Origin of the sequence: Martelella mangrovi, assembly GCF_040545495.1 — a bacterium.
Taxonomy (GTDB): Bacteria; Pseudomonadota; Alphaproteobacteria; order Rhizobiales; family Rhizobiaceae; genus Martelella; species Martelella mangrovi.
Genome location: NZ_JBEPLY010000005.1, coordinates 56,119 through 113,357, shown reverse-complemented (window position 1 = coordinate 113,357; position 57,239 = coordinate 56,119). Strand labels below are relative to the sequence as shown.

Annotated in this window: 53 protein-coding genes, 1 other RNA gene, 2 pseudogenes and 1 riboswitch (1 of these 57 running past the window's edge); of the genes and pseudogenes, 22 read left to right on the top strand and 34 right to left on the bottom strand. The window is 59.8% G+C overall.

Features of this window, described 5'->3' with window-relative positions; translation table 11 throughout:
• The first annotated feature begins 211 nt into the window (after positions 1-211).
• On the top strand, positions 212-1,498 hold the full coding sequence (gene gltA / locus ABID12_RS09465; protein ID WP_106312520.1) for a citrate synthase: 1,287 nt from the start codon (positions 212-214) through the stop codon (positions 1,496-1,498).
• 453 nt (positions 1,499-1,951) lie between these two features.
• Here gltA and ABID12_RS09460 read toward each other — a convergent pair whose 3' ends face one another.
• The 6 genes and pseudogenes from ABID12_RS09460 to clpP all read right to left on the bottom strand — a co-directional run bounded on the left by ABID12_RS09460 (position 1,952) and on the right by clpP (position 10,966).
• On the bottom strand, positions 1,952-4,150 hold the full coding sequence (locus tag ABID12_RS09460; RefSeq protein WP_354434014.1) for an esterase-like activity of phytase family protein: 2,199 nt from the start codon (positions 4,148-4,150) through the stop codon (positions 1,952-1,954).
• A gap of 96 nt (positions 4,151-4,246) precedes the next feature.
• On the bottom strand, positions 4,247-5,128 hold the full coding sequence (locus ABID12_RS09455; RefSeq protein ID WP_354434013.1) for a DMT family transporter: 882 nt from the start codon (positions 5,126-5,128) through the stop codon (positions 4,247-4,249).
• 100 nt (positions 5,129-5,228) lie between these two features.
• Positions 5,229-5,380, bottom strand: a riboswitch (FMN riboswitch).
• Positions 5,381-5,553: 173 nt separating this feature from the next.
• Entirely contained in the window at positions 5,554-5,829 is a 276-nt protein-coding gene (locus ABID12_RS09450; protein ID WP_018066007.1) for an HU family DNA-binding protein, read from the bottom strand.
• A 280-nt stretch (positions 5,830-6,109) separates the two neighbouring features.
• Positions 6,110-8,459 (bottom strand): annotated as a pseudogene (gene lon, locus ABID12_RS09445) (endopeptidase La); the annotation flags it as partial.
• A 239-nt stretch (positions 8,460-8,698) separates the two neighbouring features.
• Positions 8,699-9,976 (bottom strand): ATP-dependent Clp protease ATP-binding subunit ClpX, encoded by a 1,278-nt coding sequence (gene clpX, locus ABID12_RS09440; RefSeq protein WP_106312532.1) that lies wholly within the window; start codon positions 9,974-9,976, stop codon positions 8,699-8,701.
• A gap of 363 nt (positions 9,977-10,339) precedes the next feature.
• Complete coding sequence (gene clpP, locus ABID12_RS09435; RefSeq protein ID WP_106312535.1) at positions 10,340-10,966, bottom strand: ATP-dependent Clp endopeptidase proteolytic subunit ClpP; 627 nt, start codon at positions 10,964-10,966, stop codon at positions 10,340-10,342.
• Positions 10,967-11,273: 307 nt separating this feature from the next.
• Between clpP and ABID12_RS09430 the strand changes: the two genes are divergently transcribed.
• Positions 11,274-12,458: a GGDEF domain-containing protein gene (locus ABID12_RS09430; RefSeq protein ID WP_354434012.1), complete on the top strand. Its 1,185-nt coding sequence runs from the start codon at positions 11,274-11,276 to the stop codon at positions 12,456-12,458.
• 96 nt (positions 12,459-12,554) lie between these two features.
• Here ABID12_RS09430 and ABID12_RS09425 read toward each other — a convergent pair whose 3' ends face one another.
• Entirely contained in the window at positions 12,555-13,838 is a 1,284-nt protein-coding gene (locus tag ABID12_RS09425; protein ID WP_354434011.1) for an O-acetylhomoserine aminocarboxypropyltransferase, read from the bottom strand.
• Between the two features lie 121 nt (positions 13,839-13,959).
• Here ABID12_RS09425 and ABID12_RS09420 point away from each other — a divergent pair, with 121 nt between their 5' ends.
• Positions 13,960-14,346 (top strand): DUF6455 family protein, encoded by a 387-nt coding sequence (locus ABID12_RS09420; RefSeq protein ID WP_106312544.1) that lies wholly within the window; start codon positions 13,960-13,962, stop codon positions 14,344-14,346.
• Between the two features lie 6 nt (positions 14,347-14,352).
• On the opposite strand, the gene ABID12_RS09415 is transcribed toward ABID12_RS09420, so the two are convergent.
• Positions 14,353-14,787, bottom strand: a complete 435-nt coding sequence (locus ABID12_RS09415) for a CoA-binding protein (protein WP_354434010.1) — start codon at positions 14,785-14,787, stop codon at positions 14,353-14,355.
• A 74-nt stretch (positions 14,788-14,861) separates the two neighbouring features.
• Between ABID12_RS09415 and ABID12_RS09410 the strand changes: the two genes are divergently transcribed.
• Positions 14,862-15,215 (top strand): hypothetical protein, encoded by a 354-nt coding sequence (locus tag ABID12_RS09410; protein WP_354434009.1) that lies wholly within the window; start codon positions 14,862-14,864, stop codon positions 15,213-15,215.
• Positions 15,216-15,495: 280 nt separating this feature from the next.
• The gene (gene poxB / locus ABID12_RS09405) at positions 15,496-17,217 is read left to right on the top strand and encodes a ubiquinone-dependent pyruvate dehydrogenase (protein ID WP_354434008.1); all 1,722 of its coding nucleotides are present in this window, start codon (positions 15,496-15,498) and stop codon (positions 17,215-17,217) included.
• Between the two features lie 408 nt (positions 17,218-17,625).
• Here poxB and ABID12_RS09400 read toward each other — a convergent pair whose 3' ends face one another.
• Together ABID12_RS09400 and ABID12_RS09395 are read right to left on the bottom strand one after the other, a co-directional pair.
• A complete protein-coding gene (locus ABID12_RS09400; RefSeq protein ID WP_354434007.1) occupies positions 17,626-18,096 on the bottom strand; it encodes a hypothetical protein in 471 nt (156 codons plus the stop codon).
• A gap of 89 nt (positions 18,097-18,185) precedes the next feature.
• Entirely contained in the window at positions 18,186-19,523 is a 1,338-nt protein-coding gene (locus ABID12_RS09395) for a threonine/serine exporter family protein (protein WP_227023785.1), read from the bottom strand.
• Between the two features lie 384 nt (positions 19,524-19,907).
• Between ABID12_RS09395 and pstS the strand changes: the two genes are divergently transcribed.
• The 5 genes from pstS (at position 19,908) to ABID12_RS09370 (ending at position 24,597) form a co-directional block, all read left to right on the top strand.
• The gene (gene pstS / locus ABID12_RS09390) at positions 19,908-20,942 is read left to right on the top strand and encodes a phosphate ABC transporter substrate-binding protein PstS (RefSeq protein WP_354434006.1); all 1,035 of its coding nucleotides are present in this window, start codon (positions 19,908-19,910) and stop codon (positions 20,940-20,942) included.
• A 135-nt stretch (positions 20,943-21,077) separates the two neighbouring features.
• On the top strand, positions 21,078-22,049 hold the full coding sequence (gene pstC, locus ABID12_RS09385; protein WP_319519996.1) for a phosphate ABC transporter permease subunit PstC: 972 nt from the start codon (positions 21,078-21,080) through the stop codon (positions 22,047-22,049).
• 13 nt (positions 22,050-22,062) lie between these two features.
• A complete protein-coding gene (gene pstA / locus ABID12_RS09380) occupies positions 22,063-22,965 on the top strand; it encodes a phosphate ABC transporter permease PstA (RefSeq protein WP_106311196.1) in 903 nt (300 codons plus the stop codon).
• 37 nt (positions 22,966-23,002) lie between these two features.
• The gene (gene pstB / locus ABID12_RS09375; protein ID WP_354434005.1) at positions 23,003-23,812 is read left to right on the top strand and encodes a phosphate ABC transporter ATP-binding protein PstB; all 810 of its coding nucleotides are present in this window, start codon (positions 23,003-23,005) and stop codon (positions 23,810-23,812) included.
• Between the two features lie 107 nt (positions 23,813-23,919).
• Entirely contained in the window at positions 23,920-24,597 is a 678-nt protein-coding gene (locus ABID12_RS09370; RefSeq protein ID WP_319519993.1) for a hypothetical protein, read from the top strand.
• Positions 24,598-24,601: 4 nt separating this feature from the next.
• On the opposite strand, the gene ABID12_RS09365 is transcribed toward ABID12_RS09370, so the two are convergent.
• From ABID12_RS09365 to ABID12_RS09355, 3 genes are all read right to left on the bottom strand, one after another.
• Positions 24,602-25,594, bottom strand: a complete 993-nt coding sequence (locus tag ABID12_RS09365) for an MDR family oxidoreductase (protein ID WP_354434004.1) — start codon at positions 25,592-25,594, stop codon at positions 24,602-24,604.
• A gap of 63 nt (positions 25,595-25,657) precedes the next feature.
• On the bottom strand, positions 25,658-26,593 hold the full coding sequence (locus ABID12_RS09360) for a pseudouridine-5'-phosphate glycosidase (RefSeq protein ID WP_435528204.1): 936 nt from the start codon (positions 26,591-26,593) through the stop codon (positions 25,658-25,660).
• Complete coding sequence (locus ABID12_RS09355; RefSeq protein ID WP_354434003.1) at positions 26,568-27,710, bottom strand: carbohydrate kinase; 1,143 nt, start codon at positions 27,708-27,710, stop codon at positions 26,568-26,570. Before ABID12_RS09355 ends, ABID12_RS09360 begins: the two co-directional genes overlap by 26 nt.
• 324 nt (positions 27,711-28,034) lie before the next feature.
• Between ABID12_RS09355 and ABID12_RS09350 the strand changes: the two genes are divergently transcribed.
• Entirely contained in the window at positions 28,035-29,249 is a 1,215-nt protein-coding gene (locus tag ABID12_RS09350) for an NADP-dependent isocitrate dehydrogenase (RefSeq protein WP_354434002.1), read from the top strand.
• A gap of 126 nt (positions 29,250-29,375) precedes the next feature.
• Positions 29,376-29,987: a glutathione S-transferase family protein gene (locus tag ABID12_RS09345; RefSeq protein WP_354434001.1), complete on the top strand. Its 612-nt coding sequence runs from the start codon at positions 29,376-29,378 to the stop codon at positions 29,985-29,987.
• A gap of 110 nt (positions 29,988-30,097) precedes the next feature.
• Here ABID12_RS09345 and rarD read toward each other — a convergent pair whose 3' ends face one another.
• The 6 genes from rarD to ABID12_RS09315 form a co-directional block, all read right to left on the bottom strand.
• Entirely contained in the window at positions 30,098-31,033 is a 936-nt protein-coding gene (rarD, locus tag ABID12_RS09340; protein WP_354434000.1) for an EamA family transporter RarD, read from the bottom strand.
• Between the two features lie 122 nt (positions 31,034-31,155).
• Entirely contained in the window at positions 31,156-32,775 is a 1,620-nt protein-coding gene (gene cimA, locus ABID12_RS09335; RefSeq protein WP_354433999.1) for a citramalate synthase, read from the bottom strand.
• 42 nt (positions 32,776-32,817) lie between these two features.
• Positions 32,818-33,288: a GFA family protein gene (locus tag ABID12_RS09330; protein ID WP_354433998.1), complete on the bottom strand. Its 471-nt coding sequence runs from the start codon at positions 33,286-33,288 to the stop codon at positions 32,818-32,820.
• 393 nt (positions 33,289-33,681) lie between these two features.
• Positions 33,682-35,136, bottom strand: a complete 1,455-nt coding sequence (cysS, locus tag ABID12_RS09325) for a cysteine--tRNA ligase (RefSeq protein ID WP_354433997.1) — start codon at positions 35,134-35,136, stop codon at positions 33,682-33,684.
• A 342-nt stretch (positions 35,137-35,478) separates the two neighbouring features.
• On the bottom strand, positions 35,479-35,931 hold the full coding sequence (locus tag ABID12_RS09320) for a L,D-transpeptidase (RefSeq protein ID WP_354433996.1): 453 nt from the start codon (positions 35,929-35,931) through the stop codon (positions 35,479-35,481).
• A 111-nt stretch (positions 35,932-36,042) separates the two neighbouring features.
• Positions 36,043-36,993 carry a nucleoside hydrolase gene (locus ABID12_RS09315; protein WP_354433995.1) on the bottom strand — a complete coding sequence of 317 codons (951 nt, stop codon included), beginning with the start codon at positions 36,991-36,993 and terminating at the stop codon, positions 36,043-36,045.
• Positions 36,994-37,133: 140 nt separating this feature from the next.
• Here ABID12_RS09315 and ABID12_RS09310 point away from each other — a divergent pair, with 140 nt between their 5' ends.
• A complete protein-coding gene (locus ABID12_RS09310; protein ID WP_319519980.1) occupies positions 37,134-37,919 on the top strand; it encodes a TSUP family transporter in 786 nt (261 codons plus the stop codon).
• On the opposite strand, the gene cobU is transcribed toward ABID12_RS09310, so the two are convergent.
• The 3 genes from cobU to ABID12_RS09295 form a co-directional block, all read right to left on the bottom strand.
• Positions 37,909-38,448 (bottom strand): bifunctional adenosylcobinamide kinase/adenosylcobinamide-phosphate guanylyltransferase, encoded by a 540-nt coding sequence (gene cobU / locus ABID12_RS09305; RefSeq protein ID WP_354433994.1) that lies wholly within the window; start codon positions 38,446-38,448, stop codon positions 37,909-37,911. The genes ABID12_RS09310 and cobU overlap by 11 nt on opposite strands.
• Before the next feature lie 222 nt (positions 38,449-38,670).
• Positions 38,671-39,675, bottom strand: a complete 1,005-nt coding sequence (locus ABID12_RS09300) for a glycine betaine ABC transporter substrate-binding protein (RefSeq protein ID WP_354433993.1) — start codon at positions 39,673-39,675, stop codon at positions 38,671-38,673.
• 329 nt (positions 39,676-40,004) lie between these two features.
• Positions 40,005-41,132 carry an ATP-dependent DNA helicase gene (locus ABID12_RS09295; protein WP_106311149.1) on the bottom strand — a complete coding sequence of 376 codons (1,128 nt, stop codon included), beginning with the start codon at positions 41,130-41,132 and terminating at the stop codon, positions 40,005-40,007.
• Positions 41,133-41,271: 139 nt separating this feature from the next.
• Here ABID12_RS09295 and ABID12_RS09290 point away from each other — a divergent pair, with 139 nt between their 5' ends.
• Both ABID12_RS09290 and ABID12_RS09285 read left to right on the top strand, forming a co-directional pair.
• Positions 41,272-41,658, top strand: a complete 387-nt coding sequence (locus tag ABID12_RS09290) for a COG4315 family predicted lipoprotein (protein WP_354433992.1) — start codon at positions 41,272-41,274, stop codon at positions 41,656-41,658.
• A pseudogene (locus ABID12_RS09285) lies at positions 41,561-42,094 on the top strand (RNA polymerase sigma factor); the annotation flags it as partial. The gene ABID12_RS09290 and the pseudogene ABID12_RS09285, both read left to right, overlap by 98 nt.
• Positions 42,095-42,175: 81 nt before the next feature.
• On the opposite strand, the gene ABID12_RS09280 reads toward ABID12_RS09285, so the two are convergent.
• The 4 genes from ABID12_RS09280 to miaA all read right to left on the bottom strand — a co-directional run bounded on the left by ABID12_RS09280 (position 42,176) and on the right by miaA (position 46,405).
• Positions 42,176-42,772, bottom strand: coding sequence for a LysE family translocator (locus ABID12_RS09280; RefSeq protein ID WP_354433991.1), 597 nt, complete (start codon positions 42,770-42,772; stop codon positions 42,176-42,178).
• 80 nt (positions 42,773-42,852) lie between these two features.
• Positions 42,853-43,425: an acetolactate synthase small subunit gene (gene ilvN / locus ABID12_RS09275; protein WP_354433990.1), complete on the bottom strand. Its 573-nt coding sequence runs from the start codon at positions 43,423-43,425 to the stop codon at positions 42,853-42,855.
• A 21-nt stretch (positions 43,426-43,446) separates the two neighbouring features.
• On the bottom strand, positions 43,447-45,219 hold the full coding sequence (locus ABID12_RS09270; protein WP_354433989.1) for an acetolactate synthase 3 large subunit: 1,773 nt from the start codon (positions 45,217-45,219) through the stop codon (positions 43,447-43,449).
• Positions 45,220-45,499: 280 nt separating this feature from the next.
• A complete protein-coding gene (gene miaA / locus ABID12_RS09265; protein ID WP_354434118.1) occupies positions 45,500-46,405 on the bottom strand; it encodes a tRNA (adenosine(37)-N6)-dimethylallyltransferase MiaA in 906 nt (301 codons plus the stop codon).
• Between miaA and serB the strand changes: the two genes are divergently transcribed.
• The gene (serB, locus tag ABID12_RS09260; RefSeq protein ID WP_354433988.1) at positions 46,404-47,291 is read left to right on the top strand and encodes a phosphoserine phosphatase SerB; all 888 of its coding nucleotides are present in this window, start codon (positions 46,404-46,406) and stop codon (positions 47,289-47,291) included. The two genes, miaA and serB, sit on opposite strands and share 2 nt — an antisense overlap.
• Positions 47,288-47,848 (top strand): GNAT family N-acetyltransferase, encoded by a 561-nt coding sequence (locus ABID12_RS09255; protein WP_354433987.1) that lies wholly within the window; start codon positions 47,288-47,290, stop codon positions 47,846-47,848. The genes serB and ABID12_RS09255 overlap by 4 nt, the downstream gene beginning before the upstream one ends.
• Before the next feature lie 5 nt (positions 47,849-47,853).
• On the opposite strand, the gene ABID12_RS09250 is transcribed toward ABID12_RS09255, so the two are convergent.
• From ABID12_RS09250 to ABID12_RS09225, 6 genes are all read right to left on the bottom strand, one after another.
• Entirely contained in the window at positions 47,854-49,362 is a 1,509-nt protein-coding gene (locus tag ABID12_RS09250) for a Do family serine endopeptidase (RefSeq protein ID WP_354433986.1), read from the bottom strand.
• 50 nt (positions 49,363-49,412) lie between these two features.
• Complete coding sequence (locus ABID12_RS09245) at positions 49,413-49,598, bottom strand: DUF2065 domain-containing protein (RefSeq protein ID WP_106311221.1); 186 nt, start codon at positions 49,596-49,598, stop codon at positions 49,413-49,415.
• A gap of 5 nt (positions 49,599-49,603) precedes the next feature.
• The gene (gene hflC, locus ABID12_RS09240; RefSeq protein WP_354433985.1) at positions 49,604-50,554 is read right to left on the bottom strand and encodes a protease modulator HflC; all 951 of its coding nucleotides are present in this window, start codon (positions 50,552-50,554) and stop codon (positions 49,604-49,606) included.
• On the bottom strand, positions 50,554-51,723 hold the full coding sequence (gene hflK / locus ABID12_RS09235) for an FtsH protease activity modulator HflK (protein ID WP_354433984.1): 1,170 nt from the start codon (positions 51,721-51,723) through the stop codon (positions 50,554-50,556). The genes hflC and hflK overlap by 1 nt, the downstream gene beginning before the upstream one ends.
• A 154-nt stretch (positions 51,724-51,877) precedes the next feature.
• Positions 51,878-52,396: a dihydrofolate reductase gene (locus ABID12_RS09230; protein WP_354433983.1), complete on the bottom strand. Its 519-nt coding sequence runs from the start codon at positions 52,394-52,396 to the stop codon at positions 51,878-51,880.
• Between the two features lie 10 nt (positions 52,397-52,406).
• Complete coding sequence (locus ABID12_RS09225; protein ID WP_354433982.1) at positions 52,407-53,201, bottom strand: thymidylate synthase; 795 nt, start codon at positions 53,199-53,201, stop codon at positions 52,407-52,409.
• Positions 53,202-53,296: 95 nt separating this feature from the next.
• On the opposite strand from ABID12_RS09225, the gene ssrA reads away from it, so the two are divergent.
• The 4 genes from ssrA (at position 53,297) to ABID12_RS09205 (ending at position 54,679) form a co-directional block, all read left to right on the top strand.
• Positions 53,297-53,656, top strand: a transfer-messenger RNA (tmRNA) gene (ssrA, locus tag ABID12_RS09220).
• A 103-nt stretch (positions 53,657-53,759) separates the two neighbouring features.
• On the top strand, positions 53,760-54,242 hold the full coding sequence (locus tag ABID12_RS09215) for an SspB family protein (RefSeq protein WP_106311114.1): 483 nt from the start codon (positions 53,760-53,762) through the stop codon (positions 54,240-54,242).
• 6 nt (positions 54,243-54,248) lie between these two features.
• A complete protein-coding gene (locus ABID12_RS09210; RefSeq protein ID WP_354433981.1) occupies positions 54,249-54,464 on the top strand; it encodes a DUF4169 family protein in 216 nt (71 codons plus the stop codon).
• Positions 54,461-54,679 carry a ribbon-helix-helix domain-containing protein gene (locus ABID12_RS09205; RefSeq protein ID WP_106311107.1) on the top strand — a complete coding sequence of 73 codons (219 nt, stop codon included), beginning with the start codon at positions 54,461-54,463 and terminating at the stop codon, positions 54,677-54,679. Before ABID12_RS09210 ends, ABID12_RS09205 begins: the two co-directional genes overlap by 4 nt.
• An 18-nt stretch (positions 54,680-54,697) precedes the next feature.
• Here ABID12_RS09205 and ABID12_RS09200 read toward each other — a convergent pair whose 3' ends face one another.
• Positions 54,698-56,224, bottom strand: coding sequence for a helicase HerA domain-containing protein (locus tag ABID12_RS09200; RefSeq protein ID WP_354433980.1), 1,527 nt, complete (start codon positions 56,222-56,224; stop codon positions 54,698-54,700).
• A gap of 77 nt (positions 56,225-56,301) precedes the next feature.
• Entirely contained in the window at positions 56,302-57,033 is a 732-nt protein-coding gene (locus ABID12_RS09195; RefSeq protein ID WP_106311101.1) for an ArsR/SmtB family transcription factor, read from the bottom strand.
• A 117-nt stretch (positions 57,034-57,150) separates the two neighbouring features.
• Between ABID12_RS09195 and ABID12_RS09190 the strand changes: the two genes are divergently transcribed.
• Positions 57,151-57,239 carry the start of a DUF1127 domain-containing protein gene (locus ABID12_RS09190; RefSeq protein WP_354433979.1) on the top strand. 127 nt of this gene lie beyond the right edge of the window, so only the first 89 of its 216 coding nucleotides appear in the window; its start codon is at positions 57,151-57,153; its stop codon lies off the right edge, out of view.

Below are 57,239 nucleotides of genomic sequence, written 5' to 3'. Positions count from 1 at the left end.
TGGAGCAAAAAGCAACGTTGCAGAACGCAGCTTGCGGAAAAATTTCCTTTTCAGAAGCTCAAAAAACTTGCTAAACGCAAATTATAAATCATCACCCGCACCGCAACATGAACCATTCAGCGGCTTGGCAGCGGCGCATCGATCCTATACCTAATTGGTACCTTTGATCGTGTTTATCACGCGTCCCGCGCTGGAAGATTTGGAGGATAGCATGACGGAAACTGGCAAACTCACCTTGGACGGACAGGAACTGGAACTGAACGTCGAAGCAGGCACCTTCGGTCCAAAAGTGCTCGACATCAACAGCCTGTACAAACAGTCAGGCATGTTCACATACGATCCCGGCTTCACCTCGACGGCATCGTGCAAATCGGCAATTACCTATATCGATGGCGACAACGGTATTCTGCTGCACCGCGGTTATCCGATCGACCAGCTGGCCGAAAATGCCGACTTCCTCGAAATCTGCTACTTGCTGCTTTTCGGTGAACTGCCGACGGCAACGCAGAAGAAGGATTTCGACTTCCGCGTCACCCATCACACGATGATTCACGAGCAGATGACACGGCTTTTCACCGGTTTCCGCCGTGATGCTCACCCGATGGCCATCATCTGTGGCGCTGTCGGCGCCATGTCGGCGTTTTATCACGACTCGATCGACATCTCCGACCCCTACAAGCGCGAGATCGCCAGCGTCCGCATGATCGCCAAGATCCCGACGATCGCGGCAATGGCCTACAAGTACCATGTCGGCGAACCCTTCGTGTATCCGCGCAACGATCTCGGCTATGCGGCCAATTTCCTGCATATGTGCTTCGCCACGCCGTGCGAGGAATACAAGGTCAACCCGATCCTGTCGCGCGCGCTCGACCGCATCTTCATCCTGCATGCAGACCACGAGCAGAACGCCTCGACTTCGACGGTGCGTCTTGCCGGTTCTTCGGGCGCCAATCCGTTCGCCTGCATCGCCGCCGGCATTGCCTGCCTGTGGGGCCCGGCGCATGGCGGCGCCAACGAGGCCGCGCTCAACATGCTGCAGGAAATCGGTTCGGTTGACCGGATTCCGGAATACATCGCCCGTGCGAAGGACCGTGATGATCCCTTCCGTCTGATGGGCTTTGGCCACCGCGTCTACAAGAACTACGATCCGCGCGCCAAGATCATGCAGAAGACCTGCCACGAGGTTCTCGGCGAGCTCGGAATCAAGGACGATCCGCTTCTCGATGTCGCCATGGAACTGGAAAGAATTGCGCTGACGGACGAATACTTCATCGAGAAGAAGCTTTATCCGAACATCGACTTCTATTCCGGCATCACGCTGAAGGCTCTGGGCTTCCCCACCACCATGTTCACGGTGCTGTTCGCGCTCGCCCGTACGGTCGGCTGGATCGCCCAGTGGAACGAGATGATCGAAGATCCCGAACAGCGCATCGGTCGCCCGCGTCAGCTTTACACAGGCGCCGCCGAACGCGACTTCGTCGCCGTTGCCGACCGCTGATCGGTCAATACACAGTTCGAAACGTTGAAAAGACAGGCCGGTCGTCAGACCGGCCTGTCTCGGTTTGTTGACAAAGCGGCCCCTCACTCTGGGTCATCCTCGGGCTCGACCCGAGGAACCAGGGCCAAACGATATACGCTCACTTTAAACCCTTTCTTATCAAAGGGTTGAGTGGAATGGATGCTCGGATCAAGTCCGAGCATGACACCTCTGGGAAGGGCTGGTGGAGGCAACAACCCTACGTCTTCGGGTTTGTCAGCAGTCTGAGACAGGCCGGTCCTTAGACCGGCCCGTTTTTTATTTGCAGGCCATTATTGTCCCGACAGCGCGCCCCGAGCATGGCGCAGGTGAAGAAATGCCGGCGATATAAAAAAGCCGCAGTGCATTTTGCGCCGCGACCTCTTAAGGACATTTTGCCCGGGCAACATTCCTGCCGCCCGGGCGTGTTATGCGTTACTGCGTCATCGGAACCTTGAAGAACAGCGTTTCGCCGGAGCTGTCGTCCACGCCGTCATTGTCGGTCACGGCATAGGCCGTGCCATCGGCGGCGATGGTGAAGCCTTCGATCTTGTCGGCGACATAGCCATTGGTGGCCGATTTCATCAGCGGCAGCAGATCGGTGACTTCTTCCTTCTGCACGACCGGCAGCTCCGCGCCGATCGGCGCCGGCTTCATGTCCGAAAGCGCAACCTTGTAGAGCTTCTTGACCTTTGCAGCTTCGCCGATCTGGTTGTCGCGCTCGATGATGTAGGCATTGTCACCATTGACGGAAATTTCGGACAGGCCGATCCAGCCCTTTTCCGGGGTTTCCAGCGGATAGGAGACTGCGCCCCATTCACCGGTCGCCGGCGTGTAGGCCAGAAGCTTGACGAAGCCCTTCTCGTCGTCGCCCCATTCGCGCTGAACAGCCATCCACAGCGTCAGATCATCGCCCTCACCCACCGTGGTGATGCCTTCCATGCCGAACCGCGTCTGATGGGCAAGCAGTTCATCCGGCAGGTTGATGGTTTCGGTGATTTCACCGGTCCCGTCGATGTGCAGAACCCTGTGCGGCACTTCTTTGTCGGGATGACCTTCGGAAGCCAGCCAGAAGCCGCCATTGCCATCAACGGCAACGCCTTCGAGATCGAGCTTTTCCGCCGGCTGTCCATCGTGCGTCACGCGGATGGCGTCGGTGATCAGCGCCGGCTTTCTGGAGGCGTCGATGATGAAGACGGAGGGTTGCGCCGAATAGAAGCTGTCATTGACCGCGTAGAGCCTGCTGGCGTCTTCCGGGTCGGCGGCAAGGCTGGAAAGCGCACCGAACCCGATCAGCGGATCATGGTTCACATCAGAGGCGATCTGCGGATAGTCGGCCTCGCCCTCTTCATAGGCATAGAGCATCACATGCGCACGCACGCCGCCATCGGGCCCTAGGTCTTCCTCATTGGCCGTCACCAGCAGGTTGCGGGCGGGAATGGCAACGCCGCTTTCCGGCGCGATCCCCGAGGGCAGAAGCTGCATCAGCTCCGGAGCGTCCTGGACATTGTCATTATAGACGCCGACAACGGAACCGCGCTCGGACATGACGAAAAGATAGTTGTTGTCGCCGAACCGGCCGGTGATCAGCCCTTCCGGCTCAACGCCCTTCTTGCCGGCACGCTTGTCCGGGAAGTGACCGATGGAAGCAACAGCGCGTTCGAACGAGGCGCCGGCCTCATACAGCAGCTCGCCGGTATCGGAAAAGATCGAGAAGCCACGCGAACCGCCCTTGTAGTCGCCCTCATTGGCGATCACGAAGCGATCGTTGTCGAGCCATTTTACGGTGTCGGGCTCGCGCGGAATACCGGTCAGCGAACCGGTGAAATCGAGGCGACCGTCGCGTTCGGTATCAATGTCGGCAAGATCGACCGTGCCGGCGGCAAAGTGGTTCTTCACCTCGCCGGTATTGCCGTCGACGATGACGATGCCGTTGTTTTCCTGCAGCGTGACGACAATCTCGTTGTCATCGTTGATGTCGACAAATTCCGGTTCCGGATCGCTCGGCGCGGTCATCTCGTCAAAACCGGTCATGGCAACATGTTTCGTCGTTGCACAGTCGGCGCCGCCGTCGTTCAACGCGATGATCACCAGATCGCCGGCGGGCATCTGCGGAATTTCACCGTCATTCAGGTCTTCGTCGCGCTCGTTTTCAATCGCAATGGCCACGATCGCGCCATCGGGCGATACGGCAACCGAGTCGGGCTGGCCGCCGAGATCGCACTTTGCCTCAAGCGTCTGCGATGCAATGTCGATCACGCCGAGGAAGCCGGACGGCGCGGTGAAGCTTTCGGACGTGTTGACGCCGACATAGGCTTTCGCGCCGGAAACAGCCACCGAGGTCGGTTCACCGTCGAGCTTGACGGTACCGGCGGCCTTTGGTGCGCGCGGGTCGGTGATGTCGACGAAACCGACGGCTTCGAGCGGGCTGTCAGAATATACCAGCATATTGCCGTCTTCGGTTGCGGTGATGATTTCCGCGGACGTGGCGCTCATGGCGTCCATATCCGCAGGAAGGTTTTCGGCGACGTTGAAAACGGCGATGCGGTTGAAGACCGGCTCGGCGGACGCGGGGATCGCGACTGAAGCCAGAAGTGCGGCAGACAGCGCCGCGCCGGTAAGACGGAGTTTCATAGGTTTCCCTCCTGAGGTTGAATCACCGGAGGGTTGTGCGTCACGGCTGTGACAGGATGATTACGTCCCGATGACGCCGGTGTGACACCATCGCCGTCATCGCTCACGCCGCCGCTCGATCAGCAGGATCGACAACGAGGCCGCCACGATCATCAAGCCACCAACCCAGAACAGCATATCGGGCGCATAGCCGAACACCAGCCAGCCGCCGAGAACATTGAGCGGCAGTTTCAGGTCGTCGAACGGCTGGACATAGGCGGCATCGGCGCTGGAATAGGCCAGCGTGAGAAAATACTGCGCCAGCACGGTCATCAGCCCCAGCGCCAGCATGATCCACACCACGTCGCCCGTGGGCACGGCAAAACCGCCGCCAATCGCCACCACGGCATTGATCGGCGTCAGCAGCATCAGCAGCCAGACGGTGATCGATTCCGGTTTTTCATGCGCCGTCAGCTTCTTGGTGATCAGCGATGTACCGCCCCACAAAAGCGCAGACAGCACCGGCAGCAGCGCCGCCCAGGTGAAACCCGACGACCATGGCTGCAGGATCAGCACAGCGCCGGTAAAGCCGACAGCCGTAGCAATCCACCGCGACGGCCCGACACGCTCGCCCAGAAAGATCCTGGCGCCGACGATAATAAAGAAGGGTGACGTCATCACCAGCGCAATCGCCTGGCTGAGCGGAACAGAGGCAAGACCGATGGCCCAGGCCTGAACGCCAAGTGCGGAGAGCGCAACACGCGCGATATGCTGTCCCGGATAGGCGGTGCGCATCACCGCAAGCCCGGTGCGCCAGAGATAGGGAATGGCAAACAGAAAGGCGATGCCATATTGCCAGAAGGCAATGGACGAGGCTGCAAAGCCCATCTTCATGGTGAGCTGCTGGATCAGCACATTGCCGGCGGCATAAACCACACCGGCAAGCACCATCCAGAATGCACCGGTCAACGCGGGAGAACGATAGATTGCCTTGCTCATGCCTGTCTTGATCCTTCATGGCGCCCGGGGCGCATGCAATAAGGGGACGGACGACGCATGGCACCGGCGGCAATCGGCAAAAGCCGAGACATCCGGCAACCCGCATTCTCTTTCTTCCGGACTGTAACCGTCGGCTCCGGATTTCAACCGGATCTGCTGACCCTTTCCGGCATTGACCGGAAAGGCGCTCGCGGGCTTGCGTGAGAAACGCTTACCGCCGGTGGGGTATCTCACCCCGCCCCGAGAATGTGCCGTCGGCAGAGTTCTGTCTCCGGCATGGTTTGTTGTGCAACAAGTAGTGACATCGCCGGTCCGCGGCAAGTCAATTCTGACGGGGACGTCGGTAACTGAGCGTCAACGAAACAGGCAACAAAAAACCCGGGGCCAGGGCCCCGGGTTTCGTGCCATTCATGAGAAGGCGGAACTTAGGAGTTGCAAGCTTCCTTGAGGCCCTTGCCAGCCGTGAACTTCGGAACGTTGCGGGCCGGGATATCGACCTCTGCACCCGTCGACGGGTTGCGGCCCTTGCGCGCAGCACTGTGCGACACGGTGAAGGCACCGAAACCGGCGAGGCGAACTTCGCCGCCGTTCTTCAGTTCACCCTGTACGGCGTCGAACACGGCGTCGACTGCGGAAGCTGCATCGGTTTTGGACAGACCGGCCTTTTCGGCAACGGAAGCTACGAGTTCACTCTTGTTCATGTTTCCACCCTTTCTCAAATGGTTCGAAACGGATCAATTTTTTCCCAGGGGCCTCGGCAAGGCTTACACCGCTACCCGCTGTCATCCAAAAGCCTTGCGTTTCAAGGAATTGCAATAGGCTTACCGCAATTTGTGGGGAAAAGGACGACCAAAGGACGACCTCAGGGGCCCCTTTTCCACAGGAGCCCCTGAAAAATGGCGAGAATTCGGCGTTAATGCGCCACTGTTTTGTTCGAGTCACCGTCTGATTCATCAGCGGGAATCGAGACCGGATCAGTCTCCGGATCCCACTCGATGGGCTGCGGCGCCTCGACCAGCGCATGCTGCAGCACCTCGCCCATGCGCGACACGGGAATGATTTCCAGACCGTTCTTCACGTTGTCCGGGATCTCCGGAAGGTCCTTGGCGTTCTCTTCGGGGATCAGCACCTTGGTGATACCACCGCGAAGTGCTGCCAGAAGTTTTTCCTTCAGACCGCCGATCGGCAGAACCCGGCCGCGCAGCGTGATCTCGCCTGTCATGGCCACGTTCTTGTTCACCGGAATACCGGTCATCACGGAAACGATCGCCGTTGCCATGGCGACACCGGCAGACGGTCCGTCCTTGGGCGTTGCGCCTTCGGGAACATGGACGTGAATGTCAGTCTTGTCGAACATAGGCGGTTTGATGCCGAAATCGACCGCACGCGAGCGAACATAGGATGCCGCCGCAGAAATCGATTCCTTCATGACATCGCGCAGATTGCCGGTGACCGTCATGCGGCCCTTGCCGGGCATCATCACGCCTTCGATCGTCAGAAGCTCGCCACCGACTTCCGTCCACGCCAGACCGGTCACGACACCAACCTGGTCGTCACCTTCGGCCTCGCCATGGCGGAAGCGCTGGACGCCGAGATAATCCTCAAGGTTATCCGCCGTGACATGCACTGCGGTCTTGTCGCCCTTGACGATCTCGGTCACGGCCTTGCGGGCAAGCTTCATCAGCTCACGCTCCAGGCTGCGCACGCCCGCCTCGCGGGTGTACTGCTGGATCGTGCGTTCCAGCGCGCCGTCGTCGACCGAGAACTCCTCGGGCTTGAGCGCGTGTTCACGGATTGCCTTGGGCAGCAGGTGACGCTTCGCGATTTCCAGCTTTTCCTGTTCGGTGTAGCCGGCAATGCGAATGATCTCCATACGGTCCATCAGCGGGCCGGGAATGTCGAGCGTGTTGGCCGTGGTGATGAACATCACGTTGGACAGGTCGTATTCGACTTCCAGATAATGATCCATGAAGGTCGAGTTCTGTTCCGGGTCCAGCACTTCGAGCAGGGCCGAGGACGGATCGCCGCGGAAATCGGCGCCCATCTTATCGATCTCGTCGAGCAGGAACAGCGGATTGCTCTTGCCGACCTTCTTCATCGACTGAACGATCTTGCCGGGCATGGAGCCGATATAGGTGCGCCGATGGCCACGAATTTCCGATTCGTCACGGACACCGCCAAGCGCCATACGCACATATTCACGCCCCGTCGCCTTGGCGATCGACTGCGCAAGCGAGGTCTTGCCGACGCCGGGCGGGCCGACGAGGCAGAGGATAGGACCTTTGAGCTTCTTGGCGCGCGCCTGCACGGCAAGATACTCGACAACCCGCTCCTTGACCTTTTCGAGGCCGAAATGGTCTTCCTCGAGCACCTTTTCAGCATGCTTCAGGTCACGCTTGATCTTCGACTTCGCGTTCCACGGCAGGCCGGTGAGCCAGTCAAGATAGTTGCGCACCACGGTCGCTTCCGCCGACATCGGGCTCATGTTGCGGAGCTTCTTCATCTCCGCATCGGCCTTTTCGCGTGCTTCCTTGGTGAACTTGGTCTTCTTGATGCGGTCTTCCAGTTCGGCCATTTCGTCACGGCCGTCCTCTCCCTCGCCGAGTTCCTTCTGAATGGCCTTCATCTGCTCATTCAGATAATACTCGCGCTGGGTCTTCTCCATCTGCCGCTTGACGCGGGTGCGGATACGCTTTTCGACCTGCAGAACGGAAATCTCGCCTTCCATGAAGCCGAGCGCCTTTTCAAGGCGTTCCTTCACGCTGGTGGTCTCCAGCATTTCCTGCTTTTCCGTCAGCTTGATCGCAAGATGCGAGGCAACCGTGTCGGCAAGCTTCGAATAGTCCTCGATCTGGCCGGCAGCACCGACGACCTCGGGCGAAACCTTCTTGTTCAGCTTGACGTAGTTTTCGAATTCGGAAACCACCGAGCGGGCCAGAGCCTCGATCTCGACAGCGTCTTCTTCCGGCTCGCCCAGCACTTCGGCATCGGCTTCGTAGAAGTCGTTTTCCAGCCGAACATCGCCGATGGCGGCGCGCGACTTGCCCTCGACCAGGACCTTGACCGTACCGTCGGGCAGTTTCAGAAGCTGCAGCACATTGGCAATGGTGCCGATGCGGTAAAGCGCATCGGGCTCAGGATCGTCGTCGCCGGCGTTGACCTGGGTAACCAGCATGATCTGCCGATCGGCATTCATGACCTCTTCCAGCGCACGGATTGACTTTTCGCGGCCGACAAAGAGGGGAACGATCATGTGGGGGAAAACCACAATGTCACGCAATGGCAACACCGGGAACGCAGCATTTTCCGCTGCAGGCGCGTTCTGCGTCATGTCTGTTTCCTTTCAGGCAGCCCGGCCGCACACCGGGCATTGACGGACTGCTGGGAGGACAGTCCGAAAGTTCGTCTCGATTGTTGCGGAACAAGTGGCGCTTTAAAAGAGCGATTTCAACCTTTGCCCGTGTTTTCGGCGGAACAACGGGTCATTACACGCGTTTTGCCGTGTTTGTCCGTAAAACGACGAAGGCAGGGACCTGCCCTGCCTTCCGTTTCACTTTGAAAACGCCGCGATCAGGCCGATGCGTTTGCCTTGTCGTCCGCGTGATTTTCATAAATGTAGAGCGGCTGCGAGGTCCCCGAAACGACTTCGTCGGAGATCACAACTTCGCGAACGCCCTTCATGGCCGGCAGTTCGAACATGGTGTCGAGCAGGATCTTCTCCATGATCGAGCGCAGTCCGCGCGCGCCGGTCTTGCGTTCGATCGCCTTGCGGGCAATCGCCATCAACGCGTCCTCATGGAAGGTCAGTTCGACATCTTCCATTTCGAACAGGCGCTGATACTGCTTCACGAGCGCGTTCTTCGGCGCTGTCAGGATCTGCACCAGTGCCGTCTCGTCGAGGTCCTCGAGCGTGGCGATGACCGGCAAACGGCCGATGAATTCCGGGATCAGGCCGAACTTGACCAGATCTTCCGGCTCCAGATCGCGCAGCACATCGCCGACCTTGCGGTCGTCAGCGGCCTTGACCGAAGCGCCGAAACCGATCGACGTCCGTTCGCCGCGCGCCGAAATCACCTTGTCGAGACCGGCAAAGGCACCGCCGCACAGGAACAGGATGTTGGTCGTATCAACCTGCAGGAACTCCTGCTGCGGATGCTTGCGCCCGCCCTGCGGCGGCACGGAAGCCACCGTGCCTTCCATGATCTTCAGCAATGCCTGCTGCACGCCCTCACCCGAGACGTCACGCGTGATCGACGGATTGTCGGACTTGCGGGAAATCTTGTCGACCTCGTCGATATAGACGATGCCACGCTGGGCGCGCTCGACATTGTAATCGGCCGACTGCAGCAGCTTCAGAATGATGTTCTCGACATCTTCACCGACATAGCCGGCTTCCGTCAGCGTCGTTGCATCCGCCATCGTGAACGGCACATCGATGATCCGCGCCAGCGTCTGGGCAAGATAGGTCTTGCCGCAGCCCGTCGGGCCCACCAGCAGAATGTTCGACTTCGAAAGCTCGATATCGGAACTCTTGGAGGCATGCGAGAGGCGTTTGTAGTGGTTATGCACCGCAACCGACAGAATGCGTTTTGCATGGCTCTGGCCGATGACATATTCATCGAGCACACCCATGATTTCCTGCGGTGTCGGCACGCCGTCGCTGGACTTCACCATCGAGGTCTTGTTTTCCTCGCGGATGATGTCCATGCACAATTCGACGCATTCATCGCAGATGAAAACCGTCGGGCCAGCGATCAGCTTGCGGACTTCGTGCTGACTCTTGCCGCAAAAGGAACAATAGAGCGTGTTCTTGGAGTCACCGCCATTGTTACCGCCGACTTTGCTCATTATCACTTCCTTCCAGTAAGCCGTCCCTTGATCCGGATGAACGGCCACTCAACTTTTTCGCTTCTACCGTACGTCGAAAAGCTTGCAAAACATCAGGGCAACAAAACGACGCAACGGCGCTACTGGCAATGGACGCAAACGCCAAACAACGTCCCACCGGCTATCCATGAAACCGGATATCAAATCCGGTTTTCCATACTATTAACGGCTTGAGCGCCGGTTTAAACCCAAAAAACGCGATCGTGAACCCGAATTACCGTCTCGACGTCCACAAAACAAACAACGCACCCGCCGACGAGACCGTAAAGTCAGGTCCCGCACGGAGGAAGCGCGGTTCAGATACGCATGATCGGGCGCCGAAGATCAGTTGCCGCCCTCGATTTCACTGCGCGAGGTCATGACCTTGTCGATAAGGCCCCAATCCATCGCCTCACTCGCATCCATGAAGTGGTCACGATCGAGCGTCTTTTCAACCTCTTCATAGGACTGACCGCAATGACGGACATAGACCTCGTTGAGGCGGCGCTTCATCTTGAGAATGTCGCGGGCGTGGCGTTCGATATCCGAAGCCTGGCCCTGGAACCCGCCGGAGGGCTGATGCACCATCACACGCGCATTCGGCGTGGCAAAACGCATGCCCTTCTCGCCGGCGGCGAGCAGCAGCGAGCCCATCGAAGCGGCCTGACCGATGCAAAGCGTCGAGACGGCCGGGCGGATAAACTGCATGGTGTCGTAAATCGCCATGCCGGCAGTCACCACGCCACCGGGTGAATTGATGTAGAGCGCGATTTCCTTCTTCGGATTTTCCGCTTCGAGGAACAGCAGCTGGGCGCAGATCAGCGACGCCAGATGATCCTCCACGGGACCGGTAAGAAAGATAATCCGCTCCTTGAGCAGGCGGGAATAGATGTCATAGGAACGTTCGCCGCGATTGGTCTGCTCGACGACCATGGGTACAAGAGCCATCGCGGTATCTACGGGATTTGTCATGTCTGTCCTTCGGCCGGCTGATCGGAACCGTTTTTCATCGAATCTTTCGTTACCCTCCTACATAGAGTGCCTCACCCGGTCACTTCAAGAGAAGTGTTTTCAAAGCGTGCATCCGGCTTCGGCCGACACTTCGCCGCCATTGACGGATTGCAGAGATTTGCCGCTGCAAAACAGCGCATTCAGAACGATTAAATCGATTAACTTTAAAAATGGTCCAGGGAATGTGTGGTGCAGCTTAACCATGAGGGCTACTAACGGCATTCGATTTCATCAAGTTGGGAAGCGATCCGCCGCCTTGCATTATAACTTGACGGCCGTTTTTGTCTGGGCGGCAGACTGTATTCTGTTGTCCGTGCTGTTGCTGCCGCTGTGGCTGCGCAACAAAGACCGGAGCTTTATCCTGTTGTGGTCGGTATCGCTGTTGCTGATGGGGCTCGGACTTGCCGGCCTGATCGCCATCGGTGTTTACGGCGTCCGCTTCTTCACCCTGCCGATCGCCGCCCTGGTTGCGGCTGAAACCCTCTCCACAGCCGGATTGCTTTCGCTTTACGGCGCAAAGTGTCCGCTGCGGTTCATGCTCTGCAGTCTGGGCGTATGGCTGGCTGCGTTGCTGCTGTTTCATCTGTCGGGATTCGGTTCGGTTGCCTGCATTGCCAGTTATTATCTGGCCGATATCGGCATTGCCGTCTACGCGGTTCACTTTCTGCTGCGCCATGCCGATTTCGAGGAGGTCGGTTACCATCGCGCCACGCCGCTGATCCTGTCTGTCGAGGCCGTCGTCGGACTGGTGATCGCCATCCTGTTTCTGATTGACAGCCCCGCCCTCCCCGACGAAGGCGTCATGATCTCCGTTGCGCTGATCTCCGGATTCCTGCTGTTTTCGGTGAAGATTTTTCACGCTGTCTGGCTTTCCATCGAGAAATTCGAATTCCACCTCAGAAAGCTTGCGTTTCACGACCCCCTGACCGGCATCCTGAACCGTCGCGGTTTTTTCCACGGTATCGAGGAGCGGATCACCTATGCCCTCCCGGACGAGCTGTTTGCCTATCTGATGATCGACGTCGATCACTTCAAACGGATAAATGATCGTTTCGGACACGATGTCGGCGATCAGGCTCTTGTCGCCTTTGCGCACAATGTTCTGGCGGAGATCGGGAAAGAGGCGCTGTTCGGCCGAACCGGCGGCGAAGAGTTTGCGGTCTTCATCAAGGTCGGCGACGTTCAGGAGGCGATCAGCATTGCCGAGCGGATCAGGGCCCGGCAGGCAGCGACCCTTTATACCGGCACAATCCGCCCGACAGCGATGACCGTAAGCATCGGCATCGCATTTCAGAAAGGCCGTTTCACCGGTTTCGAAACATTGCTGTGGCAGTCGGACCGGGCGCTCTACGAGGCCAAGAACCAGGGCCGCAACTGCGTGGTCAGCTATAGTGCCGTGCCTTCGCCCGTGACGCCGGAAGGGGCGCTTGCCGCGCTCGGAAACGCAAGCTGACCATCCGGCCCCACCCCTTGTGGATAAATTGAAGAACCGGCGGACAGGGCCTGTGCACAATCCGTCGGTTCCGCATTACCTGTGTCCGGGTGATCGTCAGATCCTGGAAAAGGCCTGCTCAAGATCGGCAATGATATCAGCCACATCCTCGATACCCACCGAGAGACGCACCACATCCGGCCCGGCGCCGGCGGCAATCTGCTGTTCTGTCGTAAGCTGTGCATGGGTTGTGGATGCAGGGTGGATAACCAGTGATTTGGTATCGCCGATATTGGCCAGATGCGAGAACAGTTCGAGGCCTTCGACAAAGGTCTTGCCGGCCTCGTATCCACCCGTCAGGCCGAAGGTGAACACGGCCCCTGCCCCTTTTGGCGCATAGCGCTGCTGCAGGCTGTGGTTTTCGTCATCCTCAAGCCCCGGATAGCTGACCCAGGCAACCTTGTCGGACTGCTTCAGCCATTTCGCAACGGCAAGCGCATTGTCGCAATGGCGCTGCATGCGCAGCGGCAGTGTCTCGATCCCGGTGGAAAGCATGAAGGCGTTGAACGGCGAAATTGCCGGCCCGAGATCGCGCAGGCTCAGCACGCGCGCGCCCAGCGCGAACGCCATCGTTCCGAATGCCTCGTGAAGCACCAGCCCGTTATATTCGGCGCGCGGGGTGCTCAGCATCGGATAGCGGCCGGATTTCGACCAGTCGAAGGTGCCGCCGTCGACGAGAATGCCGCCCATGGAATTGCCATGACCGCCGAGAAACTTGGTGAGCGAATGAACCACGATATCGGCGCCGTGTTCGAAAGGCCGCACCAGATAGGGCGTCGCCATCGTGTTGTCGACGATCAGCGGCAGCCCGTGATCGTGCGCGACCCTGGCAATGGCGGCGATATCGACGAAGGTGCCGCCGGGATTTGCGAGGCTTTCGATATAAACGGCTTTGGTGTTCTCATCAATCTGCGCGGCGAAGCTCGCGATATCGCCGGAATCCGCCCAGCGCACCGACCATCCGAAATTCTCGAAAGCATGGCCGAACTGGTTGACCGAACCGCCGTAAAGGCGGCGGGCCGCGACGAAATTGTCGCCCGGCTGCATCAGCATGTGAAAAGTCAGCAATTGCGCGGCATGACCGGAGGCCACGGCAACGGCGGCCGATCCGCCCTCAAGGGCTGCCACCCGCTCTTCAAGAACCGCCGTCGTCGGGTTGGTGATCCGGGTATAGATATTGCCGAATTCCTGAAGCCCGAACAGGGCTGCGGCGTGATCGGAATCGTTAAACACGTAGGATGTCGTTTGGTAGATCGGTGTCGCGCGGGCATTGGTCGCGCTGTCGGGTGCCGCCCCTGCATGAATTGACAGTGTCGAAAAACCCGGTTCCCTGGTTTCCATAATGATTATCCTTCCCTGTTTATGGACCGGTCTTGTCGACTGACCGGCCCTGTTTTGATCAAGATCAATGTCGTCTTTTATACAAACGTCAAAATTGCCGTCGACCAAGAGGAGCAGCGCAATGGGCGTTTTGACCGACGACAATCACGCAGATGACCGTTATGCCGAATGGCGCAATGCCACCCATTCCGAAGGTGAAGAGTCCGCCGCCCTTGCCTTCCTCCAGCGCATCGCCGCGGAAGACATTGCCATGGCAGAGCCGCGCGACGCCAGCGAAATGAACGAGATGATGAAGGTTCTCAACATCGACCCGGTCGAGGCCGAGTTTCAGTATCGTCGTCTTTTTTACGGCATGCAGGCCAATTGCGCCGGGTGTCGGGCAAAACAGCGCTGCCGCGCGGATCTGGCATGCCAGAGGGCCGAGCGTCATTTCCGCGAATATTGCGAAAATTCCGAAATCCTCAGCGAGATGCGCGCCGATCCGGACATGCTGCGCTTTGAAGGCTGAGCGCCGTCATCCCGCCTGCATGAGACGCGGATATTCGATCGCCGGGCAGCGGTCCATCACCACTTTCAGCCCCATTGCCTCTGCCTTTCGCGCCGCGTCCTCATCGATAATGCCGAGCTGCATCCAGATCACCGCCGGCTTCGGCGCGAGCGCAAGCGCTTCGTCCACGACGCCGCCGACATATTCGGAGGCCCGAAAAATATCGACCATATCGATAGCGCCCGGTATTTCCGCAAGGCTGCCATAGACCGTCTGGCCGTGAATGCTTTTGCCGGCCAGTCCCGGATTGACCGGGACCACGTCATAGCCCCGTGCGAGCAGGAAGCCCATGACCCGATTGCTCGGCCGCTCGGGCTTGGGCGACGCCCCGACCAGGGCAATCCGCCGGACGGAGCCCAGGATTTCACGTATTTTTGCATCTGTTTCAGCAGGTTGCGTCATGGTGTTGCACATCTCCTTATGGTATTGACGAATACGAAGTCCATGGAGGAGCCCTCAGGGGCGTTGGGTAGACCATGAAGAAGCTCATACTCGCATCGGCCGTGCTCATGCTTGCAGCCGGCACAGCGGCAGCGCAAGAGCCGATCAATCGTTACGACATTCAGAACATGACCTGTAATCAGGTGCACGGCATCCTTGCCAGTCAAGGTGCGGCGATCCTGCGCTATCCCGCCCCCAGCGGCAGCGGGCGCACACTTTACGACCGCTATGTCAGCAGCCCGGCTGTCTGTTTCGCTCAGGGCGGACATGCCGTGCAGCGTGTGGTGCCGACCAGCGACACCAATGCCTGCCCGACACTGTCATGCAAACCCGGCCCGCCGGAATGCGACGACATGGCCCTTGGCCTGTTCTACTGTGACGACGACTGACGGAACAATCGCCGAATTTGCCAAATATCCGGCGTCAATCGGAAAATATTGTCACGCCCCGCGCCGCAGACTGCTTTCGCGTACCCGAAACGGTCTGTCGGGGCTTCCCCTCTTTTCAGCCTGTTGGTAAGCTTTTTTCTCGTCTCCGGCGTTCTTTTCAGAACTGCGTGATCTGTTCCTGCGCGGCGATGGAGCTTCGGAAACGGTTTCCGGCTGAAGCAGGCGCACTCTGCCGGACTGGCAAGTATCCCAGGCGCCAGATAACGAAAAGAGCATAATCATGGCAGAGAGTATCGCACATTACATCGCCCGCTATCTTGGTGAGGCAGGCGTCAAGCGGATCTGGGGGGTCACCGGCGATTCGCTGAACGGGCTCAGCGACAGCATCGGCCGCCTGAAGACGCTGGAATGGATGGGTACCCGCCATGAGGAAGCCGCAGCCTTCGCTGCCGGCGCGGAAGCCCATGTCACCGGCAAACTGGCGGTGTGCGCGGGGTCGTGCGGGCCCGGCAACCTGCATCTCATCAACGGTCTTTATGACTGCAACCGAAATCATGTGCCGGTTCTCGCAATCGCCGCCCACATCCCCTCCTCCGAAATCGGCAGCGGCTATTTTCAGGAAACCCATCCGCAGGAAATCTTCCGCGAGTGCAGCGTCTATTGCGAGCTGGTCTCCACACCGGACCAGATGCCCTATGTGCTGGAAGTCGCCATGCGCACGGCCATCGCCAAAAAAGGCGTCGCCGTGATCGTGCTGCCGGGCGACGTCGCCCTGAAGGAAATGCCCGGCGATACCGCGATCCGCTGGAATGCTCCGCGCCAGCCGGCCGTGGTGCCGCCCGAGGCGGAAATCGATGCTCTGGCCGAACTGCTCAACAATGGCAGCAACATCACGCTTTTGTGCGGTGCCGGCTGCGCCGGTGCGCGCGAGGACGTTTTGGCCCTTGCCGAGGCGCTGCAATCGCCCATGGTTCATGCCATGCGCGGCAAGGAATTTATCGAATATGACAACAGATTCGATGTCGGCATGACCGGCTTGATCGGTTTTTCCTCGGGCTATCACGCAATGGGGTCGGCCGATACGCTGCTGATTCTGGGCTCCGCCTTTCCCTATCGCGCTTTTTATCCCGCTGAGGCCAAGATCGCCCAGGTCGACACCCGTGCCGAAGCGCTCGGCGCCCACACCCAGGTCGATCTCGGCATTCTAGGCGATGTCGGCTCGACCATCCAGGCGCTCCTGCCCAAGCTGAAAAAGGGTCGCAGCAGCCGGTTTCTCGACAACGCCATCAAGCATTACAAAAAGGCGCGCGAAGGCCTTGATGCGCTGGCAACGGAAAAGAGCGCGAAGGAGCAAATTCATCCGCAATATGTCGCCCGACTGCTCAGCGAAAAGGCCAGTGAGGATGCCGTTTTCACCTGCGATGTCGGCACCCCGACAGTCTGGGCCGCACGTTATGTGGGCATGAACGGCAAACGCCGCCTGATCGGATCGTTCTCGCATGGCTCCATGGCCAATGCGCTGTCACAGGCCATCGGCGCACAGGCCATCGACCGCGACCGGCAGGTGATCGCCATGTGTGGCGATGGCGGCTTTTCGATGCTGATGGGCGACGTCCTTTCGGTCACCCAGCTCGACCTGCCGATCAAGATCGTGGTGTTCCACAACCGCACGCTTGGCTTCGTGGCGATGGAGATGAAGGCCGGCGGCTATATTTCCGATTCGACCGATCTCAGCAGCCCCGATTTTGCCCGCATCGCCGATGCGGCAGGCATGAAGGGTATTCATGTCGAAGACGCCAGCCAGCTGTCAGCCGCCCTCGACGAGGCGCTGGCCACGCCCGGTCCGGTGCTTGTGGATGTGATGACCGCCAAGCAGGAACTGGCCATGCCACCGCAGATCACCATGGAACAGGCCAAGGGCTTCAGCCTCTACATGATGCGGGCCATCCTGAATGGACGCGGCGATGAACTGGTGCAGTTGACCAAAACCAACCTGCGCTGAGACCACACCCGGGACAACGACGAAAAGGCCCGCTTCCCTGCGGGCCTCAGTTCGTCGATAAACCCGAAGACGTGCGGGTTGTTGCCTTCACCGGCCGTTCCCACAGGTGTCATGCTCGGACTTGATCCGAGCATCCATTCCAGTCAACCCTTTGATAAAAAAGAGTTTAAAATGAGCGTTTATCGTGTGGCCCTGGATCCTCGGGTCAAGCCCGAGGATGACACGGAGTGAGGGGCAGCTTTGTCAACAAACCGAGGGCCGCTTGCTGTGCGCTTCCAGAAAGAGACTTTGCGCGCAAGAACTTGGCTCTTGCCGGCTTCCGGCTCAAGGCCGGAATGACGGCGGGGGGATAGGCAAAGCTGTGATTGTCTACAGGGTTTGACGAAAATTCCGTCTCCGGCTCTTCGGTCAGGCCCTGCTGGCGCTCCAGAGCCCACCGGCCGTGACGAGAATCGGCAATGCCAGATAGCCGCCGAGAATGATGAGCAATCCCTCCGCACCGCTGGCGTGAAGATAGTCCGCCCCGCAGGGAGATCCGTGGAAAACAGCGCCCAGCCAGGCATTCCGCGTCAGGGCGAGCAGAATCAGCGATAAAGCCGCCGCGAAAATACCGGCACTTCGGTTTGCCGTGCGTTTGAACGATGCCCACAGGATGAAACAGATCGCAATGAACAAAAGCGGCGCCGACAGAATGCTGCCTGTGATGAATGTCCCATCCGCGCCCTGCGTACACGTACCGGTGAACCCCAGAAGCTGAAGCGGCATGGCGGTGATGATCATGGCGGCGGCGGCCCACATCCACCGGCCCACACAGGCCAGTATCACCGACGCGACAAGCGGCAGGCACACGGCCCCGACGATAATGACGAACGGATTCATGACGCCCCCGTCACGTGTTGATGATCCTGCGCGAAAACACGATCAATCGATAAAACCATGACCGTATTGCGTAGCTTTTCGACCGGATATTAATCCTCGTGATCGCGCGTTGGAAATTCCGGCCTGCGGAATGTCGAGGAGATCATGGTGAGCCCTGCCCCGATCGCGCCAACGGTGAAGATCACCTGCAGCCCGGCGCTTGTGGTGGCGGCCAGCATCATGTCGGATTTTTCGAGCGGCTGGACGGTGATTTCCAGGAGGCCGATGATCCAGTGGGCCGCCGCACTGCCCGGCACCATGGGAATGCAACCGGCAACCGCGATGGCATTGCCCACGCGCCGGACCGGAAACGGTGTGTTGTAGGAAAGCTCGACCACCAGCGCCACGGCAACGGCAGCGGCAAAGGATGCCGCCTCAAGCGGCCAGCCGTGCAGCATGCACAAAGTCCGCACCGCCAGCGCCAGCGCGCCGGCCAGCGCGGCCCAGCCGAGATTGCGATAGCCGAAATTGAACAACACCCCGAAGCCTGCCGCAGCAACGGCGCCGAAAAAGGCATGATGGGCAATGTTGGGCGCGGATTTCGGCGCATCCTGCAATCCGCCGCCAAGCACGATATGGGCCGCACCGACCCCCAGCGTAATGAACACGAGAATCATCGCGACAGTCACGAAGCGCGCGCTGCCGAGCGTTGGAAATCCTTCCATGATATCGGTCTGGGCATTCATCGACGGCACCCCCGGAACCAGCATCAGCACCGCAGCACTCATCGAGGTATCGATCATGGTGCTGCCCATGGCCATCGCCCCGAGACCGGAAAGCACGGCAGCGGCAAACGCCACCGTGGCCGTGACGACGAAGGCATTATAATGGCGCTCAAGCAGAACGAGCCGGATATACTGGCCGACCATGCTGGCGATCAGCGTTGTCACAAAAGCCGGCGCATCCGCGCCCAGAAGCCGGCCGAACGCCGCGCAGGCAAGCCCGGCGGCAAACACATTGAGCGCCTTGTGATGCTTCAGCGTGTCGCGCTGGGCCTTTGAAAGCTTGTCCTCTACCGCCTGCGGGGTCATGCCCCCTCTGCCGACCTCGGCGCAGATCTCGCGGACGCGGTGATTGATCCGCATGTTCACACCATGATGCCCGACCCCGGCCATATGGGTCGAGGTGCACACGCCATCGCCCACCGTGGTCGCAATCGAGGCGAAACCGACGCGAATGTCGACGCTTGTGACGCCAAGCCCCAGCGCAACCTTGCGAACCCCTTCGCGAACGACGGCCGACTTCGCACCGGTTTCCATGAGGATACGTCCCGCCTCCAGCGCTATCAGCGCTGTCTTTTCCAGCGCCCTTTGCCGCAGGAGCAGTTCGGCCACGGTATCTTCATGCGGTCCCTCTGCATGCCGGGCCGGGGTGCCTGTTTCAGTCATTGCATCTCCTGTTGCAAAGGCGGATCTGTAAGCGACGTTCGGAATGGCCGCCGGCATAGCGCTCGGCCAGCGGCGAAATTAGACAGCGGCTGCGCATGCGCCTTGCGCTATGTCAAGCAGGCGATGCGAAGCCTTTGCCTATCGTATCCAAAGCGCGGCTGCGGGGAAATGGGGGACAGTCGGGAAAGGCAAAAAACCAGAAACGTCAAATACTGCGTCAAGTCGATTTTGTTTATGACAGTTTTATGACTGTTGTGTGACACTTTTTTTAAAGAAAATGCAGGATATCCACGCGAATATGAATTTTTTACAACATGCTATGCTTGGAATTATTTCGTTGTTATAGGACTTCCGTTTTCAACCAAACCTCAAAAGGGCTATCTGATGAAAATCGGAAATTTCTCCAAGGGCGCTAAGGTCGCAGCCGTTGCAACCGCCATGCTGGTGTCCGGCACTGTCGCACAGGCTCAGGACGTTCAGCTGACGGGCTCCGGCGCCTCTTTCCCCTTCCCGCTCTACTCGGCCTGGTTTAAGGATTTTGGCCAGAAGACCGGTATTGAAGTCAACTACCAGTCGAAGGGTTCCGGCGCCGGTATCGAAGACTTCACCAATGGCGTTGTCGACTTTGCTGCTTCCGATGCGGCCATGGACGATGAGGAAATCGCCAAGATCGACGGCGGCGTCGTGCTTCTGCCGATGACGGCCGGCGAAGTTGTTCTCGCCTTCAACCTTGATGGCGTTTCCGACCTGAAGCTGCCGCGCGATGTTTACCCGAAGATCTTCCTCGGTGAAGTCACCAAGTGGAACGATCCGGCCATCGCTGCCGCCAATGACGGCGTCGACCTGCCCGACGAAGACATCACGGTTGTTGTTCGCGCCGATTCTTCGGGCACGAGCTTCAACTTTACCAATCATCTGGCCGCCATCAGCTCCGATTTCGAAAGCACTGTCGGCGCCGGCAAGACCGTTCCGTGGCCGAAGGCTTCGAACTTCATCGCCGCTCCGGGCAACCAGGGCATCACCGCCACGATCAAGCAGACGCCCGGCGCGATCGGCTACATCGAATACGGCTATGCCAAGCAGACCAACACGCCTTACGCCATGCTTGAAAACCAGGCCGGCAACTACGTAAGCGCTGGCGCCGATGCCGGTAAGGCCGCTCTGGCTTCCGCCGAATTCGACGATCATAACCGCGCTTTCATCACCGACCCCAAGGGTGAACAGGCTTACCCGATTTCGACGTTCACCTGGCTGCTCTTCTACAAGGAAGGTCAGGACGCCGATACCGTTGCTGCCCTGAAGAAGATGGTCGACTACGGCCTGACCACCGGTCAGGAAATGTCCGACAAGCTCGGCTACATCCCGCTTCCGGAAAACGTCATCGAACTTGATCGCAAGTCGATGGAAGAAATCAAGTAATCGAGACAGCACGCTGTCTTGTGCCGGGGCGTATTGTCATGCGCCCCGGCTTTCTCAGTTCAGGATCCGTTTGCGCTTGCGTCAACGACAAGATCACCGGGATAGCCCCGATCTTCGCCAGTAGGAGCCCGCTTGATGGCCGACAACACGAAAAACACATTGCCTGAAGATGGCAGTGTTTCGAGACCGCCGACCGCTTTCGAATACGGTTACGACAAATCCTTTCGTATCCTGACGCTGGCCGCCGGCGTTCTGACCATCCTGCTTCTGGTCTATATCTTCTGGAAGCTCGGCGCACAGGCTGCCCCCGCCATGCGCGAATACGGGCTGGGCTTTCTGACGACCGTGGTCTGGAACCCCAATACCAATGAATACGGTATCCTCGCCGAAATCTGGGGGACGCTTTATTCCTCGCTTCTGGCCCTGCTTTTCGGCGGCGTCCTCGGCATTGCGGTTGCGATCTTTCTGACACAGGGTTTTCTGAACGCGCGCCTGGCCTGGGTCTTCCGGCTGATCGTCGAGATGCTTGCCGCCATCCCTTCGGTGGTTTACGGCCTCTGGGGCATCTACGTTCTGATCCCGGCGATCCGCCCGGTCGCCAACTGGCTGCACGATACCCTGTCCTTCATCCCGTTCTTTTCGACCAAGCTTGCCGGCCCCGGCATGTTTCCGGCCATGATCGTGCTGTCGATCATGATCCTGCCGACCGTTGCGGCAATCTCCCAGGATGCCTTCAAGGCTATTCCGATGAAGATCCAGGAAGCGGCCTACGGTATGGGCACGACCAAGTGGGAAGCGATCCGCAAGGTGATCATCCCGACTGCGTCCGGCGGCATTTTCGCCTCGCTGGTTCTCGGTTTCGGCCGGGCGCTGGGTGAAACCATGGCGCTGGCAATGCTGATCGGCAACGCCCAGCACGTCACGCTGTCGCTGTTTTCGCCGGCCACCACGCTGGCCTCGCTGCTCGCCTCCACCTTCCCGGAAGCCGGCGCCAACCAGATCGGCCCGCTGATGTACGCCGCCGTCGTTCTTCTGGTGATCACCATGGCCGTCAATATCATCGGCACGATCATCATGAATTATACCTCCCGCCAGACCGTCACCTGAGGATGATCAGATCATGAGCACGACGGACCAGACAACGATGAACCCCGAAGTGGTCGCCCTCGGCGATCCCAATCTCAGCTTTTCCTTCGGCGAACGCCGCACGCTGATGAACTTCATCCAGACCGTAATCCTGTGGGTGCTGGCCGGCATCGCCGCCATCCCGCTGATCTCGGTCCTGTGGATGCTGATCAGCCGTGGCGGTTTGCGGCTCTCGGCGGCAATCTTCACCGAGCTTCCGCCCGCCCCCTTCGAACAGGGCGGCGGCATCGGCAACGCCATCGTCGGCACGCTGGTCATGGTTGCGATTGCATCGCTGATCTCGATCCCGGTCGGCGTTCTCGGCGGCCTTTATACCGGTCTTATCAACCCCGACGGCAGGATATCCGCGCTGATCCGTTTCGTCGGCAAGGTCCTGACCGGTTTTCCCTCGATCCTCTCCGGTGTCTTCGTCTATGCCTGGCTGGTGGTCGTGATGAAGACCTATTCGGCGATTGCCGGCGGTGTTTCGCTGTCGATCCTGATGCTGCCGACCGTACTTCTGACGGCCGAACAGGCCTTCCGGATGGTGCCCCAGCGGATGAAGGATGCCGCCTACGGAATGGGCTGCAATTCAACACAGGTTGCGACCAAAATTGTTTTGCCGACCGCCCTTCCAGGTGTTATGACCGGTGTAATGCTTGCAGTGGCGGGCGCGTCCGGTGAATCGGCCCCGCTGCTGTTTACGGCGCTTTTTTCGAATTACTGGATCGGGAGCTTTACCGAGCCGACAGCATCATTGTCGATTTTGATCTATAACTTCTCGGCAATGCCCTATGAAAACCAGATTGAACTTGCATGGACAGCCTCTCTTGTTCTGGTTCTGATCGTGCTTGTCTTCAACATTCTCAGTCGCTCGTTCGGCACTCGCCGCGTGTAGGAGAAAAAGGTCGATTATCATGTCTACGGAAATGGAAATGAACAAGATTGAGGCCGCGGCCGCACAGCAGCACGGCAATGTTGCCATCGGCGCGAACATCGACAAGATCTACTACGGCGATTTCCTGGCCGTGCGCGACGCCGCCGTCGATATCGAAAAAGGCAAGATCACGGGCTTCATCGGCCCGTCGGGCTGTGGCAAGTCGACGGTGCTGCGTTCGCTCAACCGCATGAACGACCTGATCCCGATCTTCCGCCTTGAAGGGCATGTGCATTTCCTGGGCCAGGACGTCTACGGCAAGAATGTCGACCCGGTGGTCGTGCGCCGCCATATCGGCATGGTGTTCCAGCAGCCGAACCCGTTTTCGATGAGCATCTTTGAAAACGTTGCCTTCGGCCTGCGCCTCAACGGCTTCAAGGGCGACATTTCCGGCCGCGTCGAAAAGGCGCTGCGCCGCGCGGCGCTCTGGAACGAGGTCAAGGACAAACTGAAGCAGAATGGCCTGTCGCTTTCCGGCGGCCAGCAGCAGCGCCTGTGCATCGCTCGCGCGATTGCCACCGAGCCGACCGTTCTGTTGATGGACGAGCCCTGCTCCGCGCTTGACCCGATCGCCACGCGCCAGATCGAGGAACTGATGCTGGAGCTGAAGAAGGACTACACGGTCGCGATCGTGACCCACAACATGCAGCAGGCAATCCGCGTTGCCGACAAGACGGCGTTCTTCTCCGTCGACATGTCGCAGGGCGGCCGCACCGGTTTCCTCGTCGAAGTCGGCGACACCAAGCAGATTTTCGAAAACCCGAAGGAAAACCTTACGAAGGAATATCTTTCGGGCGAGTTCAGCTAAGGCTGAAACGAACCATCGCAGCGTTTTCGGGCGGCTTTTCCCAAAAGCCGCCCTTTTGGTATAATGCGCCAACCGCGCCAGCTCTGGGACGCAACAGAAAGAGTTTGATGTTCAGACACAGCCTCGACCTTGAGAAGATCGAAGCCAAACTGCGTGACACACAGCGCCAGTTCGAACGCATCAACATGCTCCTGACGATGCGTCGCGAAAGCATGCCCGATTCCATCATCGAACACATGATGGAAGGATATGCCTATGTCGACCGTCTCCTGAATGACGGAACCGATATTCTCAAACTCGGCGAATTTCACCACCTGCTCGAGCTTAATCATATCGTCCTGTGCGGTTCGTCAGCAAAAAGCAGAGCAGAATTCCGGCATCACATCGAGCGCACCGAATCGCATTTCTACGACCGCCATAACGGCGATATCGGCGGACTGGTCGACTGGTATCAGCGCCATACGGGCAAGGGTGTGCGCAAACGGGCTGCCGGCATTTACGTACGGGCGCTGAGCCGCCCGCAGCTTTTCATCGAGGGCAATCACCGGACCGGCGCGCTGGTCATGAGCTATATTCTCGGGCGTGAGGGCAAGCCGCCCTTTGTTCTTACCCCTGAAAATGCCGAGGCCTATTTCAACCCGTCCAGCCTGGTTCGTGACGCGCACAAATATTCGATCGACGAATTGATCAAGATACCGAAGCTTACGCGCTATTTCGCCCGCTTTCTGAAGGAGACAGAAGACGAGAGCCTTGTCGTGAAGACGGCCGAACTGGAAAAGACCTGACCAGTCAGGCGACTTCCACAACCATGCGTCCGCGAATACGTCCCGCCAGAATGGCCTCGGCAGCTTCCGGCAGATCCGCAAGCCCCACCTCGCCTTCCGTCGCCAGATCGATCTGTTCAGGCGTCAGCTGCGCCTGCAGCAGGCGCCACGCCGCTTCGCGGCGCTTGAGCGGCGCCATCACCGAATCGACCCCGATCAGCGCAACCGATCTGAGAATATGCGGTATCACCGTTGCCGGCAGATCCGCGCCGCCAGCAAGACCGCAGGCCGTCACCGCGCCGCCATACACCGTTTGCGCCAACACATTGGCCAGTGTCGTAGAGCCGACGCTGTCGACCGCACCGCTCCAGCGTTCGGCCTGGATCGGCTTGCCGGCCTCTGAAAGCTCCTGACGGTCGATGAAATTGCTGGCGCCGAGCTGACGCAGATAGGCATGGGTTTCCGGCCTGCCGGTCGAGGCTGTAACGCTGAACCCCAGCGAAGAAAGCAAGGCCACGGCATAAGAGCCGACGCCCCCGGCCGCTCCCGTCACCAGCACGCTGCCCTCGTCAACGGAAACCGCTCCCCAGGCAAGCAACTGGTTGACGCAAAGGGCGGCCGTATAACCGGCCGTGCCGATTGCCATCGCCTGTTTCTGGGTGAACTGCTCCGGCTGCGGCATCAGCCATTTCGGCTCGACTCGCTGAAACGCGCTATAGGCGCCCCACGCGGTCTCCGACATGCCATGACCGTTGGCGATCACCTTGTCGCCGGGCTTGAAGGCCTCGGCATCCGACTCGATCACCGTACCGGCAATGTCGATGCCCGGCACCATCGGAAAGCGCCGTGCAATACGGCCCTTTCCGGTGACGGCCAACCCGTCCTTGTAGTTGAGGCTGGAATAGTCGACCCGCACGAGAACAGGCAGGTCCGGCAGGTCGGATCGACTGAGTTCCATCAGCTCTGCCTTCGCATTGTCCTTGTCGCGGATCAGCAAAGCGGGAAAGGTCTCACTCATCATGCACTCCCTGTGTTGGCCGCGAGGATAACGCTGTGAAGGCGCCGAACGCAATGCGGGTTGTCAATCCGCCATCGCCACCCGGGCAACGGCCACCTGCGCGGCAAGCGCGGCATTGTTTTTCACCAGCGCGATATTGGCCTCAAGGCTTTTGCCACCCGAAAGCTCGTTGATACGCGCCAGCAGGAAGGGCGTCAGCTCCTTGCGGGTAATCGCCTTCTCCTCCGCTTCACGCAGCGCATCGGCAATGGTGCCGTCGATGAATTCGTGGGTCAGCGCATCGGCTTCGGGAACAGGATTGGCAACAAGAATACCGGTTCCGGTGCCAAGTGCATCATGCAGCAGCATGGCACTGGCGATATCCTCGGCGCGGTCCATGCGATGATCGGCCGCATACCCGCTGGAGCGCGTGAAGAACGCCGGAAAGTCATCGCTGCGATAAGCCATGACCGGCACCCGCTGGGTTTCGAGATATTCAAGCGTCTTGGGAATATCGAGGATCGACTTCACCCCGGCACAGACAACCGTTACTGCGGTATGGCCCAGTTCCGTCAGGTCGGCGGAAATATCGAAGGTCTGCTCAGCGCCGCGATGCACGCCGCCGACACCGCCGGTGGCGAAGATCGGAATGCCGGCAAGGGCGGCAATCTTCATCGTGGCCGAAACGGTCGTGCCGGCCGTCTGTCCCTTGACCATGGCGACGGCGAGATCTCGGCCCGACGCCTTGACCACACCATCTTCGACCTTTGCCAGGCGCTCGATGACGTCTGCGTCCAGACCGGCATGCAGCTTGCCGTCAATGACGGCAATGGTGGCAGGCACCGCACCGTTTTCACGCACCACCGCCTCGACCGCCAGCGCGGTTTCAAGGTTTGCCGGATAGGGCATGCCGTGGGTGATGATGGTGGATTCCAGCGCAACAACCGGTTTTCCGCCGGCAAGAGCGGTTTCGACTTCGCCGCTTTTGATGATTTCAATTTCTGACAAGATGATCTCCATTGGTAACGGATGGGCCGAGCCTGTGCAGACAGGCCTCGACGAAATCGGTGGACAGTTCCGGATGGACGCTGGCCGGCGTTTCGGTCGTCAGCGAGCCGATCAGCGCGCCCTTGCGCACCGCCTCGACAAGCGTGTCGTTCCGGGAATAGAAATTGAGCGTTCCGGCAATCATCGCATCGCCGGCGCCGGTCATGTCGACGGGGTTGGCCTCGACAACCGGGACATGACTGACAGCATCCTTGGTGTGAACCACGACGCCGAGCGTGCCGCAGGACAGAACAACGGCGGCAGCGCCTGCTTCATGCAACGCATTCGCCGCATCCATCATTCCCTTGATATCCCGTGTAAAAATACAGTTTTTCCAGGCGCAGGCTTCATCGAAATTCATGAACAGCAGGTCGATCCCCTTTAACTCACGGGGCAAGCGGGCGACCTTGGGTGTGGAAACCGCATCGACCGCCAGCGAAAACCGGCTGCGCGGCCGCTTTTCGATCAGCGCCGCCAGCGTTGCCGCCGGCAGGTTGCAATCGGCAAACACCAGACTGGCGGATGCAACGGCAGGCCATACGCTATCCATCATTTCCGGCGTCAGCGCGTCGAAAATCGCCATGTCGGCGATGCCATAGGCAAGATCGCCGCCCGGCTCCAGAATAGCCGCATATTCGGCCGTGCGTTGATCGGGGAGCGACAACACATGAGCGGTATCGACGCCGCGTTCGCGCAAATGCCGCAGCAGGTCACGCCCGCTTTCGTCCGTGCCGACAGCGGACACGAACCCGGTCGAAGCGCCGAGAAGCGCCAGATTTTCCGCAACATTGCGGGCAACGCCGCCAAAGCTGCGCGTACCCTCGACAGGGTTCGAGGTGCCCGCAATCAGCGGTGCCCGCGCGTGATATTTGCGGTCGATCACCGCGCCGCCGATCGCCACGATCCGCCCTTCCTGCGGCAGCACATAACCACGCCCCAGTATATGGCCCCGCTCGGTCAGCCGCATGACATGGGCGGCCACGGCCGGGCGCGAAATGCCAAGCCGGTGCGCCATTTCCTGCTGTCCGGCAAAGGGGTCTTCGCGGATCAGACGCAAAAGCGATAGTTCAATCTGGCTGAGTTCCGGCATTGTCACGGCCCTTCACGGCTGAATTTCCGATCCTTTGTAACATATGTTATTTTAAAAACAATTGTTACATTGCTACTTTTGATGGTTTCGACTGCAACGCCACGGCGTCAGGTGGCGGGCGCATGTTCCCAAACTGCGGCAAATTGATGAATTGCGGTCCCGGGCTTTGCGCGTCCCAATCTCCGGTGGTCGGAAAAATCGACCGTTTTTTACCAAAGTTTAGCGCGTGAACGCCTTTTTTCACCGGCATCGCAATGCTATAGCCCTCGTGGCTTATTGAAACATCGGGGGGCAACCGTGCGCCCCGCTAGACGAGGATGGATAATGACGAAGATCAAGGTGGCAAACCCGGTTGTCGATCTCGACGGCGATGAAATGACACGCATCATCTGGCAGTTCATCAAGGAAAAACTGATTTTCCCGTATCTCGATCTGCCGATCGAATATTACGACCTTTCGGTCCAGAACCGCGACGCCACCGACGATCAGGTTACCGTTGACGCCGCCAACGCCATCAAGAAGCACGGCGTCGGCATCAAATGCGCAACCATCACGCCGGATGAAGCCCGCGTCGAGGAATTCGGCCTGAAGAAGATGTGGCGTTCGCCCAACGGCACGATCCGCAACATTCTCGGCGGCGTCATCTTCCGCGAGCCGATCATCATGCAGAACGTGCCGCGCCTGGTTCCCGGCTGGACCCAGCCGATCATCGTCGGCCGTCACGCCTTCGGCGACCAGTATCGCGCGACCGATTTCAAGTTCCCCGGCAAGGGCAAGCTGTCGATCAAGTTCGTCGGCGATGACGGCCAGGAGATCGAACACGAAGTCTACGACGCCCCCTCCTCCGGCGTTGCCATGGCGATGTACAACCTTGATGATTCGATCCGCGATTTCGCCCGCGCTTCGTTCAACTATTCGCTTCAGCGCGGCGTTCCCTGCTATCTGTCGACCAAGAACACCATCCTGAAAGCCTATGACGGCCGCTTCAAGGATCTGTTCCAGGAAGTCTTCGACGCCGAGTTCAAGGATCAGTTCGAAGCCAAGAAGATCTGGTACGAACACCGCCTGATCGACGACATGGTCGCTTCCGCCCTGAAATGGTCCGGCGGTTATGTCTGGGCCTGCAAGAACTATGACGGCGACGTCCAGTCCGACATCGTTGCCCAGGGCTTCGGCTCGCTCGGCCTGATGACCTCGGTTCTGATGACGCCGGATGGTCAAACGGTTGAAGCCGAAGCCGCCCACGGCACGGTGACCCGTCACTATCGCCAGCATCAGAAAGGTCAGGAAACCTCGACCAACTCGATCGCCTCGATCTTCGCATGGACGCGCGGCCTTGCCCATCGCGGCAAGCTCGACGGCAATGAAGAGCTGACCGAATTTGCTCTCACGCTTGAAAAGGTCTGCATCGACACCGTCGAAAGCGGCCACATGACCAAGGACCTGGCGCTGCTGATCGGCCCCGACCAGCCCTGGCTGTCGACCACCGCCTTCCTCGACAAGATCGACGAAAACCTGCAGAAGGCCATGGCCGCCTGAGGCAGACACAGTTCGACACCGAAGAACCCGGCCTTCGCGCCGGGTTTTTTGTTGTCTTGACAGTCGTTTACATATCGGATTAATCCGGTATACATTACGAACAAAACAAGAACATGAAGACACGCATTGAGCCTGGTTCAGTTTTATACCAACCCGATGTCACGCGGGCGCATCGTGCGCTGGATGCTGGAAGAAACGGGTATCGAATACGAGACGCATATCCTGACCTATAACGGCACGATGAAGGATGCGGCCTATCTCGCCATCAACCCGATGGGAAAGGTTCCCGCCATCGTCCATGACGGCCATGTTGTCACGGAATGCGCGGCGATCTGCGCCTATCTGGCCGACGCCTTTCCGCAAGCCGGTCTTGCACCGCCGCCGCACCAGCGCGCCGATTATTACCGCTGGCTGTTTTTCGGCGCCGGGCCGCTGGAGACTGCCCTTTCCAACAAGGCGCTCGGCTTCGTTCCGCCGCCGGAAAAGGAGCGCGTGGTTGGATATGGCAATCTCGAGAATGTCCTGAACACACTCGATCTCAGGCTGCGTGAAAGTCCCTATATTGCCGGCGACAGCTTTACCGCCGCCGATGTCTATGTCGGGGCACAGATTGTTTGGGGGATCCAGTTTGGCACGCTCGGCGACAACAGGCCGTCATTTCAGGCCTATGCAGACCGGATCAAAGACCGCCCGGCAGCCGCACGCGCCAACCGACTGGACGAAGAAGCCGCTGCCTGAAATCACAGCCAGCGACCCTGAAACCCGCTGGCAATATGCGCAGTGGAGATGACGCCCGATCAGACAGTCACCCTGTTGGGGCGTCCTTCGGATTTTTTGGTCCCGGCACGTTATCTTGACGACCGGCGGCGCGCGCGGAACATCGACGTCGTGTAAATGGCAAGGGCCGTCCAAATCAGCATGAAAGCGATCAGTTTTGACGGCTCCAGCGGCTCGTGAAACACAAACACGGCGATCAGGAAAATCAGGCTCGGCGCGACATACTGCATGATGCCGATGGTCGACAGTTTCAGCAGTTTGGCGGCGTTTGCATAGATCATCAGCGGAATGGCGGTGACCGCCCCGCAGCCGACCAGCAGAAACGTCGTCATCGGCGTCTCCAGGAAATGGCCATTGCCGCTGATTTCCAGCCAGACGATGTAGACCGCCGCCGGCAGGCTCATGATCAGCGCTTCCAGCGTGAAACCCGGATTGCCGCCAATGGGCACGATCTTGTGCAGGAAGGCATACATGCCGAAGGAAAACGGCAGCAACAGCGCCACCACGGGCAGGCTTCCGACCTCGACCGCCAGAATGGTCACGGCAACGACCGCCAGCGCGATTGCCACAAGCTGGGGCCGCGAAAGCCGTTCCCGCAGGATCACCGCCGCCAGCGCGACCGAAAACAGCGGATTGATGAAATAGCCAAGAGCGGCATCGACCGTATGGTCATTGCTGACGGCCCAGATATAAGTGCCCCAGTTGACGCAGATGAAGACGCTGCTGAGCCCGACAATCGTCAGAACCTTCGGTTTCCGGCACGCCGCGCGGATTTCCCCACCCTGCCGCGCCAGCCCGACAATCGCGCCGGCAAAGGGCACGGACCAGATGATGCGGTGGGCCAGCACCTCCATCGGCGGCAGGTCGGCGACCAGTTTCAGATAGAGCGGCAGAAAGCCCCACATCAAAAACACCGTCAGCGCCAGCAAAAAGCCCTTGGCCGTATCGCCGTCGGCGACAGTTGCTGCCGGTGGCGTCACGGTTGTATCAATCTCATCGGCCGACATGGCATTGTCCTATCTGGTTACCAGATGCCAATACCGGCAGATGACGGCGCACGCCACCCGGTTTCGGTGAAGCATGCATCAATTCTGGTAATGTCGCGCCACCGCATGCAGGACGGATCCGGTCATTCCGCGGCGACGCGGCCTGCAAGCCTGCGGTTCTTCATCAGTTTGAAGATGATGGAATCCATCAGCGCCTGGAACGAGGCATCGATAATGTTTTCCGACACGCCCACAGTCCACCAGCGCACGCCGTCATCATCGATACTCTCGATCAGAACACGCGTGATCGCCTCCGTGCCGCCGTTGAGGATACGCACCTTGTAGTCGGCCAGCTTCAGATCGGCGATTTCGGACTGGAACTTGCCGAGGTCCTTGCGAAAAGCCTTGTCGAGCGCGTTGACGGGGCCATCGCCTTCCGACACGGACATCACCGGCCGGCCGTCGATTTCAAGCTTCACCACCGCTTCCGATACGGTCTTGATCCGGCCATGGCTGTCATAGCGGCGCTCGACCATCACCCGAAAACTGTCGACATGAAAGAAATGCGGAACCGACCCCAGCTCCCGCAGCGCCAGAAGCTCGAAACTGGCATCGGCCCCCTCATAGGCATAGCCCATGGATTCGCGTTCCTTGACGATGGCGATCAGCTTGTCGAGACGCGGATCATCCTTGGCGACGGTGATGCCGCGACGGTTCAGCTCGTTGATGAAGTTGGATTTTCCGCCCTGATCGGAGACCATCACCTTGCGCGTGTTGCCGACCTTTTCCGGGGCCACATGCTCATAGGTGCGCGGGTCCTTCAAAAGTGCGGATGCATGGATACCGGCCTTGGTGGCAAAGGCCGAGGCGCCGACGTAGGGCAGCTGCGGATCGGGCGCACGGTTCAGCAACTCGTCAAAGCCATGGGACAGCGCGCTCAGTTCCGCAAGGCGGGCTTCATCGAGGCCAAGCGCATAGCGTTCGCTGTAGCGTTCCTTGAGCGCAAGCGTGGCGGCCAGCGTGATGATATTGGCATTGCCGCAGCGCTCTCCGATGCCGTTCAGCGTGCCCTGAACCTGCCGGACCCCGGCGCGCACAGCGGCAAGCGAATTGGCGACCGCCTGTCCGGTATCGTTGTGCGCATGGATGCCGAGACATGCCCCCGGAATGCCCGCGGCGATCACATCGGCGATGATTTCGGCGACCTCGTCCGGCTGCGTTCCGCCATTGGTGTCGCACAGCACCACCCAGCGCGCGCCGGCATCATAAGCGGCTTTGGCACAGGCCAGCGCATAGTCCCGGTTGGCCTTGTAGCCGTCGAAGAAATGTTCGCAGTCAACCATCGCCTCCTTGCCGGACGCGGCAACGGCGGCAACGCTTTCCGATATGCAGGTAAGGTTTTCTTCGTTCGAAATGCCAAGCGCCACGGAAACATGATAATCCCAGCTCTTGGCGACCAGACAGACCGCGTCGCTTTGAGAGCCGATCAGCGCGGCAAGGCCCGGATCATTGGAGGCCGAAACACCTGCGCGCTTGGTCATGCCGAAAGCGGTCATCCTTGCGCTTTCGGTCCGTTTTTCGGCGAAAAAAGCATTATCCGTCGGGTTGGCGCCCGGATATCCCCCTTCGACATAATCGATACCGGCCTGATCCAGCAGGTTGGCAATGGCGATCTTGTCCTCGACCGAAAAGTCGATGCCCGGCGTCTGCTGGCCGTCGCGCAACGTGGTGTCAAACAGATAGATGCGCTCGCACTTTTCCATATCCTGGGTCTCCATCCCTGAAATCGGCCGTATTCAGCCTTGTTATCCGGCGTCAGCCTCATCATCGGGCGGCCATTTTTCGGTATCGTGGTCGGGGTGCTGAAAGGAAACGATGTCGGTTTCCTCAAGGGCCTGCTTGCGTGCCGGCTTTTCGAAAAGATGGTCGATCCAGGGCAAGCGGCTTTCATGGTTGACCTGAACCCGCGGCTCGAAATGCTCCGGTTCATCAAACGCGCCGATGGCAAGTTCGATGCCGTTCGGGTGCTGATAGGTCAGCGGCGTGCCGCAGTGCTCGCAGAAGCCACGCAGGATCTTTGCCGACGACCTGAAAAGCTTCGGCTTGCCGCGCGTCCATGTCAGATGCGCGATATCGGCGGATACCAGCGGCCCGAAGAAACTGCCGAACGCCTTCTGGCACATACGGCAATGGCAGATTGACGGACGTCCGAGGTGGCCGGCGCGAAACCGCACCGCGCCGCACTGGCATCCGCCGGAAAATGTGTCAGCCGTCATAAACAAACCTCCCATATTGCATGGAATGCAGATTGCGGAGCGCAGGGAAAACGGGATTTACCGAACCGCCGGCCTTCCCGTCTTCTTCGCCTTTTTCCGTCTGCCTCCGGCTCGGAATGGTTCTGCCACTGTCGGGCCTCGGCTTTCCGGACTTCAGGTCTTTCAAAAACCGCCCATCCCATCCACCAGCGTCATGCTCGGGCTTGACCCGCGCATCCACGCCCCGCTCCGCATGGCCGGCGCGGGCGATGGACCTCAGCCGTTGCGATACGGGGCGCAAGACCTGCTCACTCCTGTCGCGCCAGACGGGATTGGATCCTCGGGTCAAGCCCGAGGATGACGCCGTAGGAAGCGGCAGCGTGATCAGATTCCGGCAAAGAGAGGAGAAAGCGCTCAACGCTTGACCTCCCAGGTGGTTTCCCGTTCGCCGGTTTCCTTGTTTTTTGAATCCTTTAGCTGAATTCCCTGAGATGCCAGCTCATCGCGAATACGGTCCGCTTCGGCCCAGTTTTTCTCACGGATGAAATCGAGGCGATCCTTGAGCTTTTTCTCGATTTCTTCGCGAAGAGCATCCTCGACAAGAAAGTTAGCAACGTCTTGCGAAGCATATTCAATTTCGTCGAACCCAAGTAGCTGAAGACCGAGCTTAAAGCTTACTGCTGCTTGACCGTCCCCCTTCTTCGCCTCTTTGAATAGCCCCTGCATCTTGGAAATAAATTGCGGAGTGTTTAGGTCGTCCAGGAGTGGGTGTTGGGGTTCAAGTGAGTATCCAGATGTGTTTACTCCGAGTGAAATTGATGCCCAGCGACGGTAAATATTTTCGGCCTCCTCCAACCGCTTCACGGAAAAGTCGATCGGTTCGCGATAGTGCGTCATCAGCATCGCCAGACGCAGCACTTCGCCCGGCCATTTGCGGCCACCGAAATTTTCCGTTTCCAGCAGTTCGTGGATGGTGAAAAAGTTGCCTTCCGACTTGGCCATCTTGCGGCCTTCGACCTGGACGAAGCCGTTATGCATCCAGACATTGGCCATCACGTGGTTGCCGTGGGCCGAGCAGGACTGGGCGATCTCGTTTTCGTGGTGAGGGAAGATCAGGTCGAGGCCACCGCCGTGGATGTCGAAGGTTTCACCGAGATGCTGTTCCGACATCACCGAGCATTCGATATGCCAGCCGGGCCTGCCGTGGATGACGGCGGTTTCGTCGTTGACGGTGAAGGCGCCATCCCAGCCGGGTTCATCGGCCGCGCTTTCCTTCCACAGCACGAAGTCGGCCGGACTTTTCTTGTGGCTTTCCACGGCGATGCGCGCGCCCGCCTGCTGGTCTTCAAGGTTGCGGCGCGACAGCCTGCCGTAATCGGGCATGGATGGCACGTCGAACAGCACTTCCTTGCCCTCAGCGCCGTCGGCCACATAGGCATTGCCCTTGTCGATCAACGTCTGAATCATCGCCACCATGCCGTCGATATGCTCGGTCGCCCGCGGCTCGATTGTGGGCGGCAGAACGCCGAGTGCGGCGATATCCTTGTGGAACTGATCGGCGGTCTTTTCCGTCACATTGCGGATCGCCTCGTTCAGCGGCAGGTCCGGATAGTCGCGCCTGGCCCGTGCGTTGATCTTGTCGTCGACATCGGTGATGTTGCGCACATAGGTAACGTGCGCCTCGCCATAGACGTGACGCAGCAAGCGGTACAGCACGTCGAAGACGATGACGGGGCGGGCATTGCCGATATGGGCAAAGTCATAGACCGTCGGCCCGCAGACATACATGCGCACATTCTCAGGGTCTATCGGTTCGAAAACCTGCTTTTCGCGCGTCAGTGTATTATAGAGCTTCAGGGCTTCGCCCATGTCCAGTCTCCCGAAATCAGTCTTGCTGCACGTCAACAGGCCAGCGACCCGGCCGGGTCGTCTGTCTTCAGCTTGATTTCAGGACAAGGACGGCCGGCCAGCGAGACGCTAGCGAATAATGGTGCAGATAATGCAAAGGGCCGTGTTCATTGCCGCGTTATGCCCGCTGCCACTGCCGCCGTCAAGACGCCCGCGCCAATTCGGGAATTTCGAAATACCATTTGATATGCGCGTCCCGGCCGCCAGCATGCCGGTATCAGGCAAAAGCGCCGCCGGGACGGGATGATCGACGGACTGCCGTTCACCCGGCCCTTACCGAACGCCGTTTTCCTGCGTCAAACCTCAGTCGCCGATCACGACCGTCACATTGTCGAGGCCCATGGTGCGGGCAAGGTCGAACAGCAGCGCCGCATTATCCGGGTGCAGCCGCACGCAACCATGCGAGGCCGGCGAACCGAGCCGGGAGAGCTGGTCGGTTCCGTGAACGGCATAGCCATGGTGAAAGAAGATCGCATACGGCATCGGCGCATTGTTGTATTTGCGCGAACGATGGTTTTTCGAAAGCCATTCCGCGCCGTAAATCCCCTGCGGCGTGGCATAGTGTCCGCGCCCGGTCGACACCGGCCACTGGTAACGCTCATGACCGCCGATGATCACTTTCATCGTCTGGTCTCTGAGGCTAACGGCCGCAACGACCTTGCCCGGCTCAAAGATATCATCACCGGATTTGCGCGCCGCATCGGCGGCAGAAACGGTTACAAAGAGTAACAGAAATGCAGTGAAAACGATGCGCATGATAATCCCCGATACATTGTCCCCTGTCGTTCAGGTTACGTGCACCGGGAATTACAATCAATGCGAGACTACCGGTAAGGTAAACGGTTTGGCCGGAAGGCCCCGCATTCCTCAGGGCGCCAGGGTTGCAGCCACCAGGTCGACAACTTTTTCGGCTTCGATTGTCATCGCAACCTGCTGTTCCGGCTTGTCATCCCACGGGCTTGGCGGGAAAAACTGTCCGGCGGGCTTCTGCAGCGTCAGGCCATCGGCAATGCCGCCGCACACGACACGCACGCTTCCCGCGCGCAGACCGAAGAGTTCGGGCGCGACGACGTAGACGCAGGCGCAGCTGTCATGGACAACCATGCCGTCATCCACCTGCTGGCTGTAGAAATCGATGTAGGGATCGGAAATCTTCGCCAGAAGCTCGACGGCCGAGCCGCCGCGCCGCGCCAGATCCTTCATGGTGGTGCGGGTCATCACCGTCTGGATGGTAACATCGAGACCGATAATGACGACCTTCCACGGCGCGGTGAACACCGCATCGGCGGCTTCCGGATCACCGTGAATATTGGCTTCCGCCGCCGGCGTCACATTGCCGTTGCACTCGAATGCACCGCCCATGACAACCACCTGCTTGACCAGACCGGCAATTTCGGGATCGTGGGCTAACGCCAGCGCCAGATTGGTCATCCGGCCAACGGCGACAATTTCGACCTCGCCCGGATTGGCGCGGACCGTATCAATGATGAACTGCCATGCGGGACGCGAATCAAGCGGCACATCATCGATGGTTTCCGGCATTTCGATATCGCCGAGACCGTTGACGCCATGCACCACAACCGGCCACGGAGCCATCGGGCGCGCCGGATCGTAGGTCTCGTCGGCACCACGCACCACCGGCGCCGAAATTCCGAATTCACGCTTCAGAAACTGCGCATTGCGGGTGGTCGTGTCAGCCGATGCGTTACCGAAGACGGAGGTCACACCCAGAAGCTTGATGTCGGGGTGACGCTCGAGGAAAAGCAATGCCATTGCATCGTCGATACCCGGGTCCGTGTCGAAAATTACCTTGTGCATGAAAACGAATCCTGCTTTTTGAAAGATCGTAACCGGCTGAAGCGCAGCCCGCAAAACGGCCTACACGATCCGGGCGCAAAAGAAAACGCTGACAGTCTCCGGTGGCGCCTGCTGCCTGCCCTTTTTGGAGTTTCATTCGTTTGTTTGAAGCCAGTCTCGAGCTGCTGCTCATCCTGTTCGCGGCGGCGTTCGTCGCCGGTTTTGTGGATTCCATTGCCGGCGGCGCCGGTCTGATCACCATTCCCGTCATGCTGATCGCCGGCATTCCGCCGCTGCAGACGCTGGGCACCAACAAGCTACAGGGCATTTTCGGCGCAACATCGGCCACCATCTCCTATGCCCGCGGCGGCCGGGTGGACCCGAAGACACAATGGCCGATGGCGCTTCTCGCCTTTGCCGGCGGCGCGGTCGGCGCGGCACTTGCAACGGTGATATCCGGCGATGTGCTGCTGGCGGCCCTGCCCTTCCTGCTGGCGGGCATCGGGCTTTATTTCGCGCTGCGCAGCGGGCTTGACGATACCGACCGGCACCAGCGGCTCTCAGTGCCGCTCTTTGCCGGTCTGGTGGTTCCGGCAATCGGGTTTTACGATGGTCTTTTCGGGCCGGGCACCGGCTCGTTCTTCATGCTCGCCTTCGTCACCCTTGGCGGGCTGGGCATGCTGAAGGCAACCGCGCGCACCAAGCTGCTCAACCTCTCGTCCAATCTCGGCGCCTTCGTCGTTTTCCTGGCCGGCGGTGCGATCTTGTGGAAGATCGGTCTCGTCATGGGTGTCGGCCAGTTTCTCGGGGCCCAGACCGGCTCGAACCTCGCCATGAAACGCGGCGCAAAGATCATTCGGCCGCTTCTGGCGATCTCCAGCCTGGCCATGGCCGCCAAGGTGTTTTTTGACGATCAAAACCCGATTTATCAGTGGCTTATGATGTAGTCTTCAACTGCATTGGCAAACCCGCCGCCATAAAGATCACGGTCTGTGCGGCAGCCGCAATTCGCTGGTTCAGCAATCCGGCCTCATCGCGAAACCGGCGCGCCAGGGCATAGTCGGGCACAATCCCAAGGCCGACCTCATTTGCGACGATGAACAATGGATAGGGACATTCGGCAACAAAGGCCGCAAGCCTTTCACCGGCCTGCCCGACATCGTGATCGCCAAGAATGAGATTGCTCACCCACAGCGTCAGGCAGTCGATCAACACCACCGGGCGCGGTTCGTCCCGCAGGCTTTCAAGACATTCGACAAGCGCGAGCGGCACTTCATGGGTCCGCCAGGCACTGCCGCGCTCTGCCCTATGACGGGCAATCCGGGTTTCCATTTCGGGATCGAGGACCTGCGCCGTGGCGACATAGTGAAGATCGCCCTTTGCCGCCCTTGCCAGCTTCTCCGCCTGAGCAGACTTGCCCGACCGGGCGCCACCGAGGATCAGGCATGCCCCTTGCGCTGTTGCATCATTCTGCAAACTCGAGCCCCGATCCGTTGTTGTCGATGAAAAGCGCCGGAAAACGGTCCCGAAATGAAAGCGGACGATTCGTAGAACAAGAGGCGTCCGCCTTGCTGATCATTTCGGATGCGCACTTGCGAAGACCACCTCCGTCAAGCCGCAAACCATGTTCCGACGTTCCATCAATATAGCGTTTTGCCGCCGCTTACGCAATGATGCGCCCTGGCCGGCGACAGCGCCTTAAAGAGACCGGGCGACCTTGTCCGCCACATCTTCGGGCAGCCATGCCTTCCAGATATCCGGATAGGTTTCCAGAAAATGGCGGGCGCCGCCTTCATTGTCGGCGTCGTTATTGCTCATCCAGGCCAGCACCTGGCTGACGGTGGCATTGCTCCATGAGCGGTTATTGAAATAGTCCATCAGATCGCCGCCCTCCATCGCGAAATCGCCGGAAACCAGCGTGTAGACGGCCGAAACGGGATAGGCATTGAGCTTCGGGTCGGCGCAATCGGCCACGATCGTGCAGCTGTCCCATTCCTGCTTGCTGAATTCGACGCCGAAGCTGAGCTTCACCATGTCGTATTCGCCCAGAAGCGCGGTTGGCGCCCAGTAATAGCCAAGCCAGCCTTTACCGTCTTCAAAGGCCTTTGCGACCGAGCGTTCGAGATATGTCCCCGACTCCGTCTCGACCAGCTCAAAGCCCTTGTCGGCGCCATCAAGCGCGCGAAACAGGTTCTCCGTCGAGACCCGACAGGCCCAGCCAACGGGACAGTTGAACACCGCCGGCTTGTCGCCGTCGTCTGCCGGCATGAAAAGCTCGGGATGCTTCAGCGCCCGCTGGGCCGTGGTGATCTCCGGGTGCGCATCGGCGAGGAATTTCGGTATCCACCAGCCCTGAACCCCACCCTCACTCAGGAGCGGTGCGGCAAAGGCAGCCCGTTTTTCGGCCACGGCTTCATCCAGCGCAGGCGTTGCGCTCTCGAACCAGAATTCGGGAATGATCTCCGGCTTTCCGGTTTCGATCATCGTCTCCACCGCGCTGTCTGTATCGCCCGGGACCATGGAGACCGTACAGTCGAACCCGGCCTCAAGGATGATCCGGTCGACCCATGCGGCCAGCCCTGCCGACGACCAGTTCAGCTCCGCAATCGAAATATCGGAACACCGGTCCTGTGCCTGCGCGGTTTGCGCTGAAACTGTAAACGATCCCGCAACCACACATGCGGCGGCAATATGCGCTTTCATAACGATTGATCCATACCCTGCCTGAGCGCCTGCTGCCGCAGCCAACGGCGAAACGCTTCTGGAATTCGTTTATGTCAAGAGTAGTGCCCGGACAGCTAAATGACAAACACAGGCTTTGGATTTTTTTATGGCCAACTGCTTTAAAAGCGCGTCTACGCTAACCAAGCGGTAAGGTTCTGCCGTTAGAAAAAAGACAGCGGACGGTTGCGCGGCGAGATGCCCCGACCTTTTGAGTATTTGCGTAGTCGGGGTGCCGTTGTTTTTCTGGTACTGCGTATGCAACCTCCGCGGATGCGGGTTCGGCCTTGTCGAACCTTGCGAACACGATGTCAGGAGACGATCGTCAGTCGCTCTGCCGCCCGGGTAATGGCGGTATAAAGCCAACGCTCGCGCGTATCCCTGAACGCCCAGCTTTCATCGAACAGCACCACATTGTTCCACTGCGAGCCTTGCGCCTTGTGGACCGTCAGCGCGTAGCCGTAGTCAAAATCATCGTAGCGCTTCTTGGTTGACCAGGGAATTTCGGTTTCGCTGTCTTCGAAGGCCGCCTTCAACAGCTTGATGCGCGACGCACCGCGGTCGGGATCGTCTTCCTCCGGGTTCACCAGCAGGTTGATCCCCGGCTTCACGGTTTCCTTCGATGCCGACATCACCTTCCACAGCGAACCGTTGAGCAGCCCCTTGGCCGGATCGTTGCGCAGGCAGACCAGCTTGTCGCCGGATTGCGGATAGACCTGCGAAAACCCTTTCAGTTCGCGCAGACGCTGATTGTAGCGCCGCCGGGTCTTGTTGGTGCCGACCAGCACCTGATCGGCATCGAGCACCAGATCCTGTGTCACTTCGCGGCGCGAAATCACCTTCGCCTCGCCGTAATCACCATGCGGTATCTCATCGCCCTCGCGCACCCGCATGGCCAGATCGATGATCGGGTTGTCGCGCGCCTGCCGATGGATCTCGGTCAGCAGGAAATCCGGCTCGTGATTGGTGAAATAACCGCCGCCCGAAACCGGCGGCAACTGCCCCGGATCGCCAAGCACCAGCACAGGCGTGCCGAAACTGACGAGGTCCTGGCCGAGCTTTTCGTCCACCATCGAGCATTCGTCGATGATGATCAGCGCCGCCTTTGCCAGCGGGCTCTGCCGGTTGATGGAAAACATCGGCGCGACCGACGTCTTGCCGGTCTCCTCGTCCTCGATCATCTCCTCGCCCTTGGGGCGATAGATCAGCGAGTGAATGGTGCGGGCATTGCTGGCCCCGCGCGAGCGCAGCACCTGCGCGGCCTTGCCGGTGAAGGCGGCAAACAGCACCTCGCCATCGACATGTTCGGCAAAATAGCGCGCAAGCGTGGTCTTGCCGGTTCCGGCGAAGCCGAACAACCGGAACACCGGCGAACGGCCTTCCTTCAGCCAGCGCGACACGGCCTGCAGCGCTTCATCCTGTTGCGGTGAAAACTCCATGGCGTGACTTGGCAGGATTCGCCAACCCGGGGCAACAAAAAATCGGGGCAGCCCGGGAATAAATCGCCGATCTGAGGTGTCTATCGGGTGAATGCGCCACACAGATCGCGGCGCAGATCAGCAAAACGGACAGATCGATATGATGAAGACAATTTCCATTCTCACCGCTGCAGCGCTTGTCGCCGTTGCAGGCACGGCCTTTGCCGGCACAGACACGTTCCGCGCCGTCAACACTTATGACGGTCAGGTTCTGGCCGGACAGAACGGGCGCACGCTCTACACCTATGACAAGGACGCAAACCACCTATCCGTGTGCTACGGTAGCTGTGCTGCCAAATGGCCCCTATATCTCGCCAACCCATCCGCGCAACCGTTTTCGAAATACTCTTTTGTGGTGCGCAAGGACGGGCAGAGACAGTGGGCTTTGAATGGCGAACCTCTCTATTTCCGGGCAAATGACAAGAAGCCCGGCGATGTCACCGGCGACGGCGTCAGCAATCTCTGGCAGGTTGCCCGCCCGGCATGATCGCACACCGGCGCGGCAGCCTGGAACCGCCGCGCCGGAAGACCTATTCGAAACGGAAATGCAGCGCTGCCTGCCGCAACTTGCCCGCATGGCATGCGCGCTGGCGGGCTCAGCCGAAGACGGCGCCGACCTGCTGCAGGATACGATCGAACGCGCGCTGTCCCATAAATGCCAATGGCATGGCGACAATCTCGGCGGCTGGCTCTATGCGATCATGGTGCACATCAACGCCAACCATTTTCGCCATCGCAACACGCTTTCCTTTCTTGACCTTGACCTCGCCGCAGACCTGCCGGACGACGGTGCAGAAGAAAACGTGGAAATTGACCGGCTGATGCTTGCCGATGCGCTCGATACCTTGCCGCCGGCCGTCCGGGATATCGTGGTTCTCTGCGATCTCGAAGGTTTCAGCTATGACGAGATCGCCGCGCGGCTTGACGTGCCGGTGGGCACGGTGATGTCGCGCCTGTCGCGCGCACGTCACCGGCTGGCAGATATTCTGGAGGCGAAAGGAAGCTCAACGCAGCATCGGCCAGAGGCTTGCCACCAGCACCAGCGCCATCACGATATTGAACCATTTCAGCCGGTTGCCATAAGAGAGCCAGTGGCGCAGCCCCGAGCCGAAACCGGCCCAAAGCGAGATACTGGGGATGGTGATCAGGCCGAACACGATCGCGACAATCGCCACGGAACGGGCATAATCGGCGGGATCGGTGAAGACGGACATGGCCGTCAGCCCCATGATCCAGCCCTTGGGATTGACCCACTGGAAACCGACCGCCTGAAAAAAGGTGAGCGGCCTGCCGGTCGTCGCCTCGCCGGACGCCATCTTGCGCGTCGTGCCGATCTTCCAGGCGATCCACAGCAGATAGAGCGCACCGGCGATCTTGGCGACAACAAGCACCGACGGAAACGCAGTGATGACCGCCCCGAGCCCGGCGCCGACCCCCGCCATGAGGAGCGCAAAGCCAGCCACCACGCCGGAAATATGCGGCAGTGTGCGGGAAAACCCGAAATTCACCGTCGAGGCGAACACCATCATATTGTTCGGACCGGGTGTGACGGAGGCCGCCAGCGCGAACCCGATCAGGGCCAGCAATGTTTCGTTGGTCATGGACCTGCCCCTCCCGCAGGTGGACCGCGCCGAAACAGCATACCGCCCTGACCCGGCGCGGCCGATCAAAAGATGACGGGTTACATCCCATGCGGACCGCGGTTCATCGAGGCCGGGCCGGTGCGGCAGATTTCGACAAGGCCGAGCGGACGCATGATGGCGATGAACTGGTCGACCTTGGAAACCTTGCCGGTCAGTTCGAACAGGAAATGCTCGACCGAGGCATCCACCACCTTGGCCTCAAACGCATCGGCAAGCCGCAGCGCTTCCTGGCGCTGGTCGCCATTGCCGACCACCTTGATCAGCGCCACCTCGCGTTCGACCGGCGGGGCAATTCCCAGTTCGCGGGCGCGGACGGAAAGATCGACCACCTTGTGCACCGGCACCTGCCGGTCGAGCTGGGCCTTGATCTGTTCCAGAACGTCGGGCGTGCCCTTGGTGACGATGGTGATGCGCGACAGATGCGCCTCGTGCTCGGTTTCCGAAACGGTGAGGCTTTCGATGTTGTAGCCGCGTCCGGAGAAGAGGCCGATCACGCGGGCGAGAACGCCCGGTTCGTTGGCCACGACCACGGAAAGCGTGTGGCGCTCAGGCGGGGCGGTCGGGCTCGAGATGAAATAGGCTGAACCGGTCGGTTGTAGCTTGGCGTTCATTGTTTCTATCCTTTCCCCGGGTCAGACGAGCTGACGGCCCTTGGCGTCGATGGCGGTTGCAACGGCTTCGTCATTGGCTTCATCCGGCAGCAGCATATCGTTATGCGCCCTGCCCGACGGGATCATCGGGAAGCAATTGGCGAGATTGGCGACGCGGCAATCGAAGATCACCGGTTTCGGACTGTCGATCATCCGCTGGATCGCCTCATCAAGATCGTCTGGATTGTCGCAATAAATGCCTTCCGCGCCATAGGCTTCCGCCAGCTTGACGAAATCGGGCATCGCCTCGGTATAGGAATGCGACAGCCGGTTGCCGTGGAGCAGTTGCTGCCACTGGCGGACCATACCCATATACTGGTTGTTCATGATGAAGATCTTGATCGGCGCGTTGTGCTGGATCGCGGCTGCCATTTCCTGAATGCACATCTGGATCGAGGCGTCACCCGCAACATCGATGACAAGCGCTTCCGGGTGGGCTATCTGGACGCCGAGCGCGGACGGCAGGCCATAGCCCATGGTGCCGAGACCGCCGGATGTCATCCAGCGCTTCGGTTCCTCGAACTCGAAGAACTGCGCCGCCCACATCTGGTGCTGGCCAACTTCGGTGGTGATGTAGAAATCACGGCCCTTGACCGCCGCATTCAGCCGCTCCAGCGCATATTGCGGCATGATCACGTCCTTGTTGGGCGTGTAGGCAAAGCAGTCACGCGCACGCCAGCGCTCGATATTGTCCCACCACTCGTCGAGCGACGGCTTTTCCGCCGGCAGCGCACGCCAGGCCCGGACCATCTCTTCCAGCACATGGGCGACATCGCCGAGGATCGGCACGTCGACATGAATGGTCTTGTTGATCGAGGACGGATCGATATCGATGTGGATCTTGGTCGAATTCGGCGAGAACGCATCGACACGGCCGGTAATGCGGTCATCGAAGCGTGCGCCGACACAGACCATGACGTCACAGTCATGCATCGCCATATTGGCCTGATAGGACCCGTGCATGCCCAGCATGCCCAGCCAGTTCTTGCCGGACGCCGGATAGCAGCCCAGCCCCATCAGCGTCGAGGTGATCGGGAAATTCGTCAGCCCGACCAGTTCGCGCAGCAGCCGCGTGGCCTCGTCGCCGGAATTGACGACGCCGCCGCCGGTATAGAGGACCGGCCGTTTGGCTTTCGACATCAGTTCGACGGCAGCCGCAATGGCGTCGGCATTGCCCTGAACTTCCGGGCGGTAGCTCTCGCGGATCGGGTGACCCTTCAGCGGTGAATAACGCCCCTTGGCGAACTGGACGTCCTTGGGAACATCGACAACGACCGGACCCGGACGGCCGCTCTGGGCGATGCGGAAGGCCTCATGGATGACATTGGCGAGGTCGTTCACATCCTTGACCAGCCAGTTGTATTTCGTACAGGGCCGGGTAATGCCGACCGTATCGCATTCCTGAAACGCATCGGAGCCGATCAGCGTGGTCGGAACCTGGCCGGAAATGCAGACCAGCGGAACCGAATCCATCAGCGCATCCTGCAGCGGGGTCACCGCATTGGTGGCGCCGGGACCGGAGGTGACCAGCATGACGCCGACCTTGCCGGTGGAACGGGCATAGCCTTCAGCCGCATGGCCCGCGCCCTGCTCGTGACGCACAAGCACATGGTTGATATCGTCCTGCTGAAAGATTTCGTCATAGATCGGCAGCACAGCGCCGCCCGGGTATCCGAAGATATGTTCAACCCCGTTTTCTTTCAGCGCCTGCAAAACGATCTCGGCGCCTGTCATCAAGTTATCCGTCGCGGTCATCGTCATTTTTCCGTTTCGATGGTCTCAAGGTCTTGCGTTGTTATCGGGCATAAAAAAAGGCCCCTTTCAAGGAGCCTGACGTCGCGCATGGGTGGCTTCTGCCGGATGGTTACACCATCCTGCCCATGCGCGATCCCACCACAATAAGAAGTTCTTTCATAATCATGCTTGGGTGATTAGCCGGTCTTGCCGCCTCAGTCAACGCACGACTGCAAGAAAAATAGCCAAACCGGCCGTTCAGTGAAATTAAATTAGGCAGGCTATAGTTAGTTTCCGACGCTCAAAGCGTAGCCGGATCAAGGCGTTGCCAATCGTCGCCCATCTGGTTGCGAAACCAGGTCATCTGCCGCTTGGCATATTGCCGGGTTGCCGCACTCGCCCGCGCAGTCACCATCTCACGATCCATCTCGCCTTCCAGCATCGCCGCGACTTCGCGAACGCCGATGGCCCGCATGACCGGTGTTTCCGGTGGAAGTTGCAAAGCAAGCAGCGCCCGGACCTCCTCCACGGCGCCCTCTTCCAGCATGGCGGCAAAGCGGGTGTTGATGCGGTCATGCAGGACCGGCCGCTCCGGCAGGATGACGACTTTTTCCGCCTCGTCCGGCCGGATCAGCGGCGGCGGGGTTTCGGCCTGAAATTCGGCAATCGAGCGGCCGCTCGCATCAAGCACTTCAAGCGCGCGCACGATCCGCTGCCCATCGGCAGGCTCCAGCCGTGCCGCCATGACCGGATCGCGTTTGCCGAGAATATCATGAAGCCTTTCCGGGCCTTCGCTTGCCAGAACAGAACGCCAATGCGCGCGGATGGCAGGCGAAACATCCGGCATTTCGGCCAGCCCCTCGGTCAGCGCCTTGAAATAAAGCCCCGTGCCGCCGACGAAGACCGGCATGCGCCCCTCGCCCTCCAGCCGCGTGATCAGCGCCGCAGCATCCCGCAGCCATGCGCCGGTGGAATAATCCGTGCCCGCCGCGACATGGCCGTAAAGGCGATGTTCGATGCCGTCCATGTCTTCTGTGGAAGGCCGCGCGGTCAGCACCCGCAGCGTATCATAGACCTGCATGCTGTCGGCGTTGATCACCACACCGCCGGTTTCACGCGCACGCCGCAGTGCATAAGCGGACTTGCCGCCCGCCGTTGGCCCCGTTATCAGGACCGCACGCCATTTTTTATCCGAGGAATTCACCATGGTTCTCGTTGCCACGCTTGTCGCCAATCCGTCAAATCCTGTTGTGACTTCGGAGCTGGTTTCCAGAGTTTCCGACGCCATTCTCCCGGAAAAGATCGACTGGCTGAACGCGGGTATTGCGGTCGACCTTTATCTCGAGCCGCAGATGGCCGCGCAGGCAGCCGAAACCGCCATCCGCGAGACACTCGGGGACCTGCCCGTCGACATCGTGATCCAGCCGCAGGACAGCCGCCGCAAGAAGGCGCTTCTGGCCGACATGGATTCCACCATGATCGGTCAGGAATGCATCGATGAACTCGCCGCCGAAGTCGGCCTGAAGGACAAGGTCGCGGGTATTACCGCCCGTGCCATGAACGGCGAGATCGAATTCGAGCCGGCGGTGCGCGAGCGCGTTGCCCTGCTTGCCGGCCTCGATATCGGCATTGTCGACGAGATCATCGAAAAGCGCATCACGCTGACGCCGGGCGGCAAAGAACTGATTGCGACGATGAAGGCCAATGGCGGCTATACCGCACTGGTTTCCGGCGGGTTTACCGTTTTCACCAGCCGCATCGGCGCGATGATCGGTTTTGACGAAAACCGCGCCAACACGCTTCTGGAAAAGGATGGAAAGCTGACCGGCCATGTCGCCGATCCGATCCTCGGCAAGCAGGCCAAGATCGAGGCGCTGCATGATGTCGCCCGTAAACGCGGCATTGCCGAAACCGAGATCATGGCCGTCGGCGACGGCGCCAACGACCTTGGCATGCTGGAACTGGCGGGGTCCGGGGTTGCGCTTCACGCCAAGCCCAGCGTGGCCGCACAGGCGAAAATCCGTATCGACCATGGCGACCTGACGGCGCTTCTCTATATTCAGGGCTATCGCCAGGAGGAATTTGTCCGATGAAGCTCGCTGAAACCGAACGTCTGATCATCCGAAACTGGGAAGACCGCGACCGCGAACTGTTCCACGAGATCAATTCCGACGACACGGTGATGGCGTTCTTCCCGATGCGCCGGAACCGCGCCGAGAGTGACGAGATGCTCGACAAGCTGCGCAATATGATTGAGGACACCGGCTACGGCTTCCCTGCCGTCGAACTGAAAGACACCGGCGAAGTCATCGGCTTTACCGGGCTGAACCTCATCAACAATACGGACATCAAACCGGAAGACGCGCCCGAGCTTGGTTGGCGCATGGTGACCCGACACTGGGGCAAGGGTTATGCGACAGAGGCCGCACGCGCCATGATCATGCTGGCCTTCGACGAGCGCGGCCACGACCAGCTTGTGTCCTTCGCTGTAGCCGACAACCACCGCTCGACGGCGGTCATGGAAAGGCTCGGAATGCGCAGGGATCTTGACGGCGACTTCGATCATCCCTCCGCACCCGACAGTCATCCCCACCTGAAACGCCACGTGCTCTACAGGCTGCACAAGACGGACTGGCAGCGCTCCGGCTGAGACGCCTATTCCAGCACCAGACTGACAATGCCGAGCGTGCCATCAGGATCGGCAACCATGACCGAAACGCTGCGCCGTCCTTCGGAGATCAGTTCAACGATGCGCGAGCGCACCTCCTGCGGCGTGGTCACCGCATCCTGCCCGACCTCGGCGATCACCATGCCGGGTTGAAGCCCTTCCGCGGCAGCCGCACTGCCGGCCTCCACCTCGGTGATCAGCACGCCCTCGACATTGCCGTCGATCTGGTAAAGCGTGCGGCCATTGTCGTCGAGTTCGGCCAGCGTCATGCCGTAAAGGCTGACCGGCAGTCCCGGCGTCACGGCCTCGTCGCCCGCATCCGGTTCATCCGTTGTCGCAAGCGCGCCTTCCGCCTCTTCCGGGTCTTCCAGCAGTTGCGGCGTGACCTGAAGCGTCATCCGCTCACCGTCGCGCATGATCTCGACATCCACGGGTTCGCCGATCCGACCTTCCGCAACGAAGCGCGGCAGATCGCGGGTATTGCTGATCTCCTGACCGTCGAAGCTCAAGATGAGGTCGCCTTCCTCAAGAGGACCACCATCGGACGGACCGCCTTCGATGATCGAGCCGACAGCAACCGCCGGGCGATTGCCGGCGCCGAGCGTCTCGGCCATCGCATCGCTCACTTCCAGAACGCGAATCCCGAGCCAGCCCCGGCGCGTGCGTCCGAACTCGACAAGCTGGTCGATGACGTTTTCGGCAAGCTCGCTCGGCACGGAAAAGCCGATGCCGATCGATCCGCCCGACGGCGACAGAATGGCCGTGTTGATGCCGATCACCTCACCATCCATGTTGAACAGCGGCCCGCCGGAATTGCCCTTGTTGATGGCGGCATCGGTCTGGATGAAATTGTCATAGGGACCATCGAGTTCGCGTCCGCGCGCCGAAACGATACCGAGTGTGACGGAGCCGCCAAGGCCGAAGGGATTGCCGATCGCCATAACCCATTCGCCGATCCGCACCTCGCGCGAATCGCCGAACCTGACCGCCGGCAGCGGTTCGTCCGGCTCCACCTTGAGCACGGCAAGGTCCGTCTTGTCGTCCACACCCAGCAGCGTCGCATCCAGCGTGGTGCCATCGGCCAGCGTCACCTCGATGGTATCGGCATTGTCGATGACATGGTTGTTGGTGACGATAATACCGTCCGGATCGATGATGAAGCCCGAACCGAGCGAGGAAATCTCGCGGCTGTGCGGCCCCTCCTCGCCTTCGAAAAAATCCTCGAACAGATCTTCAAACGGCTGGCCTTCCGGAACGTCCGGCAGCGGCCGGGTTTCACCGGACGGTCCGCCGTCTTCGGAGATCGAGATATTGACGACGGAATCCAGCAGTCCTTCTGCCATATCGGCAACCGATACATCGCTGAGCGTCTGGGCGCGGACTGGCGCGACAACGGCTGCAAGCGGCAATACGGCGGCCGCTGCATAAACCCCCGCACCGACGACATAACGCGCCAGGAAACGGCGAACCGGAAAAGTGTGCTCGACTGTCGTCATCTTGCCTCCGTCGGGTTGATTGTCTTCCTGTCGCAACAGCTGCGGCAGGCCTATCCGCGTATCAGCCAGACAAGGCCGACACCAAGCATCACGGCAATCAGACCCGTTGCCCGCAACGCACCTTCCGAAATCGTCGGCAACAGCTTTGCCATTGCCACCAGAAACGAAGGGGCCAGTGCATAGACCAGCCCCTCGATGATCAGATAAAACGCAAATCCGATCAGTATGTCCTGCAGGAGCATTAATCTGCTACCTGCTGCTCAGCATCACCCGCAGCTTCACCGCCGGAAAGCGCCGGGCTCAGCGGCATCTTGCCGGCTCCGCTGTTGCGGAAATATTCGAAGAACTCCGAATCCGGCGACAGAACCATGGTCGAGTTGTCCCCGAGCACGTCCCTGTAGGCGTTCATCGACCGGTAGAAGTAGAAGAACTCCGGATCCTTGCCATAGGCCTCGCCGAGAATGCGGTTGCGTTCGGCATCGCCTTCACCACGCAAAAGCTCCGAATCGCGGTTGGCGGACGACTGGATCTCGACGACCTCGCGGTCAGCGGCGGCACGGCGGACTTCCGCACGTTCACGCCCCTGGGCGCGGGTGGCCTCGGCTTCAGCAAGACGCTCGGATTGCATCCGGGCATAGGTCTCGTCGGACACTTCCGGGGTCAGATCGGTCCGGCGAATGCGGACATCGACAATGGAGATGCCGAGCGATTCGGCAGCCGGACGCAACTGGTCGCCGACTTCTTGCATCATCGAAGCACGTTCACTCGACAGGGCAGCCTGGAAATCCCTCAGACCGTAAACACGGCGCAGCGAGGAATCGAGACGGGTGCGAAGCCGCGAAACCGCGACATCGCGGTCACCGGACACCGCCTCGCGGAACCGTTCGGGATCGGTGATCCGGTAGACCACGAAGGCGTTCACTTCATAGAACTTGCCGCCCGACACCTGAACGCGGATATCGTCGAGATCGAAGCGCATGTCCTGATTGGAAATGAACTGCACCTTGTCGGCGCCGGCGAAAGCGAACGGCAGCTTGAAATAAAGCCCCGGATCGCTCTTTACTTCCCGGATCTGTCCGAAGCGGATGACGAGCGCCTGCTCACGCGGATTGACGATGAAGATCGATGCATAGCCAAGCAGCAGCAGGACCACGACACCGGCCAGGATAGCGAAAACACGATTGGATGACATTACTGGCTCGCTCCCTGGGTCAGATTCTGTGTTGCGGGGGAAGACGTCTGCGACCCCGAAGAACGCTGGCTGCGCGCCGCATTGTTCCGGTCCACCGCATCCAGCGGCAGATAGGGAACGACGCCCTGCCCGCCCTCATTCTCGTCGACAATCACATTCTTCGAGCGTCCGAAGACATCCTGCATGGTTTCCAGATAAAGCCTCTTGCGGGTGACTTCCGGAACAGCGGCATAGGTCTCGTAGATCGAGTTGAACCGGCCGGCTTCACCTTCGGCATCCTTGACCACGCGATCCTTGTAGGCGGCAGCCGCCTCGCGGATCTGGGCCGCTTCACCACGGGCCGCGCCGAGCACGCGATTGGCATACTGGTTGGCTTCCTCGAGATAGCGGTCCTCGTCCTGTTCGGCACGCTGAACCTCGTCAAACGCATCGGCAACTTCCGTCGGCGGTGCTGCTTCCTCGATGGAAACGGCATTGACGGTGATGCCCGCGCCGTACTGGTCCATGGTGAACTGGATGATGTCCTTCACATCAAGCGAAATGCCCTCGCGGTCATCACGGAACACGTCCTGTGCGGGACGCGAGCTGACGACTTCGCGCATGGCACTTTCGGAGACCTGCTGCAATGTCAGGATCGGATTTTCGACGTTGAAGAGAAAGGCTTCCGGATTGGTGACGCTGAACAGAACGGCGAATTCGATATCGACAATGTTCTGGTCGCCGGTCAGCATGATTCCGGCACGCGCCGAAGTGCCGCCACCGATATTGAGCTGCTGCTCGGTGATGTTGACGGTCTCGACCTGATCGATCGGCCAGATCATCATATGTAGACCCGGGCCGGCGATTTCCTGCTGCGGCTTGCCGAGCCTCAGTTCGACACCGCGCTGGTCCGGCTGGATGGTATAGATCGACTGCATGACCCAGAACGCGGCAACCACGACGATGATGATCGCCACCAGCCCGACGCCGAAGCCACCGGGAAACATGCCCTTGAACTGATCCTGCCCCTTGCGGAAGAAATCCTCGATATCCGGCGGACCGCCATTGCCGTTACCACCGTTGCCGCCACCACCAGGACGCTTGGGACCTTGTCCCCACGGCCCCTGATTGTCGCCGCCGCCACCACCCCCTCCCCAGGGACCGCCGCCATTCTGATTGCTCCAGGGCATTAACACCTCTTCCAAAAAAACTGTTTCAGGCTGCGGAACCTTGTGCCGCAGCCGCGCATTAACGCCAAAGGCGTTTGTACCCGTTATAGGGTCGCGGAAACGCGCTTTCAACGCGATCGGTCAACTGAGTGCCGAAATCGCGGTAAAATCCTGTTCATCCGCTTTTGCGAACGTAAACCACGTAGCGCGTCGGGTAGTCATCTTTCTCGCCCGCAGGAACCGTCTCGCTGCTTTCGACCTGCCAGATCGCCGGATCGATCTTCGGAAAAACGGTATCGCCATCGAGCGTCTTTTCCACATGGGTGATGTGGAGTTTTCCGGCATAAGGCATGGCCTGCCGATAGATTTCACCGCCCCCGATCACGCAGACCGAACCGGCGCCCGCAGCCTGCGCGCCTTCCTGCGCCACCTCTATTGCACCTTCCAGTCGATTGATAACAATGCAATTTTCAGCCTGAAACCCCTCATTGCGGGTGACAATGATATTGGTGCGGTTGGGCAGCGGTCGGCCGATCGATTCGAATGTCTTGCGACCCATGATCACCGGTTTGCCGACCGTGATCGCCTTGAAGCGCTTGAGGTCGGACGACAGCTTCCACGGCATATCCCCGTTGCTGCCGATCACGCCGTTTTCGGCAACCGCGGCAATCATTTCGATTTCCGGATAATTCATCGAGCCTCCCTCAAACCGCGATCGGTGCCTTGATCGACGGCGCGGCCTCATAGCCTTCGAGCGTGAAATCCTCGAATGTGAAGGCAAACAGATCAGTGACCGCCGGATTGAGCCGCATAACCGGCAATTGCCCCGGAATGCGGGAAAGCTGTTCACGCGCCTGCTCGAAATGGTTGGCATAAAGATGCGCGTCGCCCAGCGTATGCACGAAATCGCCGGGTTTCAGGCCAGTCACCTGCGCCACCATCAGGGTCAGCAGCGCATAGGAGGCGATGTTGAAGGGCACGCCCAGAAAAATATCGGCCGAGCGCTGGTAGAGCTGGCATGAGAGCTTGCCATCGGCGACATAGAACTGGAACAGGCAGTGACACGGCGGCAGGGCCATGTTGTCGACCTCGGCCGGGTTCCAGGCCGTTACGATGTGGCGGCGGCTGTCGGGATTGTTGCGGATGCTTTCCACAAGCTTTTCGATCTGGTCGATATGGCCACCGTCCGGCGCTGGCCAGGAGCGCCACTGCGCGCCGTAGACGGGACCGAGATCGCCATTCTCGTCAGCCCATTCATCCCAGATCGAAACGCCATTTTCCTTCAGATAGGCAATATTGGTGTCGCCCATGAGGAACCACAGCAATTCGTGAATGATCGAACGCAGGTGCAGCTTCTTGGTCGTCAGCACCGGAAATCCGTCCGACAGGTCGTAGCGCATCTGGTAGCCGAAGACGGAGCGTGTGCCCGTGCCGGTTCTGTCGCTCCGGTCGGTTCCGTTTTCAAGCACATGGCCCAGAAGTTCGAGATATTGCCGCATGATGCTCCCTCGTGCAGTCGGTTCCTCGTTCTATAGCCATGTAAGGCGCATGGAAAAGGGTGTCGAAGCGCCTTTCCCCGCCTTTTGCGCGCCGCCCCCTTTGCAGAAGCGTCCGAAACACTTATATCAGGCATGCCGGTTCTTCCGGCTATGGTAATAAACGGCAATGTAATAAGCTCATTGGACCCGGGGGCGGTACCCGGCGCCTCCACCACAAACAGGCGGAAAAGGCCTGCTTGTGATGGGGGCGAAACAGGATCGACAAGAGTGTAAAGATTGACCTTTTACCCGGCATGATACCACCGTTATCGGGTCAAACGAGTAGTTGCAAATGACAACAAAGCTCAGGGTTACGCTGTAGCTGCCTAATGGCGGTTCCAGAAACCCACCTTAAGTCCTTATGGGTAGCACTGTAAGGCGGGGTCCGGAGGCACCTGGCAACAGAAGCCTCCACCTGAATTTGAACAAAATCCCCTGTAAAGATTGCGCTCAGGCATCAGGCGAATTAATTGGCTGTAGTCAGATTGCAATCAAACGGCCAAGGGCGGGAAAGACGTGATGGGGCAAGACCATATTCGCTACGACATTCTGGCACAGGACGCCCTGCGCGGCATGGTGCGCAAGGTTCTCTCAGAGGTCGCCGCCACAGGCCACCTGCCCGGTGAGCATCATTTCTTCATCACCTTCCTGACCGGCGCGCCGGGCGTGCGCATCTCCCAGGCGCTGAAGGAAAAATATGCCCAGCAGATGACCATCGTCATCCAGCACCAGTACTGGGACCTGAAAGTGACCGACAGCCATTTCGAGATCGGCCTGTCGTTTTCCGACGTGCCCGAACGCCTCGTCGTCCCCTTCAACGCGATTGTCGGCTTCTACGACCCGTCGGTGAATTTCGAACTCGAATTCGATGTCGCCACGCTGGATGTGGAAGAGGAAAAGCCTGTCGAGCCGCAGGTCGAAAACAGCGGCGATGACGACGGTCCCGGCGACGATGACGGCGCTTCGGTCGTCTCGCTTGACGCCTTCCGCAAGAAGCACTGAACGGCCATGAGCGCCGAGGTCGTCAATCTGCGACAGAAGCGCAAACGCGCCGCACGGCAGAAGGCGGCGGAAACGGCCGCTGAAAATCGCGCGATCCACGGACGCACCAAGGGCGAAAAACAGCGCGACAGGCTTGAGCGCGACAAGACGGAGCGACTTTTCGAACAGGGCCGCATTACGTCCTTTCCCGGAAACCGCAAGGCTGAGGACAGCGACGATTGATCCGCAAACGCTCCGTCAGCCTGCACGGCCACCGTACGAGCCTTTCCCTCGAGGATGCGTTCTTCAGCGAAATCCATGACATCGCCGGTGAGCGCGGTGTCAGTCTTGCTGCCCTTTTAAGCGAAATCGACGATACCCGTGCGCCGGATGTAAATCTGTCATCCGCCGTGCGCCTGTTCGTGCTTGATCATCTGAAAGCCCGCTCCCAGCCATAGGGCCGCGTTCCCAAAGCCCTACTCTGCCGCCTTGCGCTGTTCGGCCTCATCGGCCGGCGCGTCGGGATTGCCGCCCGCCGTCTGCCGGTCGAGATCGGGGAAGGCGACGATGCGCAGGCCGCTGAGATCAGTGTGCAGCACGATCAGCCCCTGCTCCTCGAACCAGTCGAGAAAACGCCGGGCGCGCCGCGCCGAATGCGTGCCGTAAGCGCGCGCGATAACGGCATCCGACGGGCAGGCATCGCCCGCAATCGCCGCCTTGACCAACATCAGGAACACGCCCTGCAGATCTTCGGTCACATGGGCAAGCAGCGAAAGCGCCATCTGCCATTGCTCGCTTTCCACCATCGCATCATCCGCACCGGAGCGGGCAATGGCGAGCCGGCGGCGGAAATCGGACATGGCCAGCGGCGCACCGGAAATCCGCTTCATGCGGCCGCGCATCAAAAAGTCCTGATAAAGCTCTGAATCCGAACGAAAAGCAGATTCCGGAGAACCGGAAATTTCCGCCAGGGTCATCGCAATCCAGTCTTCCTTTTCCTCCTCGGACATCGCCGGCGCGCGCGAACCGCGCACGGGCGCTTCCGGCATTTCGGCCTCTTCGGCGGATTTCGACAGCGCGTCGATAATGTCCACGGTCGGGCGCGGTCGGGGCGCGACACGGCGCGGTGTTGTGGCCTGGCGCGCCATATCCTCCGGGTCCGGTGTGAAGATCAGGTCTTCGACATCCTCCGGCTTTTCCGGCAGCGGCATCAGCTTGGGGCTGGAGGAGCGCGCAGATGTCTCCACCGGCCCGATCGTCACCGCCAGTGGACGGCGCGACATGGCCGGGCCAAGGGCAACGAAATTGCCGCGCTTCAGGTCGCGGAACTGCTCGGCCTGCCTGCGGTCCATGCCGAGAAGGTCGGCGGCGCGCGCCATGTCGATATCCAGAAAGGTGCGGCCCATGAGGAAGTTCGAGGCCTCGGCCGCGACATTCTTGGCAAGCTTGGCCAGCCGCTGGGTGGCAATGACGCCGGCAAGGCCGCGTTTTCGCCCGCGGCACATCAGATTGGTCATCGCGCCGAGCGAAAGCCGGCGGACCTCCTCGCTCACCTCGCCGCCGGCCGATGGCGCGAACATCTGCGCCTCGTCGACAACGGTCAGCACGGGGTACCAATGGTCGCGGTCTGCATCGAAAAGCGCGTTCAGGAAGGTTGCGGCCGCGCGCATCTGGTCGTCGATTTCCAGACCTTCCAGCGTCAGCACACAGGAAACGCGATGCTGGCGGATACGGTTGGCAATGCCGATCAGCTCACCCTCGGAGCGCTCGGCATCCACGACGATATGACCAAAGGCCTCCGACAGGGTGACGAAATCACCCTCCGGGTCGATGACGACCTGCTGCACCCATTTTGCCGACTGTTCCAGAAGACGGCGCAACAGGTGGGACTTGCCCGACCCCGAATTGCCCTGGACCAGAAGACGGGTCGCCAGCAGCTCCTCGATATCGAGTGTGGCCACGTCACCCGCCGATGTCGTTCCCATATCGATATCGACTTGCACTTGTTGCCTTTGCCTTCTTGTTGGTGTTGCGGCCCGTTTGTAACAGGTCGAAAGGGCCGCGCCGAGAGTTTGCGGGGTTACCCACAGCTTTCCGTGGTCATAATCCTGAGCATCTCGGGCGGCAGGCCGAACACAGTTGAAAAACCCGCCTGCCCGGCGCGCGTCAGCATCAGCGCACGGCCGTCCGATACCGGCCGCAGCCAGTGCCGCGCACAGCAGCGCTCCAGCATGGCCGCCCCCAGCCAGCCGCCGATATGGTGACGCCGTTCGCTCCAGTCGAGACAGGTGCGGCAAAGCGCCCTTCGGCTGTGACGCGCCTCATTGAGAGAAACACCGAAATCCTCCAGAAAAACAGCGCCTTTGTCGGTGACCAGCCCGGCCTTTCCGTCGAATACGAGAAAACCGGACTGCACCAGCGAATCCGTGATCCCGACGGCAATCGCACCGGCCATGTGGTCATAACATGTCCGTGCGAGCCTGAGCGCCTCGTCCTTCGGCCCCGTGGGGCGATGGCGCACCGGGCCGGTTGCCGATAGCAGGCTCAGATGTTCCAGCGTTTCGGCCACCTCCGCCGAGGCCAGCCGGAAATAACGGTGCCTGCCCTGTTTTTCGACCACAACCAGCGCACCGTCGACAAGCCTGGCGAGGTGGTTGCTCGCCGTTTGCGGCGACACGCCCGCACAGGCGGCCAGTTCGCCCGCCGTCAACGCCTTTCCGCCAAGCAGGGCGGAAAGAATATTGGCACGCGAGACATCGCCGATCAGAGCGGCGACGGAGGCAAGCGTGTTTCCCGAAACGATGTTTGTCATGGCGCTCAATCTAGCACCGGACAGCCGATCCGTCAGCGGCTGACAGTTCGCTCACGACCGAAACATCACGGCTCCGACTGCGGCTATCTCCTTCCTCACCAATTGAAGGAAGCCGCCATGACCGAGATCGTTGTCCCCCAAAACCGCAAATCCGCATTCCCCCTCCAGATCGCCCGCAAAATCCGGCAGCTGGCCCGGCTGCTTCT

Excerpts from the sequence above, each read along its gene's own strand:
- gltA (WP_106312520.1), top strand. The coding sequence starts at position 212 with ATGACGGAAACTGGCAAACTCACCTTGGACGGACAGGAACTGGAACTG.
- ABID12_RS09460 (WP_354434014.1), bottom strand. The coding sequence starts at position 4,150 with ATGAAACTCCGTCTTACCGGCGCGGCGCTGTCTGCCGCACTTCTGGCT.
- ABID12_RS09455 (WP_354434013.1), bottom strand. The coding sequence starts at position 5,128 with ATGAGCAAGGCAATCTATCGTTCTCCCGCGTTGACCGGTGCATTCTGG.
- ABID12_RS09450 (WP_018066007.1), bottom strand. The coding sequence starts at position 5,829 with ATGAACAAGAGTGAACTCGTAGCTTCCGTTGCCGAAAAGGCCGGTCTG.
- clpX (WP_106312532.1), bottom strand. The coding sequence starts at position 9,976 with ATGAGCAAAGTCGGCGGTAACAATGGCGGTGACTCCAAGAACACGCTC.
- clpP (WP_106312535.1), bottom strand. The coding sequence starts at position 10,966 with ATGACAAATCCCGTAGATACCGCGATGGCTCTTGTACCCATGGTCGTC.
- ABID12_RS09425 (WP_354434011.1), bottom strand. The coding sequence starts at position 13,838 with ATGGAAACCAGGGAACCGGGTTTTTCGACACTGTCAATTCATGCAGGG.
- ABID12_RS09420 (WP_106312544.1), top strand. The coding sequence starts at position 13,960 with ATGGGCGTTTTGACCGACGACAATCACGCAGATGACCGTTATGCCGAA.
- ABID12_RS09415 (WP_354434010.1), bottom strand. The coding sequence starts at position 14,787 with ATGACGCAACCTGCTGAAACAGATGCAAAAATACGTGAAATCCTGGGC.
- ABID12_RS09410 (WP_354434009.1), top strand. The coding sequence starts at position 14,862 with ATGAAGAAGCTCATACTCGCATCGGCCGTGCTCATGCTTGCAGCCGGC.
- poxB (WP_354434008.1), top strand. The coding sequence starts at position 15,496 with ATGGCAGAGAGTATCGCACATTACATCGCCCGCTATCTTGGTGAGGCA.
- ABID12_RS09400 (WP_354434007.1), bottom strand. The coding sequence starts at position 18,096 with ATGAATCCGTTCGTCATTATCGTCGGGGCCGTGTGCCTGCCGCTTGTC.
- ABID12_RS09395 (WP_227023785.1), bottom strand. The coding sequence starts at position 19,523 with ATGACTGAAACAGGCACCCCGGCCCGGCATGCAGAGGGACCGCATGAA.
- pstS (WP_354434006.1), top strand. The coding sequence starts at position 19,908 with ATGAAAATCGGAAATTTCTCCAAGGGCGCTAAGGTCGCAGCCGTTGCA.
- pstC (WP_319519996.1), top strand. The coding sequence starts at position 21,078 with ATGGCCGACAACACGAAAAACACATTGCCTGAAGATGGCAGTGTTTCG.
- pstA (WP_106311196.1), top strand. The coding sequence starts at position 22,063 with ATGAGCACGACGGACCAGACAACGATGAACCCCGAAGTGGTCGCCCTC.
- pstB (WP_354434005.1), top strand. The coding sequence starts at position 23,003 with ATGAACAAGATTGAGGCCGCGGCCGCACAGCAGCACGGCAATGTTGCC.
- ABID12_RS09370 (WP_319519993.1), top strand. The coding sequence starts at position 23,920 with ATGTTCAGACACAGCCTCGACCTTGAGAAGATCGAAGCCAAACTGCGT.
- ABID12_RS09365 (WP_354434004.1), bottom strand. The coding sequence starts at position 25,594 with ATGAGTGAGACCTTTCCCGCTTTGCTGATCCGCGACAAGGACAATGCG.
- ABID12_RS09360 (WP_435528204.1), bottom strand. The coding sequence starts at position 26,593 with ATGGAGATCATCTTGTCAGAAATTGAAATCATCAAAAGCGGCGAAGTC.
- ABID12_RS09355 (WP_354434003.1), bottom strand. The coding sequence starts at position 27,710 with ATGCCGGAACTCAGCCAGATTGAACTATCGCTTTTGCGTCTGATCCGC.
- ABID12_RS09350 (WP_354434002.1), top strand. The coding sequence starts at position 28,035 with ATGACGAAGATCAAGGTGGCAAACCCGGTTGTCGATCTCGACGGCGAT.
- rarD (WP_354434000.1), bottom strand. The coding sequence starts at position 31,033 with ATGTCGGCCGATGAGATTGATACAACCGTGACGCCACCGGCAGCAACT.
- cimA (WP_354433999.1), bottom strand. The coding sequence starts at position 32,775 with ATGGAAAAGTGCGAGCGCATCTATCTGTTTGACACCACGTTGCGCGAC.
- ABID12_RS09330 (WP_354433998.1), bottom strand. The coding sequence starts at position 33,288 with ATGACGGCTGACACATTTTCCGGCGGATGCCAGTGCGGCGCGGTGCGG.
- cysS (WP_354433997.1), bottom strand. The coding sequence starts at position 35,136 with ATGGGCGAAGCCCTGAAGCTCTATAATACACTGACGCGCGAAAAGCAG.
- ABID12_RS09320 (WP_354433996.1), bottom strand. The coding sequence starts at position 35,931 with ATGCGCATCGTTTTCACTGCATTTCTGTTACTCTTTGTAACCGTTTCT.
- ABID12_RS09315 (WP_354433995.1), bottom strand. The coding sequence starts at position 36,993 with ATGCACAAGGTAATTTTCGACACGGACCCGGGTATCGACGATGCAATG.
- ABID12_RS09300 (WP_354433993.1), bottom strand. The coding sequence starts at position 39,675 with ATGAAAGCGCATATTGCCGCCGCATGTGTGGTTGCGGGATCGTTTACA.
- ABID12_RS09295 (WP_106311149.1), bottom strand. The coding sequence starts at position 41,132 with ATGGAGTTTTCACCGCAACAGGATGAAGCGCTGCAGGCCGTGTCGCGC.
- ABID12_RS09290 (WP_354433992.1), top strand. The coding sequence starts at position 41,272 with ATGATGAAGACAATTTCCATTCTCACCGCTGCAGCGCTTGTCGCCGTT.
- ABID12_RS09280 (WP_354433991.1), bottom strand. The coding sequence starts at position 42,772 with ATGACCAACGAAACATTGCTGGCCCTGATCGGGTTCGCGCTGGCGGCC.
- ilvN (WP_354433990.1), bottom strand. The coding sequence starts at position 43,425 with ATGAACGCCAAGCTACAACCGACCGGTTCAGCCTATTTCATCTCGAGC.
- ABID12_RS09270 (WP_354433989.1), bottom strand. The coding sequence starts at position 45,219 with ATGACCGCGACGGATAACTTGATGACAGGCGCCGAGATCGTTTTGCAG.
- serB (WP_354433988.1), top strand. The coding sequence starts at position 46,404 with ATGGTTCTCGTTGCCACGCTTGTCGCCAATCCGTCAAATCCTGTTGTG.
- miaA (WP_354434118.1), bottom strand. The coding sequence starts at position 46,405 with ATGGTGAATTCCTCGGATAAAAAATGGCGTGCGGTCCTGATAACGGGG.
- ABID12_RS09255 (WP_354433987.1), top strand. The coding sequence starts at position 47,288 with ATGAAGCTCGCTGAAACCGAACGTCTGATCATCCGAAACTGGGAAGAC.
- ABID12_RS09250 (WP_354433986.1), bottom strand. The coding sequence starts at position 49,362 with ATGACGACAGTCGAGCACACTTTTCCGGTTCGCCGTTTCCTGGCGCGT.
- hflC (WP_354433985.1), bottom strand. The coding sequence starts at position 50,554 with ATGTCATCCAATCGTGTTTTCGCTATCCTGGCCGGTGTCGTGGTCCTG.
- hflK (WP_354433984.1), bottom strand. The coding sequence starts at position 51,723 with ATGCCCTGGAGCAATCAGAATGGCGGCGGTCCCTGGGGAGGGGGTGGT.
- ABID12_RS09230 (WP_354433983.1), bottom strand. The coding sequence starts at position 52,396 with ATGAATTATCCGGAAATCGAAATGATTGCCGCGGTTGCCGAAAACGGC.
- ABID12_RS09225 (WP_354433982.1), bottom strand. The coding sequence starts at position 53,201 with ATGCGGCAATATCTCGAACTTCTGGGCCATGTGCTTGAAAACGGAACC.
- ABID12_RS09215 (WP_106311114.1), top strand. The coding sequence starts at position 53,760 with ATGGGGCAAGACCATATTCGCTACGACATTCTGGCACAGGACGCCCTG.
- ABID12_RS09210 (WP_354433981.1), top strand. The coding sequence starts at position 54,249 with ATGAGCGCCGAGGTCGTCAATCTGCGACAGAAGCGCAAACGCGCCGCA.
- ABID12_RS09195 (WP_106311101.1), bottom strand. The coding sequence starts at position 57,033 with ATGACAAACATCGTTTCGGGAAACACGCTTGCCTCCGTCGCCGCTCTG.